This window comes from Streptomyces sp. NPDC001599 (assembly GCF_042893535.1).
In the GTDB taxonomy this organism is placed as follows: Bacteria; Actinomycetota; Actinomycetes; order Streptomycetales; family Streptomycetaceae; genus Streptomyces.
In genome coordinates this window covers 115,344-173,014 of record NZ_JBIAVA010000002.1, presented here as the reverse complement: position 1 = coordinate 173,014, position 57,671 = coordinate 115,344, and the positions used below count along the sequence as shown (strand labels likewise).

52 protein-coding genes and 1 tRNA gene (2 of these 53 cut by a window edge) are annotated in these 57,671 nt (G+C 71.3%); 46 read left to right on the top strand and 7 right to left on the bottom strand.

Annotated features, from left to right (window positions below):
• Together ACFYZ3_RS05385 and ACFYZ3_RS05380 are read left to right on the top strand one after the other, a co-directional pair.
• Window positions 1-219 carry the final stretch of an SRPBCC family protein gene (locus ACFYZ3_RS05385; RefSeq protein ID WP_388514151.1) on the top strand. It extends 240 nt beyond the left edge of the window, so the window shows 219 of its 459 coding nt (coding positions 241-459); the start codon falls outside the window, past its left edge; it ends in the stop codon at window positions 217-219.
• A 39-nt stretch (window positions 220-258) separates the two neighbouring features.
• Window positions 259-330, top strand: a tRNA-Val gene (locus tag ACFYZ3_RS05380).
• A 77-nt stretch (window positions 331-407) separates the two neighbouring features.
• Here the strand turns inward: ACFYZ3_RS05380 and ACFYZ3_RS05375 are convergent.
• Window positions 408-1,133 carry a 3'-5' exonuclease gene (locus ACFYZ3_RS05375; RefSeq protein ID WP_385362417.1) on the bottom strand — a complete coding sequence of 242 codons (726 nt, stop codon included), beginning with the start codon at window positions 1,131-1,133 and terminating at the stop codon, window positions 408-410.
• 170 nt (window positions 1,134-1,303) lie between these two features.
• Here ACFYZ3_RS05375 and ACFYZ3_RS05370 point away from each other — a divergent pair, with 170 nt between their 5' ends.
• The 4 genes from ACFYZ3_RS05370 to ACFYZ3_RS05355 all read left to right on the top strand — a co-directional run bounded on the left by ACFYZ3_RS05370 (window position 1,304) and on the right by ACFYZ3_RS05355 (window position 5,859).
• Window positions 1,304-1,870, top strand: a complete 567-nt coding sequence (locus ACFYZ3_RS05370; protein ID WP_361010780.1) for a DUF4365 domain-containing protein — start codon at window positions 1,304-1,306, stop codon at window positions 1,868-1,870.
• Entirely contained in the window at window positions 1,867-3,141 is a 1,275-nt protein-coding gene (locus ACFYZ3_RS05365) for a hypothetical protein (protein ID WP_388514149.1), read from the top strand. The genes ACFYZ3_RS05370 and ACFYZ3_RS05365 overlap by 4 nt, the downstream gene beginning before the upstream one ends.
• 92 nt (window positions 3,142-3,233) lie before the next feature.
• Window positions 3,234-5,210, top strand: a complete 1,977-nt coding sequence (thrS, locus tag ACFYZ3_RS05360; RefSeq protein ID WP_388514147.1) for a threonine--tRNA ligase — start codon at window positions 3,234-3,236, stop codon at window positions 5,208-5,210.
• Between the two features lie 88 nt (window positions 5,211-5,298).
• Window positions 5,299-5,859, top strand: a complete 561-nt coding sequence (locus tag ACFYZ3_RS05355; protein WP_388514146.1) for an HIT family protein — start codon at window positions 5,299-5,301, stop codon at window positions 5,857-5,859.
• Between the two features lie 88 nt (window positions 5,860-5,947).
• Here ACFYZ3_RS05355 and ACFYZ3_RS05350 read toward each other — a convergent pair whose 3' ends face one another.
• Together ACFYZ3_RS05350 and ACFYZ3_RS05345 are read right to left on the bottom strand one after the other, a co-directional pair.
• Window positions 5,948-7,603 carry a hypothetical protein gene (locus tag ACFYZ3_RS05350; protein WP_030871091.1) on the bottom strand — a complete coding sequence of 552 codons (1,656 nt, stop codon included), beginning with the start codon at window positions 7,601-7,603 and terminating at the stop codon, window positions 5,948-5,950.
• Window positions 7,604-7,869: 266 nt separating this feature from the next.
• Entirely contained in the window at window positions 7,870-10,068 is a 2,199-nt protein-coding gene (locus tag ACFYZ3_RS05345) for an elongation factor G-like protein EF-G2 (protein WP_388514144.1), read from the bottom strand.
• Between the two features lie 207 nt (window positions 10,069-10,275).
• On the opposite strand from ACFYZ3_RS05345, the gene pgsA reads away from it, so the two are divergent.
• From pgsA to relA, 15 genes are all read left to right on the top strand, one after another.
• On the top strand, window positions 10,276-11,001 hold the full coding sequence (gene pgsA, locus ACFYZ3_RS05340) for a phosphatidylinositol phosphate synthase (protein WP_388514843.1): 726 nt from the start codon (window positions 10,276-10,278) through the stop codon (window positions 10,999-11,001).
• Entirely contained in the window at window positions 10,998-11,939 is a 942-nt protein-coding gene (locus ACFYZ3_RS05335) for a phosphatidylinositol mannoside acyltransferase (protein ID WP_388514143.1), read from the top strand. Before pgsA ends, ACFYZ3_RS05335 begins: the two co-directional genes overlap by 4 nt.
• The gene (locus ACFYZ3_RS05330; RefSeq protein ID WP_388514141.1) at window positions 11,936-13,099 is read left to right on the top strand and encodes a glycosyltransferase family 4 protein; all 1,164 of its coding nucleotides are present in this window, start codon (window positions 11,936-11,938) and stop codon (window positions 13,097-13,099) included. Before ACFYZ3_RS05335 ends, ACFYZ3_RS05330 begins: the two co-directional genes overlap by 4 nt.
• A 67-nt stretch (window positions 13,100-13,166) precedes the next feature.
• Window positions 13,167-13,709, top strand: a complete 543-nt coding sequence (locus ACFYZ3_RS05325) for a hypothetical protein (protein ID WP_361010801.1) — start codon at window positions 13,167-13,169, stop codon at window positions 13,707-13,709.
• A gap of 110 nt (window positions 13,710-13,819) precedes the next feature.
• Window positions 13,820-14,731, top strand: a complete 912-nt coding sequence (gene pdxS, locus ACFYZ3_RS05320; RefSeq protein ID WP_109033919.1) for a pyridoxal 5'-phosphate synthase lyase subunit PdxS — start codon at window positions 13,820-13,822, stop codon at window positions 14,729-14,731.
• A gap of 11 nt (window positions 14,732-14,742) precedes the next feature.
• The gene (pdxT, locus tag ACFYZ3_RS05315; protein ID WP_388514139.1) at window positions 14,743-15,351 is read left to right on the top strand and encodes a pyridoxal 5'-phosphate synthase glutaminase subunit PdxT; all 609 of its coding nucleotides are present in this window, start codon (window positions 14,743-14,745) and stop codon (window positions 15,349-15,351) included.
• A 49-nt stretch (window positions 15,352-15,400) separates the two neighbouring features.
• Complete coding sequence (locus ACFYZ3_RS05310; protein WP_104634792.1) at window positions 15,401-16,153, top strand: YebC/PmpR family DNA-binding transcriptional regulator; 753 nt, start codon at window positions 15,401-15,403, stop codon at window positions 16,151-16,153.
• Between the two features lie 109 nt (window positions 16,154-16,262).
• A complete protein-coding gene (gene ruvC / locus ACFYZ3_RS05305) occupies window positions 16,263-16,829 on the top strand; it encodes a crossover junction endodeoxyribonuclease RuvC (protein ID WP_388514137.1) in 567 nt (188 codons plus the stop codon).
• Window positions 16,826-17,431, top strand: coding sequence for a Holliday junction branch migration protein RuvA (gene ruvA / locus ACFYZ3_RS05300; RefSeq protein WP_386908472.1), 606 nt, complete (start codon window positions 16,826-16,828; stop codon window positions 17,429-17,431). Before ruvC ends, ruvA begins: the two co-directional genes overlap by 4 nt.
• Before the next feature lie 47 nt (window positions 17,432-17,478).
• Window positions 17,479-18,552, top strand: coding sequence for a Holliday junction branch migration DNA helicase RuvB (ruvB, locus tag ACFYZ3_RS05295; protein ID WP_121700864.1), 1,074 nt, complete (start codon window positions 17,479-17,481; stop codon window positions 18,550-18,552).
• Window positions 18,553-18,727: 175 nt separating this feature from the next.
• Complete coding sequence (gene yajC / locus ACFYZ3_RS05290) at window positions 18,728-19,237, top strand: preprotein translocase subunit YajC (RefSeq protein ID WP_388514135.1); 510 nt, start codon at window positions 18,728-18,730, stop codon at window positions 19,235-19,237.
• 134 nt (window positions 19,238-19,371) lie between these two features.
• Window positions 19,372-21,201, top strand: coding sequence for a protein translocase subunit SecD (gene secD / locus ACFYZ3_RS05285; RefSeq protein WP_388514134.1), 1,830 nt, complete (start codon window positions 19,372-19,374; stop codon window positions 21,199-21,201).
• Window positions 21,202-21,204: 3 nt separating this feature from the next.
• The gene (gene secF / locus ACFYZ3_RS05280; protein WP_361010821.1) at window positions 21,205-22,326 is read left to right on the top strand and encodes a protein translocase subunit SecF; all 1,122 of its coding nucleotides are present in this window, start codon (window positions 21,205-21,207) and stop codon (window positions 22,324-22,326) included.
• Window positions 22,323-22,871: an adenine phosphoribosyltransferase gene (locus ACFYZ3_RS05275; RefSeq protein WP_388514133.1), complete on the top strand. Its 549-nt coding sequence runs from the start codon at window positions 22,323-22,325 to the stop codon at window positions 22,869-22,871. Before secF ends, ACFYZ3_RS05275 begins: the two co-directional genes overlap by 4 nt.
• A gap of 173 nt (window positions 22,872-23,044) precedes the next feature.
• Window positions 23,045-25,588: a GTP pyrophosphokinase gene (gene relA / locus ACFYZ3_RS05270; protein WP_388514131.1), complete on the top strand. Its 2,544-nt coding sequence runs from the start codon at window positions 23,045-23,047 to the stop codon at window positions 25,586-25,588.
• A gap of 78 nt (window positions 25,589-25,666) precedes the next feature.
• On the opposite strand, the gene ACFYZ3_RS05265 is transcribed toward relA, so the two are convergent.
• Both ACFYZ3_RS05265 and ACFYZ3_RS05260 read right to left on the bottom strand, forming a co-directional pair.
• A complete protein-coding gene (locus ACFYZ3_RS05265) occupies window positions 25,667-26,896 on the bottom strand; it encodes a DUF349 domain-containing protein (protein ID WP_361010829.1) in 1,230 nt (409 codons plus the stop codon).
• Between the two features lie 135 nt (window positions 26,897-27,031).
• Complete coding sequence (locus ACFYZ3_RS05260; RefSeq protein ID WP_361010832.1) at window positions 27,032-27,868, bottom strand: peptidylprolyl isomerase; 837 nt, start codon at window positions 27,866-27,868, stop codon at window positions 27,032-27,034.
• Window positions 27,869-28,051: 183 nt separating this feature from the next.
• Here ACFYZ3_RS05260 and ACFYZ3_RS05255 point away from each other — a divergent pair, with 183 nt between their 5' ends.
• From ACFYZ3_RS05255 to rpsD, 5 genes are all read left to right on the top strand, one after another.
• Window positions 28,052-28,768: an MBL fold metallo-hydrolase gene (locus tag ACFYZ3_RS05255; protein ID WP_388514129.1), complete on the top strand. Its 717-nt coding sequence runs from the start codon at window positions 28,052-28,054 to the stop codon at window positions 28,766-28,768.
• An 11-nt stretch (window positions 28,769-28,779) separates the two neighbouring features.
• Complete coding sequence (gene hisS / locus ACFYZ3_RS05250; protein WP_388514128.1) at window positions 28,780-30,042, top strand: histidine--tRNA ligase; 1,263 nt, start codon at window positions 28,780-28,782, stop codon at window positions 30,040-30,042.
• 194 nt (window positions 30,043-30,236) lie between these two features.
• Window positions 30,237-30,899 (top strand): vitamin K epoxide reductase family protein, encoded by a 663-nt coding sequence (locus tag ACFYZ3_RS05245; protein WP_361010840.1) that lies wholly within the window; start codon window positions 30,237-30,239, stop codon window positions 30,897-30,899.
• Window positions 30,900-30,941: 42 nt separating this feature from the next.
• Window positions 30,942-32,297: a replication-associated recombination protein A gene (locus ACFYZ3_RS05240; protein WP_388514123.1), complete on the top strand. Its 1,356-nt coding sequence runs from the start codon at window positions 30,942-30,944 to the stop codon at window positions 32,295-32,297.
• 294 nt (window positions 32,298-32,591) lie between these two features.
• Entirely contained in the window at window positions 32,592-33,206 is a 615-nt protein-coding gene (gene rpsD, locus ACFYZ3_RS05235) for a 30S ribosomal protein S4 (RefSeq protein WP_003977321.1), read from the top strand.
• Window positions 33,207-33,250: 44 nt separating this feature from the next.
• Here rpsD and ACFYZ3_RS05230 read toward each other — a convergent pair whose 3' ends face one another.
• A complete protein-coding gene (locus tag ACFYZ3_RS05230) occupies window positions 33,251-35,440 on the bottom strand; it encodes an ATP-binding protein (RefSeq protein WP_388514121.1) in 2,190 nt (729 codons plus the stop codon).
• A 165-nt stretch (window positions 35,441-35,605) separates the two neighbouring features.
• On the opposite strand from ACFYZ3_RS05230, the gene ACFYZ3_RS05225 reads away from it, so the two are divergent.
• From ACFYZ3_RS05225 to nusB, 14 genes are all read left to right on the top strand, one after another.
• Window positions 35,606-36,055 (top strand): DUF948 domain-containing protein, encoded by a 450-nt coding sequence (locus tag ACFYZ3_RS05225; RefSeq protein ID WP_076973493.1) that lies wholly within the window; start codon window positions 35,606-35,608, stop codon window positions 36,053-36,055.
• 7 nt (window positions 36,056-36,062) lie between these two features.
• A complete protein-coding gene (locus tag ACFYZ3_RS05220) occupies window positions 36,063-36,440 on the top strand; it encodes a hypothetical protein (RefSeq protein WP_388514119.1) in 378 nt (125 codons plus the stop codon).
• Window positions 36,440-39,112, top strand: coding sequence for an alanine--tRNA ligase (gene alaS, locus ACFYZ3_RS05215; protein WP_388514118.1), 2,673 nt, complete (start codon window positions 36,440-36,442; stop codon window positions 39,110-39,112). Before ACFYZ3_RS05220 ends, alaS begins: the two co-directional genes overlap by 1 nt.
• Before the next feature lie 2 nt (window positions 39,113-39,114).
• Window positions 39,115-39,612 (top strand): Holliday junction resolvase RuvX, encoded by a 498-nt coding sequence (gene ruvX / locus ACFYZ3_RS05210; protein WP_388514841.1) that lies wholly within the window; start codon window positions 39,115-39,117, stop codon window positions 39,610-39,612.
• Window positions 39,613-39,740: 128 nt separating this feature from the next.
• Complete coding sequence (mltG, locus tag ACFYZ3_RS05205; protein WP_388514116.1) at window positions 39,741-41,486, top strand: endolytic transglycosylase MltG; 1,746 nt, start codon at window positions 39,741-39,743, stop codon at window positions 41,484-41,486.
• Window positions 41,467-42,306: a shikimate dehydrogenase gene (locus ACFYZ3_RS05200; RefSeq protein ID WP_388514115.1), complete on the top strand. Its 840-nt coding sequence runs from the start codon at window positions 41,467-41,469 to the stop codon at window positions 42,304-42,306. The genes mltG and ACFYZ3_RS05200 overlap by 20 nt, the downstream gene beginning before the upstream one ends.
• Before the next feature lie 48 nt (window positions 42,307-42,354).
• Complete coding sequence (locus tag ACFYZ3_RS05195) at window positions 42,355-42,726, top strand: hypothetical protein (protein ID WP_388514114.1); 372 nt, start codon at window positions 42,355-42,357, stop codon at window positions 42,724-42,726.
• A gap of 242 nt (window positions 42,727-42,968) precedes the next feature.
• Window positions 42,969-44,153: a chorismate synthase gene (gene aroC, locus ACFYZ3_RS05190; RefSeq protein ID WP_388514113.1), complete on the top strand. Its 1,185-nt coding sequence runs from the start codon at window positions 42,969-42,971 to the stop codon at window positions 44,151-44,153.
• Window positions 44,150-44,665 carry a shikimate kinase gene (locus ACFYZ3_RS05185; protein ID WP_388514112.1) on the top strand — a complete coding sequence of 172 codons (516 nt, stop codon included), beginning with the start codon at window positions 44,150-44,152 and terminating at the stop codon, window positions 44,663-44,665. The genes aroC and ACFYZ3_RS05185 overlap by 4 nt, the downstream gene beginning before the upstream one ends.
• Complete coding sequence (gene aroB, locus ACFYZ3_RS05180) at window positions 44,662-45,753, top strand: 3-dehydroquinate synthase (protein WP_388514111.1); 1,092 nt, start codon at window positions 44,662-44,664, stop codon at window positions 45,751-45,753. The genes ACFYZ3_RS05185 and aroB overlap by 4 nt, the downstream gene beginning before the upstream one ends.
• A 167-nt stretch (window positions 45,754-45,920) precedes the next feature.
• A complete protein-coding gene (locus tag ACFYZ3_RS05175; protein WP_388514110.1) occupies window positions 45,921-46,817 on the top strand; it encodes a Pro-rich N-terminal domain-containing protein in 897 nt (298 codons plus the stop codon).
• Window positions 46,818-46,982: 165 nt separating this feature from the next.
• Window positions 46,983-48,089 (top strand): aminopeptidase P family protein, encoded by a 1,107-nt coding sequence (locus ACFYZ3_RS05170; protein ID WP_388514109.1) that lies wholly within the window; start codon window positions 46,983-46,985, stop codon window positions 48,087-48,089.
• A gap of 63 nt (window positions 48,090-48,152) precedes the next feature.
• Window positions 48,153-48,719: an elongation factor P gene (efp, locus tag ACFYZ3_RS05165; RefSeq protein ID WP_361010877.1), complete on the top strand. Its 567-nt coding sequence runs from the start codon at window positions 48,153-48,155 to the stop codon at window positions 48,717-48,719.
• Window positions 48,720-48,721: 2 nt separating this feature from the next.
• A complete protein-coding gene (nusB, locus tag ACFYZ3_RS05160) occupies window positions 48,722-49,150 on the top strand; it encodes a transcription antitermination factor NusB (protein WP_361010880.1) in 429 nt (142 codons plus the stop codon).
• A 110-nt stretch (window positions 49,151-49,260) separates the two neighbouring features.
• Here the strand turns inward: nusB and bldD are convergent, their stop codons facing one another.
• Window positions 49,261-49,764 carry a transcriptional regulator BldD gene (gene bldD / locus ACFYZ3_RS05155; RefSeq protein WP_003977337.1) on the bottom strand — a complete coding sequence of 168 codons (504 nt, stop codon included), beginning with the start codon at window positions 49,762-49,764 and terminating at the stop codon, window positions 49,261-49,263.
• Window positions 49,765-50,061: 297 nt separating this feature from the next.
• Here bldD and pyrR point away from each other — a divergent pair, with 297 nt between their 5' ends.
• The 6 genes from pyrR to carB all read left to right on the top strand — a co-directional run.
• Window positions 50,062-50,643, top strand: coding sequence for a bifunctional pyr operon transcriptional regulator/uracil phosphoribosyltransferase PyrR (pyrR, locus tag ACFYZ3_RS05150; RefSeq protein ID WP_361010883.1), 582 nt, complete (start codon window positions 50,062-50,064; stop codon window positions 50,641-50,643).
• Between the two features lie 114 nt (window positions 50,644-50,757).
• Window positions 50,758-51,738 carry an aspartate carbamoyltransferase catalytic subunit gene (locus ACFYZ3_RS05145; protein ID WP_385969325.1) on the top strand — a complete coding sequence of 327 codons (981 nt, stop codon included), beginning with the start codon at window positions 50,758-50,760 and terminating at the stop codon, window positions 51,736-51,738.
• 4 nt (window positions 51,739-51,742) lie between these two features.
• Window positions 51,743-53,029, top strand: a complete 1,287-nt coding sequence (locus tag ACFYZ3_RS05140) for a dihydroorotase (protein WP_388514105.1) — start codon at window positions 51,743-51,745, stop codon at window positions 53,027-53,029.
• Window positions 53,026-53,601: a hypothetical protein gene (locus ACFYZ3_RS05135; RefSeq protein WP_388514104.1), complete on the top strand. Its 576-nt coding sequence runs from the start codon at window positions 53,026-53,028 to the stop codon at window positions 53,599-53,601. The genes ACFYZ3_RS05140 and ACFYZ3_RS05135 overlap by 4 nt, the downstream gene beginning before the upstream one ends.
• Entirely contained in the window at window positions 53,598-54,740 is a 1,143-nt protein-coding gene (gene carA / locus ACFYZ3_RS05130) for a glutamine-hydrolyzing carbamoyl-phosphate synthase small subunit (RefSeq protein WP_388514102.1), read from the top strand. Before ACFYZ3_RS05135 ends, carA begins: the two co-directional genes overlap by 4 nt.
• Window positions 54,733-57,671 carry the 5' portion of a carbamoyl-phosphate synthase large subunit gene (gene carB, locus ACFYZ3_RS05125; protein ID WP_388514100.1) on the top strand. It continues 370 nt past the right edge of the window, so only the first 2,939 of its 3,309 coding nucleotides appear in the window; the start codon lies at window positions 54,733-54,735; its stop codon lies beyond the right edge, outside the window. The genes carA and carB overlap by 8 nt, the downstream gene beginning before the upstream one ends.

Genomic DNA, 57,671 nt, shown 5'->3' with positions numbered 1-57,671 from the left:
ATGAGCGGCGACATGGAGGGCTGGGCGCGCTGGACCGTCGCGCCGCGCGGCTCCGCCACCCTCGTCCGCTACGACCAGGAGGTCGTCGTCCGCAAGCCGCTGCTGCGCCGCCTCGCCGTGCCCGCAAGACCCCTGTTCCGGGCCAACCACCGCCTCATGATGCGGGCGGGACGGCAGGGCCTCGCCGCGCACCTGGCAGGCGGCGGGCAAGCGGTTTGATGGAAACGCGGGGCGCCCTGTATTGTTCAGTGCGTTCCCGGGCGATTAGCTCAGTGGGAGAGCGCTTCGTTCACACCGAAGAGGTCACTGGTTCGAACCCAGTATCGCCCACCCGGGAAGAGCCGGTCCGTCGCACGACGGACCGGCTTCTTCGTGTTCCGGCGTTCGCGCGGGCCGGGGACGAAGGCTCACGCCGCCGCCGGCAGGTCCGGGCGAAGGGGCCAGGCCGGGTCCACCGCTTCCTCGGTGCCGTTGAGCGCGAACCACGCCTGCAGCCCGCGTGCCTGTCCGGCGTGCCACACCGCCTGGAGGGTGTGCAGCTCGGCGGGGGAGAGGCGCTCGAGGCGCGCCTGGAAGCGGCGCCCCACCGCCCGTACGACCTCCAGCGCCGCCTGTGCGTCGGCCGCCGCGTCGTGGGCGCCCTCCAGCTCCACGCCGTAGTGCGCGCACAGGTCGGTGAGGGTACGACGGCCCTTGCGGTAGCGGTCCAGATGCTTGTCCAGCACGTGCGGATCCAGCACGTGCAGCGGCGTCCGCTCCAGCCAGCGGCCCAGCGACGAGGCGCGGTGCCGGCGCAACTCCCGGTCCAGCAGCGTGAGGTCGAACGGCGCGTTCATCACCACCAGCGGACGCCCCGCGCGGGCCTGCTCGGTCAGCGCCTCCGCCATCTCGTACATCACCGGTGCGGGCCACCGCCCGTGGCGCTGCACGTACTCCTCCGTCAGCCCGTGCACCGCCGTCGCCGACTCCGGCACCGGCACGCCCGGGTTCACCAGCCACCGGGTCACCCGCGGGCGCAGTCCCGGCGCGTCCTGGACGACGAGGGCGGCCGACACTATCCGGTCGGTCTCGGTGTCCACACCCGTCGTCTCCGTGTCGAAGGCGGCCAACGGCCCCTCGAACCAGCTCGTCATAGGCACTCAACTCCTCGTCCGAGCGCGGCAGCTGACGCGCCGTCCCATGTCCCGGTTCGGTGATACCCGGGCTGTTTGCGACGTACGCCGGAAGGACACAACAGGAGTACGGGTCTTTGCAGTTCACAGACCCGCAGCGGGGATTCACCAGTTTCGGAAGGCTGTTGGTCATGGCCATTGCGCAGCCCGAACGGGGCGGGCTGCTGCCGGAGCGCACCACGCCCTCACGCGGCTCTCTCGCCACCACCGCCTGCATGGAGACCTTGCAGGTCGGCTACCTCCACGCGGTCGCCGCCGCGGCGGGCTGCTCGCTCTCCCAGCCCTTTCCGGACAACGGCATCGACTGGCACGTGAGCCACAGCGCCCCGGGGCACACCGTCGACGACGAGGTCACCATCAAGGTGCAGCTCAAGGCGACGTACCAGATCGCGCCCGGGCCGCCCGGCCGCTCCTTCTCCTTCACCCTCGACAACGACCACCTGGCCAAGCTCGCCCGCACCCCGGTCTCGGTGCACAAGATCCTGGTCGTGATGATCGTCCCCCGCTCCCGGGACCAGTGGCTGCGCGCCGGACACGACCGGCTCGACCTCAGGCACTGCTGCTACTGGACCAACCTCGCCGGACACCCGATCACGGGCCGGCAGCGCACCACCGTGCGGATACCGACCGCGCGGATCTTCGACGACCGGGCGCTGTGCGAGATCATGACGCGGGTCGGGACGGGAGGGAAACCATGACGCACCGCCCGGCCGACGGCCCCCCGCGGCCCGCCGAACCCCTGCGGTCCGTACGACCGCACCCGGCCGACGCCCTCGACGACCGCCCCCGCGACGGCACCGCGCCCGAGCCCGGCACCGTCGACCCGGCCGTGCTGACCGCCCTGCTCCACCGGCACGGCTGGCAGCGGCGCGGCGGTGCCCCCGGCCGCTACGGCCGCTGGACCCCGCCCGGCCCGGCCGCGGGTGTCACCAGCCTCCTGGTGCCCGTCAGCCGCGCCTTCCCCGACAGCGACGACCTGCTCGGCGAGGCGCTGCTCGCCCTGTCCCGCAGCGGTACGCCCGCCGCCCGGGAGATCCTGCTCTCCCTCACCGTTCCCAGCGACGAGATCCGCTGGGAACGCGACATGCCGACGGGGCCCGGCTCCACGGCGACCTGGACGGCGGAGGAGCAGCTGCGCTCCGCCGCCCGCCGTATGCTGCTCGCCGGGGCGCTCGCCACACGCGCGCGTGCCGGCTACTACGGCGCCCGGCACCGGCGCGCCGCCGAGACCGCCCTGGAGAACGTCCTGGTGGGCCCCGCCCCCGGTGGCCGCCACCTCACGGCGTTCCTGCCGGTCGGCACCGGCCGCCCCCTGGCCGTACGCCTGCACCAGGCCCTGTACGCCGCCCGTGAGGCCGTCGACTACCGGCGGGCCACCGGTGGCGCGGAAGCCTTCGACTCCGCCGTCGCGGCGGGGGTCAGCCACGAGCTGACCGAGTCCCTGGTCGCCCTGGTCCGGGGCACCGAGGGTGCCCGGATAGCCATCGGCTGGGCGCCTGCCGCGGGCGTGCCCGAGGGCTGCGGCACCCTCACCGAACCCGTCGAGTTCTCGCCGGGCGACCTGCCCGCCCTGCGCGAGGCCGCCGCCCGCTACCTGCGCGCGGAGCCCTCCGTGCCGGTGCGGATCACCGGCACCGTCGTCCGTATGCGTCGGCCCGGACCCCGCGGCCCGGGCACCGTACGGCTGCGGGTGCTGGCCGGGGCCGAGGTGCCGCACGTGCGCGTCGCGCTGGACGAGGAGGCCTACCGGATCGCCGGGCACGCCCACCTCGTCGGGCTGCCGGTGCGGATGCTGGGTCGGCTGGAGAGCCGGGGCGGGTTCCGCCGGCTCACCGGCGCCTGCGAGATCACGCCCGTCCAGGTCGACGACGCGGAGCGGGACCGGCTGCTGAAGGCCGTCCAGGAGCACGTCGAGGTCGCGGCCTTCTTCGAGGAGGCCTGCGGCGACGGAGGGGACTGCGGAGACTGATTTCGCGGTGGGCGGCCCCGGGTCGGTACGATCGCCCCCATGCGCGCGCTCCGGTATGGCGCCGCGGCCCCACCTTCAGTCAGGAGAGACCGGTGTCAGACGTCCGTGTGATCATCCAGCGGGATTCCGAGCGGGAAGAACGCGTGGTGACGACGGGCACTACGGCCGCCGAGCTCTTCGCCGGCGAGCGCTCGATCATCGCCGCCCGTGTCTCCGGCGACCTCAAGGACCTCGCTTACGAGGTCAAGGACGGCGAAACCGTCGAGGCCGTCGAGATCACCTCCGAGGACGGCCTCAACATCCTGCGGCACTCCACCGCGCACGTCATGGCCCAGGCCGTGCAGGAGCTGTTCCCCGAGGCCAAGCTGGGCATCGGCCCGCCCGTCAAGGACGGCTTCTACTACGACTTCGACGTCGAGAAGCCCTTCCACCCCGATGACCTCAAGGCCATCGAGAAGAAGATGCAGGAGATCCAGAAGCGCGGGCAGCGGTTCTCCCGCCGAGTGGTCACCGACGAGGCAGCCCGCGAGGAGCTCGCCGACGAGCCGTACAAGCTGGAGCTGATCGGCCTCAAGGGCTCCGCGTCCCACGACGACGGCGCGGACGTCGAGGTCGGCTCCGGCGAGCTGACGATCTACGACAACCTCGACGCCAAGACCGGCGAGCTGTGCTGGAAGGACCTCTGCCGGGGTCCCCACCTGCCCACGACCCGGAACATCCCGGCCTTCAAGCTGATGCGCAACGCGGCCGCCTACTGGCGCGGCAGCGAGAAGAACCCGATGCTCCAGCGCATCTACGGCACCGCCTGGCCCACCAAGGACGAGCTGAAGGCGCACCTGGAGTTCCTCGCCGAGGCCGAGAAGCGCGACCACCGCAAGCTCGGCAGCGAGCTGGACCTGTTCTCCATCCCGGAGCAGATCGGCTCCGGCCTCGCCGTCTTCCACCCCAAGGGCGGCATCATCCGCCGGGTCATGGAGGACTACTCGCGGCGCCGCCACGAGGAGGAGGGCTACGAGTTCGTCTACACCCCGCACGCGACCAAGGGGAAGCTCTTCGAGACCTCGGGCCACCTGGACTGGTACGCCGACGGCATGTACCCGCCCATGCAGCTCGACGAGGGCGTGGACTACTACCTCAAGCCCATGAACTGCCCGATGCACAACCTGATCTTCGACGCGCGCGGGCGGTCCTACCGTGAACTGCCCCTGCGCCTGTTCGAGTTCGGCACCGTGTACCGGTACGAGAAGTCGGGCGTCGTGCACGGCCTGACCCGGGCCCGCGGTTTCACCCAGGACGACGCGCACATCTACTGCACCCGCGAGCAGATGTCGGAGGAGCTGGACAAGACCCTCACCTTCGTCCTGAACCTGCTGCGCGACTACGGGCTGAACGACTTCTACCTGGAGCTGTCCACCAAGGACCCGGAGAAGTTCGTCGGCTCCGACGAGGCCTGGGAAGAGGCCACCGAGACGCTGCGCCAGGTCGCCGAGAAGCAGAACCTGGAGCTGGTGGCGGACCCGGGCGGCGCCGCGTTCTACGGCCCGAAGATCTCGGTGCAGGCACGCGACGCCATCGGGCGCACCTGGCAGATGTCGACCATCCAGCTCGACTTCAACCTGCCGGAGCGCTTCAGCCTGGAGTACACGGCCGCGGACGGCGCCAAGACCCGCCCGGTCATGATCCATCGCGCGCTGTTCGGCTCCATCGAGCGCTTCTTCGCGGTGCTCCTGGAGCACTACGCGGGCGCGATGCCGCCCTGGCTCGCCCCGGTGCAGGCGGTGGGCATCCCGGTGGGGGACGCGCACGTGCAGTACCTGGAGGAGTTCGCGGCCGAGGCCCGGCGCAAGGGGCTGCGTGTCGACGTGGACTCCTCCTCCGACCGGATGCAGAAGAAGATCCGCACGCAGCAGAAGCAGAAGGTCCCGTTCATGATCATCGTCGGCGACGAGGACATGCACGGGGGCACGGTGTCGTTCCGCTACCGCGACGGTTCGCAGGAGAACGGCATTCCGCGCGACCAGGCACTGGCGAAGCTCGTTGATGTGGTGGAGCGCCGGATTCAGGTGTGACATCCCCCGCAAACGCGGGGACCGGCCCCCGGGAGGAGCTCCCGGGGGCCCTTTCGGTCTCCCGGCGCCGACGCCATATGCTGCACGTATGACGAGTGAGCCGGAGCAGCAGCTGGGGGTGGGGACGCAGGACGCGTTCCAGCGTCTGTGGACGCCCCACCGGATGGCCTACATTCAGGGCGAGAACAAGCCGAGCGGCCCCGGTGCCGACGACGGCTGCCCCTTCTGCTCGATCCCGGCCAAGTCCGACGAGGACGGTCTGATCATCCGGCGCGGCGAGCATGTCTACGCGGTGCTCAACCTGTACCCGTACAACGGCGGCCACCTGATGACCGTGCCCTACCGCCACGTCGCCGACTACACCGAGCTGAACACCGTGGAGACCGCGGAGCTGGCCGAGCTGACCAAGCAGGCGATGACGGCCCTGCGCACCGCGTCCGGTGCCCACGGCTTCAACATCGGCATGAACCAGGGCACGGTGGCCGGTGCGGGCATCGCCGCCCACCTGCACCAGCACGTCGTCCCCCGCTGGGGCGGCGACACGAACTTCATGCCGGTCGTCGGCCACACCAAGGTCCTGCCCCAGCTCCTGGGCGACACCCGCAAGATGCTTGCAGAGGCCTGGCCCTCCAGCCCGTCCGGCGTCTGAGGACGAGGCCGTCCAGGCCGAAGCGGGGGTCTGGGGGCGCAGCCCCCAGGGACGCCCACCCCGACACCCCCGCCCAACCGCCGGAGGCCTACGCGTCGTAGACGTCCGCCTTCTTCGGCACCGCCTCCTGCACCGCCCCGCTCAGACCGCCCGCGCGGGCACCGAACTTCTCCGTGTCCACGCCGTTCTCCTTCAGCACCTTGATCGCCGCCGAGTGCACCGCCCGGAGCACCGGCGTGGCTGCCCGCAGCGCGTCGTCGGCCATGAAGCGGTGCCGCCACGGCCGGTCCGCCCAGGCGTGCCGCACGCCGAAGGGCTCGGGCAGCGTGAGCTTGCCGCCCAGCCAGTACAGCAGCGGGGGGTACCAGGTCAGCGGTGCCCGTGCGGCCAGCCGTACCACCTCGTCGGTGTCGACCAGCGGGAGCTTGACCGTGCGGGTCTCCCAGAACTTGACCGACTTCTGGACCTGCTTCTCCTTGGCCGCGGGCTTGCTGGTGAACAGGGAGTGCACCGGGCCCAGCGCGTGTCCGGTGACCTCGATGCGCAGCGTCTCGTGCAGCACCGTCACCGTGATCAGCATGGAGATGACCAACTGGCCGTCCCACAGCGTCCACTGGACGCCGAGGTAGTGCCGGTCGCCCGCGCCGAACTGCTGCTTGTCGCAGATCTCCTGTATGGCGTGCTGCTTGACCTGGTACGCCTCGACGTCCGTACCCTCGGGCCGGGACACCGAGTCGGCGTTCTCACCGATCGGGGTCACGATCCAGTGCCGCACCGTCGGCTTGGTGAAGCCGCCGGTGTGCAGCGGGCCGCGCTCCAGCATCCGCAGCCGGTCGTGGATGGCCTTGATGACGTCCCAGCTGCGGAACGGGTTGATCTCCCGGTCCGGGTCGACGGGGACCAGCTCCTCGGCGAGCTGCCAGTTGCCCCAGCGGGTGCCCATGCCGAGGATCCCCTTGGGACCGGCGTAGAAGACGGAGTTGGACTGCTGCTCGGCGCTGAGCCGGGCCAGCGACTGCCGCAGTTCCTCGGCCGCCGTCTCGCCGGGGCTGCTCGGCACGGCCTCGGGCACCTTGGCGCCCACGCCGGCGCCGGACAGGAGACCGCTCCAGCGCTCCCGGAGGTCCCGTGCCGTGCGCTCGCAGATCCGCTTGGCCCAGAACCAGCCGATCACCGGCGCGACGACGCAGGCACGTGCGTACCAGGCCCAGAAGCCGCTGAAGGGCATCTTGAGCAGGAAGAGCACGGCCAGGACCGCCATCGCGAGCAGCAGGGCGGTGGCGAGCGCGCCGGCCCGCTTGTCCTCGCGCCGGGCGACGGTGGTGCGGATCTGGAAGACCAGGAGCCAGATCAGCAGTCCGGGCAGGAACAGCAGTCCGCACAGCACCATGACGGCGCTCAGCCAGTTGTCCCGGTCCCTGCGTATGCGGTGCGCCGCGAGGCTGTGCTCCACGACGACCTGCGGCTGGGTGCCGAAGGACTGGATGAGCGGGGCCCGCTTGGGACCCAGCATCCGGTCGATGATCGCCCGGGAGAACGCCTCGCCCAGGTTGGGCCGGAAGAGCTTGATCCGGGGCTTGCTCACGGCCGACTTGTGCCACTCGCTGTTGGCCTTGAGTATCTCCTCGGCCTCGCTGTCCCGGTAGGCCGCCGAGGCCAGCGCGAACGTGGCCGTCTGGCCGCCGTCGTCCGTGCGCGGCACCTGCGGTCCGAAGAAGTCCGCGTAACCGCCGTCAACGGTCATTCCCGCCCCCGATCGCCACCACTGTCGCTCCTGCGGCCTTCCCGACTTCCCTGCCCCGCACACCTGTTGATCTGGTCATCAGCGTATCCGCCGGGACCGTCGTGCGTCACGGGACGGCCGAAGGCGCCCCCACGCGAGCGGGTTGACCGCCCAACGCGCCGTCGTACGCCGGGGCGGGCCGTGTCCGGTGCGGGGGAGCGGGCCCCGGTGCGGCCGGACCACGCACCGGAGCCCCGCGCTCCGTCGGGACGCCGCCCGCACCTCCTCTAGGACGCCGCCCGCACCTCCTCGCGCAGCCGGTCCGCGACCTGCGCCGGCATGGGTTCGTGCCGTGCGTAGCGGCGGTCGAAGCGCGCGGTGCCGTGCGAGAGGGAGCGCAGGTCCACGGCGTAGCGGCCGATCTCGATCTCGGGCACCTCGGCCCTGATCAGGGTCCGGCCGCCGCTGGTCTGCTCGGTGCCCAGGACCTTGCCGCGCCGCCCGGACAGGTCGCTCATCACCGCGCCCACGTAGTCGTCGCCGACCAGCACGCTCACCTCGGCCACCGGCTCCAGCAGGTGGATCCGAGCCTCGGCGGCGGCCTCCCTGAGCGCCAGCGCGCCGGCGGTCTGGAACGCGGCGTCGGAGGAGTCCACCGAGTGCGCCTTGCCGTCGAGCAGCGTGACCCGCACGTCGATCAGCGGGTGGCCCGCGGCCACCCCCTTGGCGGCCTGGGTGCGCACGCCCTTCTCGACGGACGGGATGAACTGCCGGGGCACCGCGCCGCCGACCACCTTGTCCACGAACTCGATGCCCGAGCCGCCCGGCAGCGGCTCCACCTCGATCTCGCAGATGGCGTACTGGCCGTGCCCGCCGGACTGCTTGACGTGCCGCCCGCGTCCGGCCGCCCGGCCGCCGAAGGTCTCGCGCAGGGAGACGCGGTGGGGTACGACGTCGACCTGGACGCCGTAGCGGCTGCGCAGCCGCTCCAGGGCCACGTCGGCGTGCGCCTCGCCCAGGCACCACAGGACCACCTGGTGGGTGTCCTGGTTGTGCTCCAGGCGCATCGTCGGGTCCTCGGCGACCAGCCGGGCCAGCCCCTGGGAGAGCTTGTCCTCGTCGGGTTTGCTGTGTGCCTCGATGGCGAGCGGCAGCAGCGGATCGGGCATCTCCCAGGGGGCCATCAGCAGCGGGTCGTCCTTGGCCGAGAGCGTGTCCCCGGTCTCCGCGCGGGTCAGCTTGGCCACGCAGGCGAGGTCGCCCGCGATCACGTGCGAGACCGGCCGCTGCTGCTTGCCGAACGGCGTCGACAGGGCGCCGATCCGCTCGTCGACGTCGTGGTCCTCGTGGCCCCGGTCGGTCATCCCGTGCCCGGACACGTGCACCGTCTGGTCGGCGCGCAGGGTGCCGGAGAAGACGCGGACCATCGAGATCCGGCCGACGTAGGGGTCCGAGGACGTCTTGACCACCTCCGCGACCAGCGACTCCTCCGGATCGCACATCCGCAGTTCGCGTCCGGCGCCCTCCGGGGTGGTGACCCTGGGTGCCGCGCGTTCCAGGGGCGTCGGGAAGCCGCGGGTGACCAGTTCCAGGAGTTCGACCGTGCCCAGTCCCTGCCGGGCGCCCTCGGCGGCGGGCGCGGCGGCCAGCACCGGGAAGAACACCCCGCGCGCGACGGCCCGTTCCAGGTCCTCGATGAGCGTCTTGACGTCGACCTGCTCGCCGCCGAGGTAGCGCTCCATGAGGGTCTCGTCCTCGCTCTCCGAGATGATCCCCTCGATGAGCATGGAGCGGGCCTCGTCGAGCTGCGGCAGCTCCGCCTCGCCCGGATCCGAGGCCACGCGCTCGCCGGACGCGTAGTCGAACAGCTTCCGTGTCAGCAGCCCGACGAGCCCGGTCACGGGTGCGTGCCCGTCGGGGGCGGGCGGGCCGTGCAGCGGGAGGTACAGCGGCAGTACGGCGTCGGGGTCGTCGCCGCCGAAGGCCTCCGCGCAGATCCGGGTCATCTCCTCGAAGTCCGCGCGGGCGGCCTCCAGGTGCGTGATCACGATGGCGCGCGGCATGCCGACGGCGGCGCACTCCTCCCAGAGCATGCGGGTCGAGCCGTCCACCCCGTCGGAGGCCGAGACGACGAAGAGGGCCGCGTCCGCCGCGCGCAGACCGGCCCTCAGCTCACCGACGAAGTCGGCGTACCCGGGAGTGTCCAGGAGGTTGATCTTGATGCCGTCCCATTCGACGGGCACCAGGGAGAGCTGTACGGAGCGCTGCTGGCGGTGCTCCATGTCGTCGTAGTCCGAGACGCAGCCGCCGTCCTCCACGCGGCCCGCCCGGTTCACCGCTCCCGCCGTCAGCGCGAGAGCTTCCACCAATGTCGTCTTGCCCGATCCGGAGTGGCCGACCAGCACCACGTTCCGTACGGACGCGGGGTGGTCGGCCGCCGTTGCCCTTCCGGCGGCTCCGGGATGGGTGTGTGCCTTGTCGCCCATGTCCTTGCCTCCCGTGCACGGTGAGGTCACTGTGGGCGCGGACACGCGGGACCGCGTGCACTGGCGGCTCCGGCGACGCCCGCGGTCCTTCGAGCTTTCCACTCCCGTCACGCCGCGTCCATACGAAGGACCCGATCCCGGCGGCCACCGGCCGCTCACCGGGGGCTCAGGGTGCCCGGCCACCGTCCACGCGCGCGCGTGACTACGATGGGCCAGCCGGTGGCCAGCAAGGGCCGCGGCGCCACACCGACCGTCGGGAAGGCCATGCTGAACAAGTACGCGCGTGCATTTTTTACGCGTGTCCTCACACCGTTCGCCGCGTTTCTCATCCGCCGGGGCGTCAGCCCGGACACGGTCACGCTCATCGGCACCGCCGGTGTGGTCGCGGGTGCGCTGGTCTTCTACCCCATGGGTGAGTTCTTCTGGGGCACGGTGGTGATCACGCTCTTCGTCTTCTCCGACCTCGTCGACGGCAACATGGCCCGCCAGCTGGGCCGCTCCAGCCGCTGGGGCGCGTTCCTGGACTCCACCCTCGACCGGGTCGCCGACGGCGCGATCTTCGGCGGCCTCGCCCTCTGGTACGCGGGCGGCGGCGACGACATCGTCCTGTGCGCGGTGTCGATCTTCTGCCTGGCCAGCGGTCAGGTGGTCTCGTACACCAAGGCGCGCGGCGAGGCGATCGGCCTGCCGGTCGCCGTCAACGGACTGGTCGAGCGCGCCGAGCGCCTCGTCATCTCGCTGGTCGCCGCCGGCTTCGCCGGACTGCACAAGTTCGGCGTGCCCGGCATCCAGTACCTGCTGCCGATCGCCCTGTGGATCGTCGCCGTCGGCAGCCTCGTCACGCTGGTCCAGCGGGTCGTCACGGTCCGCCGGGAGGCCGCCGAGGCGGACGCCGCCGCACAGGAGAGCCAGGGCACCGAGGCGGCCAAGTGAGCGCTCGGGACCGGCTGGCCGACGGCCTGTACGGCGCCGGCTGGGGCACCGTGAAGAAGCTGCCCGAGCCCGCCGCCGTGCGCCTCGGCCGCACCATCGCCGACGTCGCCTGGAAGCGGCGCGGCGCGGGGGTGCGCCGTCTGGAGAGCAACTACGCGCGCGTGGTGCCCGGCGCGAGCCCCGAGCGGCTCGCCGCCCTCTCGCGCGCGGGCATGCGCTCGTACCTGCGCTACTGGATGGAGTCGTTCCGGCTCCCGGCGTGGAGCACCGAGCGGATCAAGGGCGGCTTCGCCCCCGAGGACCTGCATCACCTCACCGACGGCATGGCCGCCGGCAAGGGCGTGATACTCGCCCTGCCGCACCTGGCCAACTGGGACCTCGCGGGCGCCTGGGTCACCACGAAGCTCGGCATCCCGTTCACCACCGTCGCCGAGCGCCTCAAGCCGGAGACCCTCTACGACCGTTTCGTCGCCTACCGCGAGGGCCTCGGCATGGAGGTCCTGCCGCACAGCGGCGGCACCGCCTTCGGCACGCTGGCCCGGCGGCTGCGCGACGGCGGCCTGGTCTGCCTGGTCGCCGACCGGGACCTGTCCGCCTCCGGCGTGGAGGTCGAGTTCTTCGGCGAGACGGCCCGGATGCCGGCCGGCCCCGCGCTGCTCGCCCAGCAGACGGGCGCGCTGCTGCTGCCGGTGACGCTCTGGTACGACGACTCGCCGGTGATGCGGGGCCGCGTCCACCCGCCGGTCGAGGTGCCCGAGTCAGGCACCCGGGCCGAAAGGACGTCTGTCATGACACAGGCGCTGGCCGATGCCTTCGCCGCGGGGATCGCCGACCACCCGGAGGACTGGCACATGCTGCAGCGCTTGTGGCTCAAGGACCTCGACCCGGCCAAGGCGCCCGGATCGCCGGGGCGCGCCGACGGACAGGGCACGTCGTGAGGATCGGCATCGTCTGCCCGTACTCCTGGGACGTGCCGGGCGGCGTCCAGTTCCACATCCGGGACCTCGCCGAGTACTTCATCCGGCTCGGGCACGAGGTGTCCGTCCTCGCCCCCGCCGACGACGACACCCCGCTGCCCCCGTACGTCGTCTCCGCCGGCCGCGCGGTGCCGGTGCCGTACAACGGCTCGGTGGCCCGGCTGAACTTCGGCTTCCTGTCGGCCGCCCGGGTCCGGCGCTGGCTGCACGAGGGCGCCTTCGACGTCATCCACATCCACGAGCCGACCTCGCCCTCGCTGGGCCTGCTGACCTGCTGGGCGGCGCAGGGCCCGATCGTGGCCACCTTCCACACCTCCAACCCGCGCTCCCGCGCGATGATCGCCGCGTACGCGATCCTCCAGGCCGCCCTGGAGAAGATCAGCGCCCGGATCGCCGTGAGCGAGTACGCCCGCCGCACGCTCGTCGAGCACCTGGGCGGCGACGCGGTCGTCATCCCCAACGGCGTCGACGTCGACTTCTTCGCCGACGCCGAGCCCAGGCCGGAGTGGCAGGGCGACACGATCGGCTTCATAGGGCGCATCGACGAGCCCCGCAAGGGCCTGCCGGTGCTCATGCGGGCGCTGCCCGGGATCCTCGCCGCGCGCCCGCAGACCCGGCTGCTCGTCGCCGGGCGCGGGGACGAGGAGGAGGCCGTCGAGAGCCTGCCGAAGGAGCTGCGCTCCCGCGTGGAGTTCCTCGGCATGATCAGCGACGAGGACAAGGCCCGTTTCCTGCGCAGCGTCGACCTGTACGTGGCGCCCAACACCGGCGGCGAGAGCTTCGGCATCGTCCTCGTCGAGGCCATGTCGGCCGGCGCCGCCGTTCTCGCCTCCGACCTGGACGCCTTCGCCCAGGTCCTCGACCAGGGGGCGGCCGGTGAACTCTTCCCCAACGAGGACGCCGACGCCCTGGCCGAAGCGGCCGTACGCCTGCTGGCCGACCCGGAGCGGCGCGCCGGGCTGCGCGAGCGGGGCAGCGCCCACGTGCGGCGCTTCGACTGGTCCACCGTGGGCGCGGACATCCTGTCCGTCTACGAGACGGTCACCGCGGGAGCGGCGGCGGTGGCGACGGACGACCGGGCGACGGGCCTGCGGGCCCGCTTCGGCCTGGCGAGGGACTGACCCACCGGCGCGCACGGGCCCACCGGACGCGCTTGGCCCACTTGGCCCACCGATAGGGTTGCGGCCCGTGACCGCAACCCTCATCTGGATCCTGGTCGTCCTCGTCGCCGTCGGCCTGTACCTCAGCTGGACGGCGGGCCGCCTGGACCGGCTGCACGCCCGGATCGACGCCGCCCGTGCCGCCCTGGACGCCCAGTTGCTGCGCAGGGCGTCCGTGGCCCAGGAACTCGCGACCTCAGGAGTGCTCGACCCTGCTGCCTCCATGGTCCTCTACGAGGCCGCACACGCCGCCCGGCAGGCCGAGGAGGAGCTGCGGGAGGTCGCCGAGAGCGAACTGAGCCAGGCCCTGCGCGCCGTCTTCGCCGACGCGCAGCAGGTGGACGTACTGCGCGAGGCACCCGGGGGAGTGGCGGCGGCCCACGAACTGGCCGAGGCCGTACGGAGGGTGCCGATGGCCCGGCGCTTCCACAACGACGCGGTGGGCGCCGCCCGCAGGCTGCGCGAGCACCGCAAGGTCCGCTGGTTCCGCCTCGCCGGGCACGCGCCCTTCCCGCTGGCCTTCGAGATGGACGACGAGTCGCCGGCCGCCCTGGTGGAGCGCGCGGCGTAGCGCCCCGGGGACGAAAACGATCCACCGCCTTCTCATTGGCCCTTGCTGTGGCCTGCTCGCCTCGCGTTTCCTCGTTGCTGCACAACCCCCTTCTCCCCAGCGAGGTACCCGTGTCCAGCACGCTCTCCGAAAACCAGGCACCCGAGACCGGCACCGCCCGCGTGAAGCGCGGCATGGCCGAGCAGCTCAAGGGCGGCGTCATCATGGACGTCGTCACGCCGGAGCAGGCGAAGATCGCCGAGGACGCGGGCGCCGTGGCCGTCATGGCCCTGGAGCGCGTCCCCGCCGACATCCGCAAGGACGGCGGCGTGGCCCGGATGTCCGACCCCGACATGATCGAGGGCATCATCGGCGCCGTCTCCATCCCGGTGATGGCCAAGTCCCGCATCGGCCACTTCGTGGAGGCCCAGGTCCTCCAGTCCCTCGGTGTCGACTACATCGACGAGTCCGAGGTCCTCACCCCGGCCGACGAGGTCAACCACAGCGACAAGTTCGCCTTCACCACCCCCTTCGTCTGCGGCGCCACCAACCTGGGCGAGGCCCTGCGGCGGATCGCCGAGGGCGCCGCGATGATCCGCTCCAAGGGCGAGGCCGGTACCGGCAACGTCGTCGAGGCCGTCCGGCACCTGCGCCAGATCAAGAACGAGATCGCCCGGCTGCGCGGCTACGACAACAACGAGCTGTACGCCGCCGCCAAGGAGCTGCGCGCCCCCTACGAGCTGGTCAAGGAGGTCTCCGAGCTGGGCAAGCTGCCGGTCGTCCTCTTCTCGGCCGGTGGTGTCGCCACCCCCGCCGACGCCGCGCTCATGCGTCAGCTCGGCGCCGAGGGCGTCTTCGTCGGCTCCGGCATCTTCAAGTCCGGCGACCCGGCCAAGCGCGCCGCCGCCATCGTGAAGGCGACCACCTTCTACGACGACCCGAAGATCATCGCGGACGCGTCCCGCAACCTCGGCGAGGCCATGGTCGGCATCAACTGCGACACCCTCCCCGAGACCGAGCGCTACGCCAACCGCGGCTGGTAGGGCGTCCCTCCATGAGTGACACCCCCGTCATCGGTGTCCTGGCGCTCCAGGGCGACGTACGGGAGCACCTCGTCGCCCTGGCCGTGGCCGACGCCGTGGCCAGGCCGGTACGGCGCCCCGAGGAACTCGCCGAGGTGGACGGCCTGGTGCTGCCCGGCGGCGAGTCCACCACCATCTCCAAGCTCGCCGTCCTCTTCGGAGTGATGGAGCCCCTCCGCGCGCGCGTGCGGGACGGCCTGCCCGTCTACGGCACCTGCGCCGGCATGATCATGTTGGCCGACAAGATCCTCGACCCGCGCTCGGGGCAGGAGACGGTCGGCGGCATCGACATGATCGTGCGCCGCAACGCCTTCGGGCGGCAGAACGAGTCCTTCGAGGCGGCCGTCGACGTCGAGGGCGTCGAGGGCGAGCCCGTGGAGGGCGTCTTCATCCGCGCCCCCTGGGTCGAGTCCGTGGGCGCGGCCGCCGAGGTGCTCGCCGAGCACGACGGCCACATCGTCGCCGTCCGCCAGGGCAACGCGCTGGCCACCTCGTTCCACCCGGAACTGACCGGCGACCACCGCGTGCACCGGCTCTTCGCCGACATGGTGCGCGCGAACCGGGCGGCTCGGTCCTTGTAGGATTCCTGCGTTCGTTGCAGGAGATGGGTTACGCGAAGGAGACAGGCAGATGTCCGGCCACTCTAAATGGGCTACGACGAAGCACAAGAAGGCCGTGATCGACGCCAAGCGCGGCAAGCTCTTCGCGAAGCTGATCAAGAATATCGAGGTCGCGGCGCGCATGGGCGGCGTCGACATCGAGGGCAACCCGACGCTGTACGACGCCATCCAGAAGGCGAAGAAGCAGTCGGTCCCCAACAAGAACATCGACTCCGCGGTCAAGCGCGGCGGCGGCCTGGAGGCCGGCGGCGCCGACTACGAGACGATCATGTACGAGGGCTACGGTCCGAACGGTGTCGCGGTGCTCATCGAGTGCCTCACCGACAACCGCAACCGCGCCGCCTCCGACGTCCGCGTCGCCATGACCCGCAACGGCGGCTCCATGGCCGACCCGGGCTCGGTGTCGTACCTGTTCAACCGCAAGGGCGTCGTGATCGTGCCCAAGGGCGAGCTGAGCGAGGACGACGTCCTCGGCGCCGTCCTGGACGCGGGGGCGGAAGAGGTCAACGACCTCGGCGAGTCCTTCGAGGTGCTCAGCGAGGCCACCGACCTGGTCGCGGTCCGCACCGCCCTCCAGGAGGCCGGCATCGACTACGAGTCCGCCGACGCCAACTTCGTCCCGACCATGCAGGTCGAGCTGGACGAGGAGGGCGCGCGGAAGATCTTCCGGCTCATCGACGCCCTGGAGGACAGCGACGACGTGCAGAACGTCTTCGCCAACTTCGACGTGAGCGACGAGATCATGGAGAAGGTCGACGCGTAACGCGTCCCTGCTCAGCGGGCCGACGGGGACACACTCCGTCGGCCCGTCGCTTTGTCGGTGGCACCCGATAGCCTGCACAAACAGGTGATCGACGAGAGGGGCCGGGTACGTGCGTGTGCTGGGGGTGGACCCGGGGCTGACCCGTTGCGGGATCGGCGTCGTGGAGGGCGTCGCGGGCCGGCCGCTCACCATGATCGGCGTCGGCGTCGTCCGCACGCCCGCGGACGCCGACCTCGGCCACCGTCTGGTCGCCGTCGAGCGGGGCATCGAGCAGTGGCTCGACGAGCACCGGCCGGAGTTCGTCGCCGTGGAGCGCGTCTTCAGCCAGCACAACGTCCGCACCGTCATGGGCACCGCCCAGGCCAGCGCCGTGGCGATCCTGTGCGCCTCCCGCCGCGGCATCCCCGTCGCCCTGCACACGCCGAGCGAGGTGAAGGCCGCCGTCACCGGCAGCGGCCGCGCCGACAAGGCACAGGTCGGCGCCATGGTCACCCGCCTGCTCCGGCTCGCCGCCCCGCCCAGGCCCGCCGACGCCGCGGACGCCCTCGCCCTCGCCATCTGCCACATCTGGCGCGCCCCCGCGCAGAACCGCCTCCAGCAGGCCGTGGCCCTGCACACCTCACAGGGCCCGGGCCGCCCCCGGAACCCCCACCCCTCGAAAGGCCGCCCCGCATGATCGCCTTCGTCAGCGGCACCGTCGCCGCCCTCGCACCCGACGCCGCGGTGGTCGAGGTCGGCGGCGTCGGCATGGCCGTCCAGTGCACGCCCAACACCCTCTCCACGCTCCGGCTCGGCAAGCCCGCCAAGCTCGCCACCTCCCTCGTCGTACGGGAGGACTCGCTCACGCTCTACGGCTTCGCCGACGACGACGAGCGCCAGGTCTTCGAGCTGCTCCAGACCGCCAGCGGCGTCGGCCCCCGCCTCGCCCAGGCCATGCTCGCCGTGCACCGGCCCGACGCCCTGCGCAGAGCCGTCTCCACCGGCGACGAGAAGGCGCTCACCGCTGTCCCCGGCATCGGCAAGAAGGGCGCGCAGAAGCTGCTCCTGGAACTGAAGGACCGGCTCGGTGAGCCCATCGGCGCCCCCGCCGTCGGCGCCCCGGTCAGCACCGGCTGGCGCGACCAGCTGCACGCCGCCCTGATCGGTCTCGGGTACGCGACGCGCGAGGCCGACGAGGCCGTCTCCGCGGTGGCGCCGCAGGCCGAGGCCGCCGGAGGCGCGCCGCAGGTGGGCCAGTTGCTCAAGGCCGCCCTCCAGACGCTGAACCGCGCCCGCTGACCACGCCCGCCACCACCGACCCGGTGCGCCACGGCAAGGAGAATCAAGTGAACTGGGACGACACGACCGATGCGGAGGCCGCCGCCGAGCGGCTGGTGGGCGCTGTCGCCGACGGCGAGGACCAGGCCGTGGAGGCGGCCCTGCGCCCCAAGGACCTGGGTGAGTTCATCGGCCAGGAGAAGGTCCGCGAGCAGCTCGACCTGGTGCTGCGGGCCGCACGCGCGCGCGGGGCGACCGCCGACCACGTGCTCCTCTCCGGCGCCCCGGGCCTGGGCAAGACCACCCTCTCGATGATCATCGCGGCCGAGATGGAAGCCCCCATCCGCATCACCTCCGGCCCCGCCATCCAGCACGCCGGCGACCTCGCGGCGATCCTCTCCTCCCTCCAGGAGGGCGAGGTCCTCTTCCTCGACGAGATCCACCGCATGTCGCGGCCCGCCGAGGAGATGCTGTACATGGCGATGGAGGACTTCCGCGTCGACGTCATCGTCGGCAAGGGCCCCGGCGCCACCGCCATCCCCCTGGAGCTCCCTCCGTTCACCCTGGTCGGCGCCACCACGCGCGCCGGGCTGCTGCCGCCGCCGCTGCGCGACCGCTTCGGCTTCACCGCCCACATGGAGTTCTACGGACCGGCGGAACTGGAGCGCGTGATCCACCGCTCCGCCGGCCTGCTCGACGTCGAGATCGACGCCACCGGCGCCGCCGAGATCGCCGGCCGCTCCCGCGGCACCCCCCGCATCGCCAACCGCCTGCTGCGCCGGGTCCGCGACTACGCCCAGGTCAAGGCCGACGGCCTGATCACCCAGGAGATCGCCGCGGCCGCCCTCGCCGTGTACGAGGTCGACGCCCGGGGCCTGGACCGCCTCGACCGCGGTGTGCTGGAGGCGCTCCTCAAGCTGTTCGGCGGCGGGCCGGTCGGCCTGTCCACGCTCGCCGTCGCCGTGGGAGAGGAGCGTGAGACAGTGGAAGAGGTCGCCGAACCCTTCCTCGTACGGGAGGGTCTGCTCGCCCGCACCCCGCGCGGGCGGGTGGCCACTCCGGCCGCTTGGGCGCACCTCGGCCTCACCCCGCCGCGTTCGCAGAGTTCAGGAAACGGACAACAGGACTTGTTCGGGGCGTGACGACCCGCTCACGCGGGGCACATTCGCCGGAGCAGGAACCCCGGTGCCATGCTGGGCGTTGTTCCATGCGCGCGGACTCGCCTAGACTCCGCCGATGCCGCCCTTGTCGGTGGCGTACACACCCCCAACCATCAGGCCGCTCACCATCGCGGTCGTGTGAAGGAAGTACCGACCCGTGAGTCTCGTGACCCTCCTCCCGTTCATCGTGCTCATCGGGGCCATGTTCCTGATGACCCGGTCGGCGAAGAAGAAGCAGCAGCAGGCCGCCAACATGCGGAACGAGATGCAGCCCGGAACCGGTGTCCGCACCATCGGGGGCATGTACGCCACGGTCAAGGAGGTCAACGACGACACGGTCCTCCTCGACGCCGGCCCGGGCGTCGAGCTGCTCTTCGCCAAGAACTCCATCGGTGCCGTCCTCACCGACGACGAGTACAACCGCATCGTCCACGGCATCGAGCACGACCTGAAGTCCGACGCGGACGTAGTCCCCGACGACGCCTCCTCCCTCACCGAGACCGACGCCTCCGACGACGACGCCTCCGACGACAAGTCCGTCGACCTCGGCAAGAAGGCCGAGCCCGCCGATGAGACGGCCGACGAGCCGACGGTCGACGCCGCGCCCGCCGAGGCGAAGACGGACGAGCAGGCGAAGAAGTCCGACGGCGGTTCCGAGGCGAAGTAGCCGTGCCCCGGGGTGCGCGGGACGGGCTCCCGCGCACCCAGCGCGACGCGCGGCTCGCACGGATCCGGACACCATGTGATGGCCGCCGGTGACGCCTTCTGGGCGCGAAGCGGCCCGAGAGGGAGTACACAAAGGTGGTAGCACCTAAAAAGGGAAAGAATGCGAGCGCTCAGAGTAAGCCCGGGCGCTCGCTGGCCCTGATTCTGATCGCCATCGTGGCGCTCACCGGGGGCATGTTCGCCTCCGGGCACACGACTCCGCGTCTCGGCATCGACCTGGCGGGCGGCACGAGTATCACTCTCCGGGCCGTGCCGGAGGCGGGCCAGGAGTCCGCGATCAACAAGACCAACATGGACACCGCGGTCGAGATCATGAACCGCCGTGTCAATGGTCTGGGTGTTTCCGAGGCCGAGGTCCAGACCCAGGGCGACCGGAACATCATCGTCAACATCCCCAAGGGGACGAACTCGAAGGAAGCCCGGCAGCAGGTCGGCACCACCGCCAAGCTGTACTTCCGTCCGGTCCTCGCCACCGAACTCTCCGGCGCCAACGCGACCGGCACCCCCTCGGCGAGCGAGGCCGGCGGCGCCTCGGACAAGGCGACCGACAAGGCCACCGACAAGGCCACGGACAAGGCGACCGACGGCGACAAGGCCACCGACGGCGACAAGGCCACCGACGGCGACAAGGCGAGCGGCACGCCGTCCGACTCCGCCTCGGCGAGCGCCACCTCCCAGGGCCGCGCCGCCAGCGACGCCCTGAAGGCCGACCCCAGCCCGTCCGCGACGAGCTCCGACGGCGCCTCCCCGTCGCCGAGCGCCAGCGCCTCCGGCGACGACGCCACCGCCAAGCTGCAACAGCAGTACGCGGCCCTGGACTGCACCGACAAGAACGCCCGCGCCAAGGCCGGTGACGGTGCCAAGCCGGGCGACGCGACGGTGGCCTGCGGCCAGAACTCGCAGGGCCAGTGGCAGAAGTACATCCTCGGCCCCGCCGCGGTCGACGGCACCGAGGTCGACGAGGCCGAGGCCGTCTACAACACGCAGACCGCCGCCGGCTGGACCGTGACGATGAAGTTCACGGACAAGGGCAGCAAGAAGTTCGCGGACATCACCGGCAAGCTGGCGCAGAACCAGTCCCCGCAGAACCAGTTCGCCATCGTCCTGGACAACGAGGTCGTCTCCGACCCGTACGTCAGCCAGGCGCTCACCGGCGGCAACGCGGAGATCTCCGGCAGCTTCGACCAGGAAGAGGCCCAGAGCCTCGCCAACATGCTGTCCTACGGCGCGCTGCCGCTGACCTTCAAGGAGGACAGCGTCACCACCGTCACCGCCGCGCTCGGCGGTGAGCAGCTGCACGCCGGTCTGATCGCGGGCGCGATCGGCCTCGCCCTGGTCGTCCTCTACCTGCTGTTCTACTACCGGGGCCTGTCGTTCATCGCCGTCTGCTCGCTGCTGGTCTCGGCCGGCCTCACCTACGTGATCATGGCGCTGCTCGGCCCGACCATCGGCTTCGCGCTGAACCTGCCGGCCGTGTGCGGTGCCATCGTCGCCATCGGCATCACGGCGGACTCGTTCATCGTGTACTTCGAACGCGTCCGCGACGAGATCCGGGAGGGCCGCACGCTGCGTCCCGCCGTCGAGCGGGCCTGGCCGCGCGCCCGGCGCACCATCCTCGTCTCCGACTTCGTGTCCTTCCTCGCCGCCGCGGTGCTCTTCATCGTCACCGTCGGCAAGGTGCAGGGCTTCGCGTTCACGCTGGGTCTGACGACCCTGCTCGACGTGGTGGTGGTGTTCCTCTTCACCAAGCCGCTGCTGACGCTGATGGCCAGGCGCAAGTTCTTCGCGAGCGGTCACAAGTGGTCCGGCCTCGACCCCAAGGCCCTGGGTGCCAAGCCCCCGCTGCGCCGCACCCGCCGTCCGTCCCGTCCTGCCGCCGGCCCTGTCGACCCGAAGGAGGCGTGAGAGATGTCGAAGCTCGGCACACTCGGCGCCCGACTGCACCACGGCGAGGTCGGCTACGACTTCGTCAAGAACCGCAAGATCTGGTACGGCATCTCGATCCTCATCACCATCACGGCCATCGTCGGCCTGGCGGTGCGCGGCCTGCACATGGGCATCGAGTTCCAGGGCGGCGCGGTCTTCACCACCCCGAAGAACATGAGCGCCTCGGTCGCCCAGACCGAGACCTGGGCGGAGGAGGCCTCCGGCCACGACGCGATCGTCCAGAAGCTCGGCGACGGCAGCCTCCGCATCCAGATCGCGGGCACCGACACCCAGCAGTCGGACCAGATCAAGGAGGACCTCTCCAAGAACCTGGACGTCTCCGCGGAGAAGATCAACGCCGACCTGGTCGGCCCCAGCTGGGGTGACCAGATCGCGAACAAGGCCTGGCAGGGCCTCGGGATCTTCATGGTCCTCGTGGTGATCTATCTGGCGATCGCGTTCGAGTGGCGGATGGCACTGGCCGCCTTCGTCGCACTGATCCACGACATCACCATCACCGTGGGCATCTACGCCCTGGTCGGCTTCGAGGTCACACCCGGCACGGTGATCGGTCTGCTGACGATCCTCGGTTACTCGCTCTACGACACGGTCGTCGTCTTCGACAGCCTCAAGGAGCAGACCCGGGACATCACCAAGCAGACCCGCTGGACCTATGCGGAGATCGCCAACCGCTCGATCAACAGCACCCTGGTCCGCTCCATCAACACCACGGTGGTCGCGCTGCTGCCGGTGGCGGGCCTGCTGTTCATCGGCGGCGGTGTCCTCGGGGCCGGCATGCTCAACGACATCTCGCTGTCGCTGTTCGTCGGTCTCGCCGCGGGCGCCTACTCGTCGATCTTCATCGCCACGCCGCTCGTCGCCGACCTCAAGGAGGCCGAGCCGCAGATGAAGGCCCTCAAGAAGCGGGTCCTCGCCAAGCGTGCCCAGACGGCCGCCAAGGGCGAGGGCGCGGAGTCCGCTGCCGACGAGGAGGCGTACGACGCCGACGAGCCGGACGACGCCGCACCCGCGGTCGTCGGACCCCGCAACCAGCCCGCGTCCCGTGGCAGGGGCCGCGGCCGACCCTCGGGGAAGCGCCGATGACCGGGACGACCGGCATCACGGAGCTGCTGCTCAGCCGCATCCGTGACGTGGCCGACCACCCGGAGCCGGGTGTGGTGTTCAAGGACATCACCCCGCTCCTGGCGGACCCGGCGGCCTTCGCCGCGCTCATCGACGCCCTCGCCGACGTGGCCCGGGACACCGGTGCCACCAAGGTCGTCGGCCTGGAGGCCCGCGGCTTCATCCTCGGCGCCCCGGTGGCCCTGAGGGCGGGCCTCGGCTTCATCCCCGTGCGCAAGGCGGGCAAGCTCCCCGGAGCCACCCTCAGCCAGGCGTACGACCTGGAGTACGGCTCCGCCGAGATCGAGGTGCACGCCGAGGACCTCACCGCGGGCGACCGCGTGCTGGTCGTCGACGACGTCCTCGCCACCGGCGGCACCGCCGAGGCCTCGCTGGAGCTGATCCGCCGGGCCGGAGCCGAGGTCGCGGGCCTCGCCGTGCTGATGGAGCTGGGCTTCCTCGACGGGCGGGCCCGGCTGGAGCCCGCTCTGGCCGGGGCCCCGCTGAAGGCGCTGCTCACGGTCTGAACCGTGCGAACCGCACCCCTGGGGCGGGCCCGGAGGAATCCGGCGCCCGCCCCAGGCGTTGCACGGGTTGACCGCCCTCACATTGGCCAGAAGGCGATCCTGGAGGGCAGGATCGCTACCATGGGGTATCCGGAGCCTGACCGGGGGACCCGGATCGCGCACGAGGAGTCCTCTTGCCAGACGAGGCCCAGCCACTGACCGCCGCAAAGCCCGAGTCCGCCTCGGCGTCCGCGGCGAAGCCCGCGCCGAGCGGGCCCCAGGCGAAGAACGACACGCGTGGGCCGATCCAGCACGCCCCGGCCGCGCCGGTCGACAAGCCGGCCGAGCAGCAGCCGCGCCCCAAGCCGCTGCCGGCCGAACGCCCGCAGAACGCGCCCGTGGTCCGCGCCCCCGCCGGGCAGCCCGCCCGCTCCGGCTCCTCCAACCGCGTCCGCGCCCGCCTCGCCCGTCTCGGTGTGCAGCGCGCCAACCCGTACAACCCGGTCCTGGAGCCCCTGCTGCGCATAGTGCGCGGCAACGACCCCAAGATCGAGACGGCGACCCTGCGCCAGATCGAGCGCGCCTACCAGGTCGCTGAACGCTGGCACCGCGGCCAGAAGCGCAAGAGCGGCGACCCGTACATCACGCACCCGCTCGCCGTCACCACGATCCTCGCCGAGCTGGGCATGGATCCGGCCACGCTGATGGCCGGGCTGCTGCACGACACCGTCGAGGACACCGAGTACGGCCTGGAGGACCTGCGCCGCGACTTCGGCGACGTCGTCACCCTGCTCGTCGACGGCGTCACCAAGCTGGACAAGGTCAAGTTCGGCGAGGCCGCGCAGGCCGAGACCGTGCGCAAGATGGTCGTCGCCATGGCCAAGGACCCGCGCGTCCTGGTCATCAAGCTCGCCGACCGCCTGCACAACATGCGCACCATGCGCTACCTCAAGCGCGAGAAGCAGGAGAAGAAGGCGCGCGAGACCCTGGAGATCTACGCGCCGCTCGCCCACCGCCTGGGCATGAACACCATCAAGTGGGAGCTGGAGGACCTCGCCTTCGCGATCCTCTACCCCAAGATGTACGACGAGATCGTCCGCCTGGTCGCCGAGCGCGCCCCCAAGCGCGACGAGTACCTCGCCGTCGTCACCGACGAGGTCCAGCAGGACCTGCGGGCGGCCCGCATCAAGGCGACCGTCACCGGCCGCCCCAAGCACTACTACAGCGTCTACCAGAAGATGATCGTCCGCGGCCGGGACTTCGCGGAGATCTACGACCTGGTGGGCATCCGCGTCCTGGTGGACACCGTCCGCGACTGCTACGCGGCGCTCGGCACGGTCCACGCCCGCTGGAACCCGGTTCCGGGGCGGTTCAAGGACTACATCGCGATGCCCAAGTTCAACATGTACCAGTCGCTGCACACGACGGTCATCGGCCCCGGCGGCAAGCCCGTCGAGCTGCAGATCCGCACCTTCGACATGCACCGCCGCGCGGAGTACGGCATCGCCGCGCACTGGAAGTACAAGCAGGAGGCCGTCGCGGGCGCCTCCAAGGTGCGCACCGACGCCCCCAGGTCGTCCGGCAAGAGCAAGGACGACCACCTCAACGACATGGCGTGGCTGCGCCAGCTGCTCGACTGGCAGAAGGAGACCGAGGACCCCGGGGAGTTCCTGGAGTCCCTGCGCTTCGACCTCTCCCGCAACGAGGTCTTCGTCTTCACCCCCAAGGGCGACGTCATAGCGCTCCCCGCCGGAGCCACCCCCGTCGACTTCGCCTACGCCGTCCACACCGAGGTCGGCCACCGCACCATAGGGGCACGGGTCAACGGACGGCTGGTGCCGCTGGAGTCCACCCTGGACAACGGCGACCTGGTGGAGGTCTTCACCTCCAAGGCGGCCGGCGCGGGCCCCTCCCGCGACTGGCTGGGCTTCGTGAAGTCGCCGCGCGCCCGCAACAAGATCCGCGCCTGGTTCTCCAAGGAGCGCCGCGACGAGGCGATCGAGCAGGGCAAGGACGCCATCGTCCGCGCGATGCGCAAGCAGAACCTGCCGATCCAGCGCATCCTGACCGGCGACTCCCTGGTGACGCTCGCGCACGAGATGCGGTACTCGGACATCTCCGCGCTCTACGCGGCGATCGGCGAGGGCCATGTCTCCGCGCCGAACATCGTGCAGAAGCTGGTCCAGGCGCTCGGCGGCGAGGAGGCCGCCACCGAGGAGATCGACGAGTCGGTCCCGCCGTCCCGCGGCCGCGGCCGCAAGCGCCGGGCGAACGCCGACCCGGGCGTGGTCGTCAAGGGCGTCGACGACGTGTGGGTCAAGCTGGCCCGCTGCTGCACGCCCGTGCCCGGCGACCCGATCATCGGCTTCGTCACCCGCGGCAGCGGCGTCTCCGTCCACCGCAGCGACTGCGTGAACGTGGACTCGCTGTCCCGCGAGCCGGAGCGCATCCTCGAGGTCGAGTGGGCGCCGACCCAGTCCTCGGTCTTCCTGGTCGCCATCCAGGTCGAGGCGCTGGACCGCTCCCGGCTGCTGTCGGACGTCACGCGCGTGCTGTCCGACCAGCACGTCAACATCCTCTCGGCGGCCGTCCAGACCTCCCGCGACCGGGTGGCCACCTCCCGCTTCACCTTCGAGATGGGCGACCCCAAGCACCTGGGGCACGTCCTGAAGGCCGTACGCGGGGTCGAGGGCGTCTACGACGTGTACCGGGTGACGTCGGCGCGCAGACCGTCGTAGCGCGCCGCACAGGCGCACACACGAGAGGGGCTCCCGTACGGCGGGTACGGGAGCCCCTCTCGTGTCGGTCCGCGGCCGTCAGCCGCCGAACTCGTGCAGCCCCTTGAGTGCCTGGTCGAGGAGCGCCTGGCGGCCCTCCAGCTCACGCGCGAGCTTGTCGGCCTTGGCGTCGTTGCCCTGGGCGCGCGCCTGCTCGACCTGGGAGCGCAGCTTGTCCACGGCGGCCTGGAGCTGACCGGTCAGGCCCTCGGCACGCGCGCGTGCCTCCGGGTTGGTCCGGCGCCACTCGGCCTCCTCGGCCTCCTGAAGGGCCCGCTCGACCGCGTGCATCCGGCCCTCGACCTTCGGCCGGGCGTCGCGCGGCACGTGGCCGATGGCCTCCCAGCGCTCGTTGACCGAACGGAACGCGGCGCGGGCCGACTTCAGGTCGGTGACCGGGACGAGCTTCTCGGCCTCCGCGACCAGCTCCTCCTTGAGCTTCAGGTTCTCCGACTGCTCGGCGTCCCGCTCGGCGAAGACCGAGCTGCGGGCGGCGAAGAACACGTCCTGGGCGCCGCGGAAACGGTTCCACAGGTCGTCCTCGTGCTCGCGCTGGGCCCGGCCCGCGGCCTTCCACTCGGACATCAGGTCGCGGTAGCGCGCGGCCGTCGGTCCCCAGTCCGTCGAGTTCGACAGCGCCTCGGCCTCGGAGACCAGCCGCTCCTTGATCCGCCGGGCCTCCTCGCGCTGTGCGTCGAGCTGCGCGAAGTGCTGCTTGCGGCGCTTGGAGAAGGCGGAGCGGGCGTGCGAGAAGCGGTGCCACAGCTCGTCGTCGGACTTGCGGTCCAGTCGCGGCAGACCCTTCCAGGTGTCGACCAGGGACCGCAGCCGCTCACCGGCCGCCCGCCACTGGTCCGAGCGGGCCAGCTCCTCGGCCTCGGCGACCAGAGCCTCCTTGGCGCCGCGCGCCTCGTCGGACTGCTTGGCCCGCTGGGCCTTGCGCTCCTCGCGCCGTGTCTCCACGAGCGCGACGAGCTGGTCCAGCCGGGACCGCAGGGCCTCCAGGTCGCCGACCGCGTGGTGCGCGTCCACCTGCTCGCGCAGGTGGTCGACGGCGGTCTGGGCGTCCTTGGCCGACAGGTCGGTGGTCTTCACCCGCTTCTCGAGGAGGCCGATCTCGACAACCAGGCCTTCGTACTTGCGTTCGAAGTAGGCCAGTGCCTCCTCGGGGGAGCCTGCCTGCCAGGAGCCGACGACCTTCTCGCCGTCGGCCGTACGCACGTACACGGTCCCCGTCTCGTCGACGCGGCCCCACGGGTCGCTGCTCACAGCGCCTCCTCCACATGATGCCTGCGGAGGGCTTCGCTACCCCCGGGCATCGTCCACAGTTTCGTCACGGCCAACATAGGCGACCGGCGGGTGGCCTGTCCGCACCCGCGCGAGTCGAACTTTCGCTGATGAGGGTCAGGATTTCGTGACGGTCGCCTTGTCGATCACGACCGTCGCGTTGGGCGCCGTGTTGCCGGTCGTGGGGTCCGCGGGCTGGGCTCCCGCGGAGGCGATCTTCTTCAGTACCGTCATGCCCTCCTTCGACACGGTGCCGAACGGCGTGTAGCTCGGGGGCAGCTGGCTGTCCTGGTACACGAGGAAGAACTGGCTCCCGCCGGAGTCCGGCTGACCGGTGTTCGCCATCGCCACCGTGCCCGCCGGGTACACGTTGTCCTTGAGGCTCTTGTCCTTCAGGTTCTCGTCCGGGATGTTGTAGCCGGGACCGCCGTTGCCCTGGGCCGTGGGGTCTCCGCACTGGAGGACGTAGATGCCCTCGGTGGTGAGCCGGTGGCACTTGGTGTGGTCGAAGTAGCCCTTGCCGGCCAGGAAGTCGAACGAGTTGACGGTGTGCGGTGCCGCCTTCGCCTTCAGCGCGATGTCTATGTCACCGCACGTGGTCGCCAGCTTCATCGTGTACTTCGCCGACTTGTCGACGGTCAGCGCGGGTTCCTTCTTCCAGGTCTGCGTCTCGACCTTGCCCTCGGCGGGCTTGTCGCACGGGTCCGGCGCCTTGCTCGGAGCCGAGGCGCTCGGCGTGACCTCCGCGCTCGCGTTCGTCTTGCTGTCGTCGTCGTCCCCCAGGACCACTCCGGTCGTGTACAGCGCGACGCTGCCGATCAGAATGACGCCGAGCACCGACGCGATCGCGGCGTTGCGCATGCGTGCCTTGCGTCGCGCGGAGGTGCGTCGCTGCTGCTGGCGCAAGAACTTCTCCCGGGCGAGCTGACGCCGCCGCTGCTCCTGGGTGACCACCGGGTTCTCTCCTCATGCGTCTTCGTGTGCCGACCGGTACGCGTGGGTGCGATGAGCCGACCGTGGGCGTGTAGCCCCGTACCGTATATGGGTTCGCTGAGGAATCGGCACCGCCGGTAGGCTCTGACCATGGGCGCGACCCGTTCGCAAGCCCACCCGTACCGACCCAAACGAAGGACGATCGTGCTCATTGCCGGGTTCCCCGCCGGTGCCTGGGGGACGAACTGCTATCTCGTCGCCCCCGCCGCCGGTGAGGAGTGCGTGATCATCGACCCGGGCCACCAGGCGGCCCCCGGAGTCGAGGACGCGATCCGCAAGCATCGGCTCAAGCCCGTCGCCGTCGTCCTCACCCACGGCCACATCGACCACGTCGCCTCGGTCGTCCCGGTGTGCGGCGCCCACGACGTGCCCGCCTGGATCCACCCCGAGGACCGCTTCATGATGAGCGACCCCGAGAAGGGGATCGGCCGCAGCATCGGCATGCCGCTCATGGGCGAGCTGACCGTCGGGGAGCCGGACGACGTCAAGGAGCTGACCGACGGCGCGAAGCTGGAGCTGGCGGGCCTGGAGCTGACCGTCGCGCACGCCCCGGGCCATACCAAGGGGTCGGTGACCTTCGGCCTGCCCGAGGCGGCGGACATCCCGCCGGTCATGTTCTCGGGCGACCTGCTGTTCGCCGGCTCCATCGGACGCACCGACTTCCCCGGTGGCTCCATGGACGACATGCTCGAGTCCCTGGCACGCGTGTGCCTGCCGCTCGACGACTCGACCGTGGTGCTCTCCGGACACGGCCCCCAGACGACCATCGGCCAGGAACGCGCCACCAATCCGTATCTGCGGCAAGTGGCCGCAGGCCGCCAAGGGAACAGCGCTTCCGACGCGCCCCGACGAGGAATGTGACGAGACCTTCCGTGAGCACCTTCAAGGCCCCCAAGGGCACGTACGACCTGCTGCCGCCCGACTCCGCCAAGTTCCTGGCCGTCCGCGAGGCGATCGCCGCCCCGCTGCGCAACTCCGGCTACGGCTACATCGAGACGCCCGGCTTCGAGAACGTCGAGCTGTTCGCGCGTGGTGTCGGCGAGTCCACCGACATCGTGACCAAGGAGATGTACGTCTTCGAGACCAAGGGCGGCGACCGTCTCGCCCTGCGCCCGGAGACCACCGCCCCCGTACTGCGCGCGGTCCTGGAGGCCAACCTGCACAAGGCGGGCAACCTGCCGGTGAAGGTCTGGTACTCCGGCTCGCAGTACCGCTACGAGCGCCCCCAGAAGGGCCGTTACCGCCACTTCTCCCAGGTCGGCGCCGAGGCGATCGGCGCCGAGGACCCGGCCCTGGACGCCGAACTGATCATCCTGGCCGACCAGTCGTACCGCGCGCTCGGCCTCCAGGACTTCCGCATCCTGCTCAACTCCCTGGGCGACCAGGAGTGCCGGCCCGTCTACCGGGCCGCGCTCCAGGACTTCCTGCGCGGTCTCGACCTGGACGAGGAGACCCTGCGCCGCGCGGAGATCAATCCGCTGCGCGTCCTGGACGACAAGCGCCCGGACGTCCAGAAGCAGCTCACCGACGCCCCGCTGCTGCGCGACTACCTGTGCGACGCCTGCAAGGCGTACCACGAGGAGGTGCGCGAGCTGATCACGGCGGCGGGCGTGGTCTTCGAGGACGACCCGAAGCTGGTGCGCGGCCTGGACTACTACACGCGCACGACGTTCGAGTTCGTCCACGACGGCCTCGGCTCCCAGTCCGCGGTGGGCGGCGGCGGCCGCTACGACGGCCTGTCCGAGATGATCGGCGGCCCCTCCCTGCCCTCGGTCGGCTGGGCCCTCGGCGTCGACCGCACCGTCCTCGCCCTGGAGGCGGAGGGCATCGAACTGGACATCCCGTCCGCGACCTCCGTCTTCGCGGTCCCGCTCGGCGAGGAGGCCCGCCGGATCCTGTTCGCCAAGGTCACCGAGCTGCGCAAGAACGGCGTCGCCGCCGACTTCTCCTACGGCGGCAAGGGCCTCAAGGCCGCGATGAAGGCCGCCAACCGCTCCGGCGCCCGCTACACCCTCGTCCTCGGCGAGCGCGACCTGGCCGAGGGCGTCGTCCAGCTCAAGGACATGGAGTCCGGCGAGCAGACCGCGATCGGCGTCAACGAGATCGTGGCGGAGCTGGAGTCGAGGCTCGGCTAGCCCGGCGACACCCTTGCGGGGCACGCGTTTTCGCTCGCGCGTGCCCCCGGGGAACGGGTGGTGGCCGGAACGCGCCGCTCCGGAGTGATCGCCGAACCGTTCATAGGCTCATCGAACGGTGCCCATACAGGCTTGTGCGGCACAATGGCCCCTGCCCGAAGCAGGTCCCACTCCCCAGTGACGGAATCGGCGTGATGAGCAAGACGACAGTGAAGGACGTCTCCACCGTGGCAGAGTCCGCGCCGGACGGCAGCACCCGCACCCCGCGCACCGAGGGCGGCAGCCGCGCCCTCGCCCTGCTGCTGGTGATCACGGGCGCGGCCGGACTGCTCGCCGCCTGGGTCATCACGATCGACAAGCAGAAGATCCTCGAGGCCAAGGTCGCCGGCACCACGTTCACGCCCGGCTGCAGCCTCAACCCGGTCGTCTCCTGCGGCAACATCATGGAGAGCGACCAGGCCTCCGTCTTCGGCTTCCCCAACCCGATGCTCGGCCTCGTCGCCTACGGCATCGTCATCTGCGTCGGCATGAGCCTGCTCGCCCGTGCCACCTACCCGCGCTGGTACTGGCTGACCTTCAACGCCGGCTGCCTCTTCGGCGTCGCGTTCGTCTCGTGGCTGCAGTTCCAGTCCCTGTACCGGATCAACTCGCTGTGCCTGTGGTGCTGCCTGGCCTGGGTCGCCACGATCCTGATGTTCTGGTACGTGACGTCCTTCAACGTCCGCAAGGGCTTCCTGCCCGCGCCGGGCTGGCTGCGCGGCTTCTTCGGCGAGTTCACCTGGGTCCTGCCGGTGCTGCACATCGGCATCATCGGCATGATGGTCCTCACCCGCTGGTGGGACTTCTGGACCAGCTGACGGGCGTCTCGCTTGTCAGTGCGGTCATTTAGGGTTCAGAGCGTGGAGCCCGATCTGTTCACCGCCGCAGCCGAAGAACGCCAGGAGAAGGACCCGACCGGCAGCCCCCTCGCCGTGCGGATGCGCCCGCGCACCCTCGACGAGGTCGTCGGCCAGCAGCACCTGCTCAAGCCCGGATCCCCCCTGCGCCGCCTGGTCGGCGAGGGCGCGTCCGGACCCGCGGGGCCCTCCTCGGTCATCCTCTGGGGCCCGCCGGGCACCGGCAAGACCACCCTGGCGTACGTCGTCTCCAAGGCGACCAACAAGCGGTTCGTGGAGCTGTCGGCGATCACCGCGGGCGTCAAGGAGGTCCGCGCGGTCATCGACGGCGCCCGCCGCGCGGTCGGCGGGTACGGCAAGGAGACCGTCCTCTTCCTGGACGAGATCCACCGCTTCAGCAAGGCCCAGCAGGACTCCCTGCTCCCGGCCGTCGAGAACCGCTGGGTCACCCTGATCGCCGCCACCACCGAGAACCCGTACTTCTCGGTGATCTCCCCGCTGCTCTCCCGCTCCCTCCTGCTCACTCTCGAACCCCTCACCGACGACGACGTCCGCGACCTGCTGCGCCGCGCCCTGACCGACGAGCGCGGCCTGGGGGGCGCCGTCGCCCTGCCCGGGGACACCGAGGAGCACCTGCTGCGCATCGCGGGCGGCGACGCCCGGCGCGCGCTCACCGCGCTGGAGGCCGCCGCCGGGGCCGCGCTCGACAAGGGCGAGGCGGAGATCGGCCTGACCACGCTGGAGGAGACGGTCGACCGGGCCGCGGTGAAGTACGACCGCGACGGCGACCAGCACTACGACGTCGCCAGCGCCCTGATCAAGTCCATCCGCGGCTCCGACGTGGACGCCGCCCTGCACTACCTGGCCCGCATGATCGAGGCCGGCGAGGACCCCCGCTTCATCGCCCGGCGCCTGATGATCTCGGCCAGCGAGGACATCGGCCTGGCCGATCCCAACGCGCTGCAGATCGCCGTCGCCGCCGCCCAGGCCGTCGCCATGATCGGCTTTCCCGAGGCCGCCCTCACCCTCAGCCACGCCACCATCGCCCTGGCGCTGGCCCCCAAGTCCAACGCCGCGACCACCGCCATCGGCGCCGCCCTGGACGACGTGCGCAAGGGGCACACCGGACCGGTCCCCGCCCACCTGCGCGACAGCCACTACAAGGGCGCGGGCAAGCTCGGACACGGGCAGGGCTACGTGTACCCGCACGACCTGCCCGAGGGCATCGCCGCCCAGCAGTACGCCCCGGACGGACTCAAGGACCGGACGTACTACACGCCGACCCGGCACGGCGCCGAGGCCAGGTACGCGGACGCCGTGGAGTGGACCCGCGGGCACCTCGGTCGCAAGCCGTCCTGAGCAGCCTGTAGAATCCCTCGGAGTGCCGTGTCCCGTGCAGTCAGAACGGGACGACCGGCCGGAACCTTCACGGGTTCCAGGAGCGTCGCGCACCGTCGATGGTGTCGCGGGCAGCCCACCACCACCCGGCTTCCGGGAGCGGTCGGTGGGCCACTCGCGTGCTGCACGTATGTGCCCAGACCAGGGGAGCGGCTGCCCGGCAGGTCCCGAGCGGACCCGGCGGGTTTCCCCGGCTGCGGATTGCGACCTCCCTCAACCCTGACAAGCCGGAAATCCAGAAAAGAGACACAGACAGTGGCGAACCAGCCCCGCCCCAAGGTCAAGAAGTCGCGTGCCCTCGGCATCGCGCTGACCCCGAAGGCCGTCAAGTACTTCGAGGCCCGCCCCTACCCGCCGGGTGAGCACGGCCGCGGCCGCAAGCAGAACTCGGACTACAAGGTCCGTTTGCTCGAGAAGCAGCGTCTGCGCGCGCAGTACGACCTCAGCGAGCGTCAGCTCGTCCGCGCCTACGAGCGTGCCTCCAAGACCAACATGAAGACCGGCGAGGCCCTGGTCATCGAGCTCGAGCGCCGTCTCGACGCGCTGGTCCTGCGTTCGGGCATCGCCCGCACGATCTACCAGGCCCGTCAGATGGTCGTCCACGGCCACATCCAGGTCAACGGCCAGAAGGTCGACAAGCCGTCCTTCCGCGTCCGCCCGGACGACGTGGTGCAGGTGCGCGAGCGCTCCAAGGAGAAGACGCTCTTCACCATCGCCCGTGAGGGTGGCTTCGCCCCCGACGGCGAGACCCCGCGCTACCTCCAGGTGAACCTCAAGGCCCTGGCGTTCCGCCTGGACCGCGAGCCGAACCGCAAGGAGATCCCGGTGATCTGCGACGAGCAGCTCGTCGTCGAGTACTACGCCCGCTGATCCAGCGGAAACGCTGAACGAGCAGGCGCAGTACCAGCAGTACCTCAGCCCGCCGTCTCCCCGCCCTTCCGGGTGGGCGAGGCGGCGGGCTTCGCCGTCCGGGCGCCCGCCGGAGCCCGCCGCACGGCAGCCGGGCGCGGCGCCGGCAGCGAGGCCCTCGCACCGGGCCGGCGCAGCGCCCGCGCCACCGCCTCCCGGCGGCCGAGCAGCGTCCCGTGCCGTACGCACTCCTCGTACCGCTCGTCGCCCAGCTGCTCCCGGGCAGCGGCCTCGCACAGCTCGTGCGGCGCGTTGTAGTGCGCCGAGCCGAACAGCGGCAGTCCCACCGACGGCCACATCCGCCCCGCCGCCCCCTGGAGCACCGCCGCCTCCGCCGCGTCGCCCTCCGCCACCGTGACCAGGGCCAGCAGCTCCACCGCGAGCACCGAGCCCAGCTGGTCGCGGAAACGGTGCGCACTGCCCAGGCAGTCGGCCAGCAGCTCGCGGGCGCGCACCGGCTCGCCGTCGCTCCAGGCCGCGTAGGCGAGGACGTACAGGGCGTACCCGCGGGCCCAGCGCTCGCCGTGGTCCTCGCACACCTGGCGCACGTCCTCGCACAGGCGCACCGCGTCCGGCAGATCGCCCTGGAAGGCCCGGGCCATCGCCAGTTCCACCTGGCCCATCAGCACGTTGCTGTTCAGCTCGCCGATCTCCCGGTAGCGGTGCAGCGCCGAACGCAGCAGCGTCTCCGCGCGCGGCAGGTCGTCCGTCACCAGCGCCAGACAGCCGGTGCGGTGCTCCGCGTACGCCACCGCCGTGGGATTCGCCGAGCGCTCCGCCTCCTGGCGGCACTCCTGGAGCGCCGCCAGCGCGGGCACCGTGTCGCCCTGGAGGATCGCCACGTAGGCGAGCACCCACAGCGCCTTCAGCCGCGACTGCTCGCCCGCCGTCGGCTCCGCGTCCAGCCGCACCGCCTGCTCCAGCCAGTGCCGCCCCTCCGAGAGCCGTCCGCAGCCGACCCAGTGGAACCACAGGGCGCCCGCCAGGTACTGGCCCAGGTGCGCGCCGTCCGGCTCGTCCAGACACTGCTCCAGGGCGCTGCGCAGATTCGGCAGCTCCGCGTCCACCCGCGCCGCGACCTCGCCCTGGCGCGGCGAGAACCACTCCAGCTCGCACCAGGTGGCCAGGCCCACGTACCAGTCCCGGTGCCGCCGCCGCAGCCGGTCCGCGTCCCCCGTCGCCTCCAGCCAGTCGGCGCCGTACGCCCGTACCGTGTCGAGCATCCGGTAGCGCACCCCGGCCGGCGTCTCCTCGCGGGTCAGCACGGACTGGGCGAGCAGCGCGGAGAGCACGTCGAGCACGTCGTCGGCCGGCATCCCGTCCCCGCTGCACACGTACTCGGCGGCCTCCAGGTCGAACGGCCCGGCGAACACCGAAAGGCGCGCCCACAGCAGCCGCTCCGGCGGCGTGCACAGCTCGTGGCTCCAGCCGATCGCCGTGCGCAGCGTCCGGTGCCGGGGCAGCGCGGTGCGGTCCCCGCCCGTCAGCAGCCGGAACCGGTCGTCGAGGCGGCGCAGCACCTGCCCCGGCGACAGCGCGCCCAGGCGCCCCGCCGCCAGTTCGATCGCCAGCGGGATGCCGTCAAGACGCCGGCACAGCTCGCGCACCTCCCGCTGGTCCGCGTCCGGGTCCGCGTCGTAGCCGCAGGTGACGCTCCGCTGCCCGGCCCGGACCGTCAGCAGCTCGACCGCCTCCTCCGTCTCCAGCGGCGCCAGCGGAACCAGCCGCTCGCCGGCCACGCCCAGCGGTCTGCGCCCCACGGCCAGCACCCGGAGCCCCGGAGCACGACCCAGCAGCTCGGTCACCAGCGCCGCGCAGGCGTCCACCAGGTGCTCGACCCCGTCCAGGAGCAGCAGCAGCTCCCGTTCGGCCAGGTGCGCGAGCAGCGTCTCCCGGGGCAGCCGGGTCGTGTGGTCGGTCAGGCCCAGCGCCTCCACGACCGCGTAGTCGACGAACTCCTCGTCCCGCACCGGCGCCAACTGCACCCGCCACACCCCGTCCCGGGGCGAGCGGCGCGCGGCCGCCCGCGCGGCCAGCCGGGACTTGCCGACACCACCGGAGCCGGTGACCGTCACCAGTCGTGCGGAGTCCAGCGTCCGCGCCAGCTCCGCCAGCTGTGCCCCTCTCCCGACGAAGGTGTCGAGCTCCAGTGGGAGATTGCCGTGCGGGATGCCGTCGCTCCGATGGTCTCGCATGAAACACGGAGCGTACTGAACCGTATTCACTCCGTACAATCGCTTCGCCGAACCCGACCGCACCGCGCCGCGCGCGACGGGGAATCCGGTGCGGAGCCCCGCGCCCGGCGCGATAGGCTCGGTGCACGACTTTCCCGATGTTCAGGCACGTCTTTCAGGGAGCGGGTGCACACAGTGTCCGGTGGCGAGGTGGCCGGGATCCTGGTGGCCGTCTTCTGGGCGATCCTGGTCTCCTTCCTCGCCGTCGCACTGGCGAGGCTGGCCCAGACGCTCAGGACGACCACCAAGCTCGTGGCGGACGTGACCGACCAGGCGGTCCCGCTGCTGGCCGACGCCTCGGCGGCGGTGCGCAGCGCGCAGACCCAGATCGACCGGGTCGACGCGATCGCCTCCGACGTCCAGGAGGTCACCTCGAACGCCTCCGCGCTGTCCACCACCGTGGCCTCCACCTTCGGCGGCCCGCTGGTCAAGGTCGCGGCGTTCGGGTACGGCGTGCGCCGGGCACTCGGCGGTCGCAAGGAGGACATGTCCGCCCCGGCCGCCCAGGCGCGGCGTACCGTGATCGTGGGCCGCACGCTCCCGGCCGCGCGGCGGACGAAGCGGAAGAAGGGCTGACCGAGCGATGTTCCGCCGTACGTTCTGGTTCGGCACCGGCGTGGCCGCCGGTGTGTGGGCCACCACCAAGGTCAACCGGAAGCTCAAGCAGCTCACCCCCGACAGCCTCGCCGCCACCGCGGCGAACAAGGCGCTCGACGTGGGCACCCGGGTCAGGGACCGCGCGGTGGGTTTCGCGCTCGACGTCCGCGACAACATGGCCCAGCGGGAGGCCGAACTGGACGACGCGCTGGGCCTGAAGGCCCCCGTCGACCCGGGCCCCCTCAACCACGGGCTCGCCGCCCCGCGGTCCCGCCACGCCATCGAGAACAGCAACAGCAGCAACCCGAAGTACGTCGCCGACGACAGGACGACGCACTCGTACAACCGGAATGAGGACCACTGATGGAGTCGGCCGAGATTCGTCGCCGCTGGTTGAGCTTCTTCGAGGAGCGCGGTCACACCGTCGTCCCTTCGGCGTCGCTCATCGCGGACGACCCGACTCTGCTCCTCGTCCCGGCCGGCATGGTGCCCTTCAAGCCCTACTTCCTGGGTGAGGTCAAGCCGCCCTTCGACCGCGCCACCAGCGTGCAGAAGTGCGTGCGCACGCCGGACATCGAAGAGGTCGGCAAGACCACCCGCCACGGCACGTTCTTCCAGATGTGCGGCAACTTCTCCTTCGGCGACTACTTCAAGGAAGGCGCCATCAAGTACGCCTGGGAGCTGCTCACCAGCCCCCAGGACAAGGGCGGTTACGGCCTCGACCCCGAGCGCCTGTGGATCACCGTCTACAAGGACGACGACGAGGCCGAGCGCATCTGGCACGACGTCGTGGGCGTGCCCTCCGAGCGCATCCAGCGCCTCGGCAAGAAGGACAACTACTGGTCCATGGGCGTCCCCGGCCCCTGCGGCCCCTGCTCCGAGATCAACTACGACCGCGGCCCCGAGTTCGGCGCCGAGGGTGGCCCCGCCGTCAACGACGAGCGGTACGTGGAGATCTGGAACCTCGTCTTCATGCAGTACGAGCGGGGCGAGGGCATCGGCAAGGAGGAGTTCGAGATCCTCGGCGAGCTGCCGAGCAAGAACATCGACACCGGCCTCGGTCTGGAACGCCTCGCCATGATTCTGCAGGGCGTGCAGAACATGTACGAGATCGACACCTCCATGGCCGTCATCAAGAAGGCCACCGAACTGACCGGCGTGGCCTACGGCGACGCCCAGGCCTCGGACGTGTCCCTGCGCGTGGTCACCGACCACATGCGCACCTCCGTGATGCTCATCGGCGACGGCGTCACCCCCGGCAACGAGGGCCGCGGCTACGTGCTGCGCCGCATCATGCGCCGCGCCATCCGCAACATGCGCCTGCTCGGCGCCACCGGGCCGGTCGTCAAGGACCTCATCGACGTCGTGATCGAGATGATGGGGCAGCAGTACCCCGAACTGATCACCGACCGCGAGCGCATCGAGAAGGTCGCCCTCGCCGAGGAGAACGCCTTCCTCAAGACGCTGAAGGCCGGCACCAACATCCTCGACACCGCCGTCACCGACACCAAGGCCGCGGGCGGCAGCGTCCTCGCCGGTGACAAGGCGTTCCTGCTCCACGACACCTGGGGCTTCCCGATCGACCTCACCCTGGAGATGGCCGCCGAGCAGGGGCTCTCCGTGGACGAGGACGGCTTCCGCCGCCTGATGAAGGAGCAGCGGGAGCGCGCCAAGGCCGACGCCCAGGCCAAGAAGACCGGTCACGCCGGTGCCGGTGCCTACCGGGAGATCGCCGACAAGGCCGGTGCCACCGACTTCGTCGGCTACACCGACACCGAGAGCGAGTCCACGATCGTCGGCATCCTCGTCGACGGCGCCTCCTCCCCGGCCGCCACCGAGGGCGACGAGGTCGAGATCGTCCTGGACCGCACCCCGTTCTACGCCGAGGGCGGCGGCCAGATCGGCGACACCGGCCGGATCCGGGTCGACACCGGCGCCGTGATCGAGGTCCGCGACTGCCAGAAGCCGGTGCCGGGCGTGTACGTCCACAAGGGCGTCGTCCAGGTCGGCGAGGTCACCGTCGGTGCCAAGGCCCAGGCCTCCATCGACGACCGCCGCCGCCATGCCATCGCCCGCGCCCACTCGGCGACCCACCTCACCCACCAGGCCCTGCGCGACGCCCTCGGCCCGACAGCCGCGCAGGCCGGTTCCGAGAACCAGCCCGGCCGCTTCCGCTTCGACTTCGGCTCGCCGTCCGCCGTGCCGACGGCCGTGATGACCGACGTCGAGCAGAAGATCAACGAGGTGCTCGCCCGCGACCTCGACGTGCGCGCCGACGTCATGGGCATCGACGAGGCCAAGAAGCAGGGCGCCATCGCCGAGTTCGGCGAGAAGTACGGCGAGCGCGTGCGCGTCGTCACCATCGGCGACTTCTCCAAGGAGCTGTGCGGCGGCACCCACGTGCACAACACCGCCCAGCTCGGCCTGGTCAAGCTGCTCGGCGAGTCCTCCATCGGTTCCGGTGTGCGCCGGATCGAGGCGCTGGTCGGCGTGGACGCCTACAACTTCCTCGCCCGCGAGCACACGGTCGTCGCCCAGCTCCAGGAGCTGATCAAGGGCCGTCCGGAGGAGCTGCCGGAGAAGGTCTCCGCCATGCTCGGCAAGCTCAAGGACGCCGAGAAGGAGATCGAGAAGTTCCGGGCCGAGAAGGTCCTCCAGGCCGCCGGCGGCCTCGCCGACTCCGCCAAGGACGTGCGCGGCGTGGCCCTGGTGACCGGTCAGGTCCCGGACGGCACCACCGCCGACGACCTGCGCAAGCTGGTCCTCGACGTGCGCGGCCGCATCCAGGGCGGCCGGGCGGCGGTCGTGGCCCTGTTCACGACGGTCAACGGCAAGCCCCTCACGGTCATCGCCACCAACGAGGCCGCCCGCGAGCGCGGTCTCAAGGCCGGTGACCTGGTGCGCACCGCCGCCAAGACCCTCGGCGGCGGCGGTGGCGGCAAGCCGGACGTCGCCCAGGGCGGCGGCCAGAACGCGGCCGCCATCGGCGACGCCGTCGACGCCGTCGAGCGCCTCGTGGCGGACACCGCCAAGTGAGCATGCCCGAGAACGACCAGGCGGACGGCCCGAAGATGCGTCGTGGCCGTCGCCTGGCCGTCGACGTCGGCGACGCCCGTATCGGGGTCGCGTCCTGCGACCCCGACGGCATCCTCGCCACCCCCGTGGAGACCGTCCCCGGCCGCGACGTCCCGGCGGCGCACCGGCGGCTGCGGCAGCTGGTCGCGGAGTACGAGCCCATCGAGGTCGTCGTCGGCCTCCCGCGCTCCCTCAAGGGGGGCGAGGGCCCGGCCGCGGCCAAGGTCAGGCGCTTCACGCAGGAGCTGGCCAGGGGCATCGCGCCCGTCCCAATCCGGCTGGTGGACGAACGCATGACGACGGTCACCGCCGGCCAGGGGCTGCGCGCCTCCGGAGTGAGGTCCAAGAAGGGCCGGTCCGTCATCGACCAGGCCGCCGCCGTGATCATCCTCCAGCAGGCCCTGGAATCCGAACGGGTGTCAGGCAGGCCACCCGGCGAGGGCGTCGAAGTGGTCATCTGATCGCGGTACGGTAACGTTCCGCGCGATGCGGAGGCATTCGAACAGCCACCGCACAGCAAGAGGCGGAACGGAAGCGGGCTCTTCGGCAAGGGCCCCGGTCCCCGTCGCCTCGCGGCTCTAGGGGATCGATGACTGAGTATGGCCGGGGCCCAGGCTCCGAACCGTGGCATCCGGAGGACCCGTTGTACGGGGACGGCGGATGGGGCGGACAGCAGGCCCAGGCGGGCCAGCAGTCCCCCTACGGCGGCCAGCCGCAGCAGTATCCGGAGCAGCAGGCGCAGCAGGGTTACGGCGACTGGAGCAACGGCGACCAGTCGTCGTACGGCGGGCAGCCCCAGTACGACCAGTACGCCCACCAGTACCCCGAACCGCAGTACGACCCGTACGGTCAGCCCCAGTACGACCAGCACCAGTACGGTCAGCAGCAGTACGACCAGCAGTACGCACCCCAGGCCCAGCCGCAGCAGGGCTACGACGACGGCGGCTGGGGCGCAGGCGCACACCCCCAGGCGCAGTACCCGGCCGACCCGTCCGACCCCTACGGACAGCAGGCCGGCGGCTACGGCGCCGAGCAGCCCGACTTCTACGGCACCCCCGAGGCGTACCCGCCGCCGGAGCCGCCCACCCGCAGGCGCGCCGAGCCCGAGCCGCAGCGCACCGACTGGGACCCCGGACCGGACGAGGGCGAGCACGCCTTCTTCGCCGGCGGGGACGCGGACGAGGACGACGACGCGCCGGGCGACGGCCGCGACAGCCGGGAGGACCGCAGAACCAGGGGTGGCGGCAAGCCCAAGAAACGCCGCAGCGGATGCGCCTGTCTGGTGGTCTGCCTGGTGTTCGGCGGCGGCGTGGCGGGCATCGGATATTTCGGCTACCAGTTTTACCAGGATCGTTTCGGCGCGGCCCCGGACTACGCGGGCGGCGGCAACGGCGAGCAGGTGACCGTCACCATCCCCAAGGGCGCGGGCGGTTCCACGATCGGCCAGGAACTCAAGCGGCAGGGCGTGGTGAAGAGCGTCGACGCGTTCATCGCCGCCCAGCAGAGCAACCCCCGCGGCAAGAGCATCCAGGACGGCGTCTACACGCTGCAGAAGGAGATGTCGGCCGAGAGCGCGGTCGAACTCCTGCTCAGCCCGAAGAGCCGCAGCAACCTGATCATCGCCGAGGGCAGGCGCAACGCCGACGTCTACAAGCTCATCGACAAACGCCTCGAAGTGAAGGACGGCACCACCGCCAAGGTCGCCAAGTCCGAGTACAAGAGCCTCGGCCTGCCCGACTGGGCGCTGAACCACAAGGACGTCAAGGACCCCCTGGAGGGCTTCCTCTACCCGTCCAGCTACTCGGCGGCCAAGGGGCAGAAGCCCGAGGACGTGCTCAAGCAGATGGTGGCACGTGCCAACGAGCAGTACGAGAAGATCGGCCTGGAGCAGAAGGCGGAGGGTCTCGGCCTGGAAGGCCCGTGGGAACTGCTCACCGCAGCGAGCCTGGTGCAGGCGGAGGGCAAGACGCACGACGACTTCCGCAAGATGGCCGAGGTCATCTACAACAGGCTCAAGACCGACAACACCGAGACGAACCAGAAGCTCCAGTTCGACTCGACCTTCAACTACCTCATGCGCCAGAGCAAGATCCACATCAGCGAGTCCGAGATCAACACCAACCCGGACCCGTACAACACCTACTACCACCGGGGCCTGCCGCCCGGACCCATCAGCAACCCCGGCGAAGAGGCCCTGCAGGCGGCGCTCAACCCCACCGAGGACGGCTGGATCTACTTCGTGGCCACCGACGGCGTGAAGAAGACCGAGTTCGCCAAGACCCACGACGAGTTCCTGAAGCTGAAGGACAAGTTCGATGCCAGCTCCGGCAACTGACCGGCGCCGGGCCGCCGTACTCGGCTCCCCGATCGCCCACTCCCTCTCCCCGGCGCTGCACCGCGCCGCCTACGCGGAGCTGGGCCTCGCGGACTGGACGTACGACCGCTTCGACGTGGACGAGGCGGCCCTGCCGGGCTTCTTCGAAGGGCTGGGGCCCGAGTGGGCGGGGCTGTCGCTGACCATGCCGCTCAAGCGGGCGGTGATCCCGCTGCTCGACTCGGTCAGCGAGACGGCCGCCTCCGTGGACGCGGTGAACACCGTCGTCCTCACCGAGGACGGCCGCAGGACCGGCGACAACACCGACATCCCCGGCATCGTCGCCGCCCTGCGCGAGCACGGCATCGAGAAGGTCGAGTCCGCCGCGATCCTCGGCGCCGGCGCCACCGCGTCCTCCGCGCTCGCCGCGCTGGCCCGGATCTGCACCGGCGAGGTCACGGTCCACGTGCGCAGCGCGGCGCGCGCCGCGGAGATGCGGGGCTGGGCGGAACGGCTCGGCGTCGACGTACGCCTCGCCGACTGGGCGGACGCCGCGGAGGCACTGCGCGCCCCGCTGGTCGTGGCCACCACCCCGGCCGGTGCCACCGACGCGCTCGCGGCCGCCGTCCCCGAGATGCCCACCACGCTCTTCGACGTGCTCTACGACCCCTGGCCCACCCCGCTCGCCGCCCGCTGGTCGGCGCACGGCGGTGCCGTCGTCAGCGGCCTCGACCTGCTGCTCCACCAGGCCGTGCTTCAGGTGGAGCAGATGACCGGCCGGGCGCCCGCACCGCTGGCCGCCATGCGAAAAGCGGGGGAGCGCGCGCTCGCGGATCGCTAGGATCCCGTCCGGTTCCGCAGGGGGCGGAACGGGAGGGGAAGACGATCCATGTACACAGGCGTGCCACTGGCCTCCGCCAAGACCCAGATCTTCGAGGCCGTCCTGGGTTTCCTGCCGGACTGGGTGCAGATCACGGTGCTCGCCCTGATCGTGCTCGCCGTCGTCGCCAGCTGGGTGGTCAAGGTGCGGCGCGGCATCGCCCGGCGGCGCGCGCGTCACGCGGGGCCGCCCCTGCCCGGGGCGGCGCGGCAGGGGCAGGGCACCGGCGGTGACCACCTGGGGCCCTACGCACCACCGCAGCCGGAGCGGAGCGGGGCCGACTTCCTCGGCCCCTACGCTCCCGCACGGCGGCAGGAGAGCGGCGCGGACTTCCTCGGTTCCTGTGCTCCGCCGCAGCGGCAGGGCGACCGACCCGCCTGACGCCGTCCTGGGACGTAGGTGCGTCGCGCGTGTCCCCTCGCGCGTCCCCCCGCGTGTCCCCTCGCGCGTCCCCTCGCGTGTCCGTCCGGGCGTCCGGCAAATGGACCGGCGACCGGGTCCGGCGACCGGACGTGGGAGGATCGGGGGCGGCGGACCGGGGCCGCGCACCCGGTCGGACCGTCGTGTACGCGAAGAAGGCGCGTACGCGGGGCATACCGGGGCGCGAGCACTGAGGAGCACCGTTGAGCAGGTTGCGCTGGCTGACCGCGGGGGAGTCCCACGGCCCCGCACTCGTCGCGACGCTGGAGGGACTGCCCGCCGGTGTGCCGATCACCACGGAGATGGTGGCGGACCACCTGGCCAGGCGGCGGCTCGGATACGGCCGCGGTGCGCGGATGAAGTTCGAGCGCGACGAGGTGACCTTCCTCGGCGGCGTCCGGCACGGGCTGACCATGGGTTCCCCGGTCGCCGTGATGGTCGGCAACACCGAGTGGCCCAAGTGGGAGCAGGTCATGGCGGCCGACCCGGTGGACCCGGAGGTGCTGGCCGGCCTCGCGCGCAACGCCCCGCTGACCAGGCCGCGCCCCGGCCACGCGGACCTCGCCGGGATGCAGAAGTACGGCTTCGAAGAGGCCCGGCCGATCCTCGAGCGCGCCTCCGCCCGTGAGACGGCGGCCCGCGTCGCCCTGGGCGCGGTGGCCCGGTCGTACCTGAAGGAGACGGCAGGCGTCGAGATCGTCAGCCATGTCGTCGAGCTGGCCTCGGCGAAGGCGCCGCGGGGCGTGTACCCGACGCCGGCCGACGTGGAGAAGCTGGACGCCGACCCCGTGCGCTGCCTGGACGCGGACGCGTCGAAGGCGATGGTCGCCGAGATCGACCAGGCCCACAAGGACGGCGACACCCTCGGCGGCGTCGTGGAGATCCTCGCCTACGGTGTGCCGGTGGGGCTCGGCTCGCACGTCCACTGGGACCGCAAGCTCGACGCACGGCTCGCGGGCGCCCTGATGGGCATCCAGGCGATCAAGGGCGTCGAGATCGGTGACGGGTTCGAGCTGGCCCGGGTGCCCGGGTCGCAGGCGCACGACGAGATCGTGGGCACGCCCGACGGCATCCGCCGCGTCTCGGGCCGTTCCGGCGGTACCGAGGGCGGGCTCACCACCGGTGAGCTGCTGCGGGTGCGTGCGGCGATGAAGCCGATCGCGACGGTGCCGCGCGCCCTGAAGACCGTGGACGTGGCCACCGGCGAGGCCGCGCAGGCGCACCACCAGCGCTCCGACGTGTCCGCGGTACCGGCCGCCGGGATCGTCGCCGAGGCGATGGTGGCGCTGGTCCTCGCGGACGCGGTGGCGGAGAAGTTCGGCGGCGACAGCGTGGCCGAGACCCGCCGCAACGTGCGCTCCTACCTCGACAACCTGGACATCCGATGAGCGCACCGCTGATCGTCCTGGTCGGACCGATGGGGGTCGGCAAGTCGACCGTCGGGCAGCTCCTCGCCGAGCGGCTGGGCACGGGACACCGGGACACGGACGAGGACATCGTCACCGCCCAGGGGCGGGCCATCGCCGAGATCTTCGTGGACGAGGGCGAGGCCGCCTTCCGAACCCTGGAGAAGGAGGCCGTGCGGACCGCGCTCGCCGAGCACGAGGGCGTCCTCGCCCTCGGCGGCGGCGCGATCCTGGACGCGGACACCCGCGCGCTGCTCGCCGGGCAGCGCGTCGTCTACCTCTCGATGGACGTCGAGGAGGCCGTCAAGCGCACCGGTCTGAACGCGGCGCGTCCGCTGCTGGCCGTCAACCCGCGCAAGCAGTGGCGCGAGCTGATGGAGGCCCGCCGGCACCTCTACGAGGAGGTCGCCACGGCCGTCGTGGCCACGGACGGCCGTACGCCCGAAGAAGTCGCCGAAGCCGCCCTGGACGCAGTGGAGTTGAAAGAAGCATGAGCGAGGCAGTCACCCGCATCCAGGTCGGCGGCACCGCCGGGTCCGACCCCTACGAGGTCCTGGTCGGCCGTCAGCTCCTGGGCGAGCTGGGCGGCCTGATCGGTACGAAGGCCAAGCGCGTCGCGGTGATCCACCCCGAGGCGCTCGCCGAGACCGGTGACGCGCTGCGCGCCGACCTCGCGGGGCAGGGCTACGAGGCGATCGCCATCCAGGTGCCCAACGCCGAGGAGGCCAAGACCGCCGAGGTCGCCGCGTACTGCTGGAAGGCGCTGGGCCAGTCCGGGTTCACCCGCACCGACGTCATCGTCGGGGTCGGCGGCGGTGCCAGCACCGACCTGGCCGGATTCGTGGCCGCGACCTGGCTGCGCGGGGTGCGCTGGATCGCCGTCCCCACCACCGTGCTGGCCATGGTGGACGCGGCCGTCGGCGGCAAGACCGGCATCAACACGGCCGAGGGCAAGAACCTGGTCGGCTCCTTCCACCCGCCGGCCGGTGTCCTGTGCGACCTGGCCGCCCTGGACTCGCTGCCGGTCAACGACTACGTCTCCGGACTGGCCGAGGTCATCAAGGCCGGTTTCATCGCCGACCCGTCGATCCTGGACCTGATCGAGTCCGACCCGCAGGCCGCCCGGACGCCGGCCGGTCCGCACACCGCCGAGCTGATCGTGCGCTCCATCAAGGTCAAGGCCGAGGTCGTCTCGTCCGACCTGAAGGAAGCGGGCCTGAGGGAGATCCTGAACTACGGCCACACCCTCGGCCACGCCATCGAGAAGAACGAGCGCTACAAGTGGCGCCACGGCGCCGCCGTATCGGTCGGCATGCACTTCGCCGCCGAACTGGGCCGCCTGGCCGGGCGGCTGGACGACGCCACCGCCGACCGCCACCGCAGCATCCTCGAAGCGGTCGGACTGCCGCTGCACTACCGCTACGACCAGTGGCCCAAGCTGGTCGAGAACATGAAGGTCGACAAGAAGTCCCGCGGCGACCTGCTGCGCTTCATCGTCCTGGACGGCCTCGCCAAGCCCACCGTGCTGGAGGGCCCCGACCCGGCCGTCCTCCTCGCCGCCTACGGCGAGGTGGGTGAGTAGTACCCCGGTGCGTCGTTCCGCCCGATTCGCCGGGCGGGACGGGCACTTCGGGGCACCCCCGGCCGTTCACCAAACGACGGCCGGGGGCGGTACCGTTCGGTAGCAAGACGGCGGGCCCCCTTCCCGTCGTCAGCGCCCATCGCCTGTACGAGACGGAGTGGCACCGGATGCAGCACCCCGTGGGTTCTCCGCTGCCGCCGCCCCACCAGCCGGGGCACGGACCGGCCCTCGGTTGGTCCCCGGCCGCACACCACCCCGGCCCGCCCCAGGGTCCCGCCCCCGTGCCCCCTCCGGCGCCGGGGTATCCCATGGCACCGCGGCAGGCCCCGGCCCCGCACCCGGGTCCCGGCCCGGCCCCGCACCAGCCGGCGCCCGTTCCGGCCCCGCACCAGCCGGCGCCCGGCCCGGCCGCGCCGGACACCACCGGCCACGTGCCGCTGCCGCCCGGCGGTCCGGTGGCCGTGCCCAGCGCGCCCCCGGCCACGGCCGCCGCGCCCGACCCCACCACGACCACCCTCGCGGTGCTGCTCATCGGCCCCGCGGGCGCGGGCAAGACCAGCGTGGCCAAGTACTGGGCGGACCACCGCCGGGTCCCGACGGCGCACATCAGCCTCGACGACGTCCGCGAATGGGTGCGCTCCGGCTTCGCCGACCCCCAGACCGGGTGGAACGAGCACTCGGAGGCGCAGTACCGCCTCGCCCGCCGCACCTGCGGCTTCTCCGCGCGCAACTTCCTGGCCAACGGCATCTCCTGCATCCTCGACGACGCGGTCTTCCCGGACCGCCCGGTCGTCGGCCTCGGCGGCTGGAAGCGGCACGTCGGCCCCGGCCTGCTCCCGGTCGTCCTCCTGCCGGGCCTGGACATCGTCCTGGAGCGCAACGCCGAACGCAGCGGCAACCGGCGCCTCACCGACGAGGAGGTCGCCCGCATCCACGGCCGCATGGCCGGCTGGTACGGTTCCGGCCTCCCCATCATCGACAACTCCCAACTCGACATCCCGGAAACCGCCCACCTCCTCGACGAGGTCCTCTCCCGCTCCATAGCCAGCCCACCCAGCTGGTAAGCGCCCCGCAGGGGCGCGGGGAACTGCGCGACCAGCCCCCACCGGCCGGCCGGACGCCACACGACAACAGGCCCCCACCCCACTTGGCGCACCCCGCGTCCCCGGCCCCCGCCCACTCGGCCCACCCGAGCGGCGCCCCCACCGGCGGAGCCATACGCTCGGCTCATGTCAGAGGTCTACGCGGCCCGCCGGACGCGCCTACGGGAACGCTGCAACGCGGGCGGCAGCGCGGCGGCGCTCGTCTCCCGGCCCGCCAACGTGCGGTATCTCGCGGGCGCCGCCCCGCACGGCGCCGTGCTGCTCCTCGGCAGGACCGAGGACCTGCTGGTCTGCTCGGGCCCGCCGGACGACCGGCCGACGCAAGGACGCCCCGACGAGTCGCTGCCGGTGCGTGCGCTGCCCGGCCCCGGCGGCGATCCCGCCGTCGCGGCCACCGACCTTGCCGCGGACCAGGGCGCCGAGTCCCTCGCCACCGAGGACCACCACCTGACCGTGGTCCGGCACCGCGCCATGCGCTCGGTCGCGCCGGCGCTGCGCCTGACCGACCTCGGACAGGCCGTCGAGCAGCTGAGGGTGGTCAAGGACGAGGAGGAGATCTCCTGCCTGCGCATCGGCGCCGAGATCGCCGACCAGGCCCTCGGCGAGCTCCTGGAGTCCATCCTGGTCGGCCGCACCGAGCGGCACCTCGCCCTGGAGCTGGAACGCCGCCTCGTCGACCACGGCGCCGACGGCCCCGCCTTTCCCACCTCCGTCGGCACCGGACCCAACTCGGGCCGCCGCGGTCACCGGCCCACCGACCGGCGGGTCGAGGAGGGCGACTTCCTCTCGGTGTGCCTGGGCGCGACGTACCGCGGCTACCGTTGCGAGATCGGCCGTACGTTCGTCATCGGCACCTCGCCGGCCGACTGGCAGATCGAGTTGTACGACCTCGTCTTCTCGGCCCAGCGTGCCGGACGGGAGGCCCTCGCACCCGGCGCCGCCTGCCGCGACGTGGACCGCGCGGCCCGCCAGCCACTGGACTCCGCGGGGTACGCGGAGCACCTTCCGGCACTCACCGGGCACGGTGTCGGACTCGAAATCGACGAGGACCCTCAGTTGGCCCCGTCGGCCATGGGTAAACTGGACGCTTGTGTGCCGGTCACCGTCGAACCGGGGGTTCACCTCCCGGGCCGGGGCGGGGTCCGGATCGATGACACGCTCGTCGTGCGCCCCGAGGCGGACGGCGGACCCGAGCTACTCACCATCACGACCAAGGAGCTGCTCGCGCTCTAGCCTCGCGCTGTGCGTACGCTCCCGGGTCGTCCACGTCAGTCCAGTCCAGGAGATTCCGCAACCGTGGCTTCCACGAACGACCTCAAGAACGGCCTGGTGCTCAAGCTCGAAGGCGGCCAGCTCTGGTCCGTCGTCGAGTTCCAGCACGTCAAGCCCGGCAAGGGCCCGGCCTTCGTGCGCACCAAGCTGAAGAACGTGCTTTCCGGCAAGGTGGTCGACAAGACCTTCAACGCCGGCGTCAAGGTCGAGACGGCCACTGTCGACAAGCGTGACATGCAGTTCTCGTACATGGACGGCGACTACTTCGTCTTCATGGACATGCAGACGTACGACCAGCTGATGATCGACCGCAAGGTCGTCGGTGACGCCGCCAACTTCCTCGTCGAGGGCTTCGAGGCCACCGTCGCGCAGCACGAGGGCGAGGTGCTCTTCGTCGAGCTGCCGGCCGCCGTCGAGCTGACCATCCAGGAGACCGAGCCGGGCGTCCAGGGCGACCGCTCCACCGGCGGCACCAAGCCGGCCACCCTGGAGACCGGTCACCAGATCAACGTCCCGCTCTTCATCACCACCGGTGAGAAGATCAAGGTCGACACCCGCACGAGTGACTACCTCGGCCGGGTGAACAGCTAACCGTGGCTGCTCGCAACACGGCCCGCAAGCGCGCCTTCCAGATCCTCTTCGAGGGCGATCAGCGCGGCGCCGACGTCCTGACGGTGCTCGCCGACTGGGTCCGGCACTCCCGGTCCGACACCCGGCAGCCGCCGGTGAGCGAGTACACGATGGAGCTGGTCGAGGGCTACGCCGGTCGGGCGGAGCGCATCGACGAGCTGATCGCCCAGTACTCGGTCGACTGGACGCTGGACCGGATGCCGGTCGTCGACCGCAACATCCTGCGCCTGGGCGCGTACGAGCTGCTGTGGGTCGACGCGACCCCGGACGCCGTCGTCCTGGACGAGATGGTGCAGCTGGCGAAGGAGTTCTCCACCGACGAGTCGCCCGCGTTCATCAACGGGCTGCTCGGCCGGCTGAAGGACCTCAAGCCGTCGCTGCGCCGGGAGTAGCTCCACGAGCCGTGCCCGCGCCGCACACATGCAAGAAAACGCCGGGGTGGCGAACCGTACGAACGGTTCCGGCCACCCCGGCGGCACGTTTCTGCTGAGGTGGGCGAGGCTCAGAGCTCGTCGTGGGACGCCACCGCGCGGCGCGCGTCCGCGTCCAGGACGCCCCAGCTGATCAGCTGCTCGGTGAGGACCGAGGGCGACTGGTCGTAGATGACGGCGAGTGTGCGCAGGTCGTCCTGGCGGATCGAGAGCACCTTGCCGTTGTAGTCACCGCGCTGCGACTGGATCGTGGCCGCGTACCGCTGGAGGGGGCCCGCCTTCTCGGCCGGCACGGTGGCCAGCCGCTCCAGGTCCAGGACCAGCTTCGGCGGCGGCTCGGCGGCGCCGCCCGGGGTGGTGCCCGGCAGCAGCTCCTGCACGGGGACGCCGTAGAAGTCCGCCAGCTCGGCGAGGCGCTGCACGGTCACGGCACGGTCGCCGCGCTCGTACGAACCGACCACGACGGCCTTCCAGCGGCCCTGGGACTTCTCCTCGACACCGTGGAGGGAAAGGCCCTGCTGGGTGCGGATGGCCCGGAGCTTGGCCCCGAGCTGTTTGGCGTATTCGCTGGACATATGGCTCCCCGGACAAGGTGTCGACGCGGCAGGCTGTGTTGTCGGCCGCGCGGCTGGTAACTCACTGTGAGGTTACGCAGCGTTACTCTGCTGCGTCAAGCCGAATGGTCCGCACCGACTCTTCCGTGGTATTCGCCATCCGTTACTCCGTGCGGGTGATCGACGTGGGGCAGACGAGTGACGGGGGAGTGTCAGGGGGGTCATCGAAGAGGTTCTGTGAGCCTGCTAACGTAGGTGGCGCATATCCGACGTCCTTTAAGATCCGTCCCGTGAGGCGGAGAAGGGGGTCCGTTTCGTATGGACAAGCAGCAGGACCAGCAGCAGGACGCCCGGCCCGTTCTCGAAGGGCCCGACATCGCGCGGGTGCTGACCCGTATCGCCCACGAGATCGTCGAACGCGCCAAGGGTGCCGACGACGTGGTGCTCCTCGGCATCCCGACCCGCGGCGTCTTCCTCGCCCGGCGGCTCGCCGACAAGCTGGAGCAGATCACCGAGCGCAAGATGCCGGTCGGCTCGCTCGACATCACCATGTACCGCGACGACCTGCGCATGCACCCGCCGCGGGCCCTGGCCCGCACCGAGATCCCCGGTGACGGCATCGACGGACGCCTCGTCGTCCTCGTCGACGACGTGCTCTTCTCCGGCCGCACCATCCGCGCCGCCCTCGACGCGCTGAACGACATCGGCCGCCCGCGCGCGGTGCAGCTCGCCGTACTCGTCGACCGCGGCCACCGCGAACTGCCCATCCGCGCCGACTATGTCGGCAAGAACCTCCCGACGTCGCTGCGGGAGACGGTCAAGGTCCAGCTCGCCGAGGAGGACGGTCGCGACACCGTGCTGCTCGGTGCCAAGCCGGCCGCCCCGGGCGCCCACCCGTAGCACCCCGCGTACGCACCCCTTCGTGCCGTACGTGTGCTCGGCGCGCCCCCGCACGCGCCCGGCCGCCCGAATTATCCCGCTCTTCCGCATGAATCGCCTTACGGAGCCTGACAGATGCAGCGTCATCTCATCTCGGCCGCCGACCTCACCCGCGACGACGCCGTCCTGATCCTCGACACCGCCGAGGAGATGGCCCGGGTCGCGGACCGGCCGATCAAGAAACTGCCCACCCTGCGCGGCCGCACCGTCGTCAACCTCTTCTTCGAGGACTCCACCCGGACCCGGATCTCCTTCGAGGCCGCCGAGAAGCGGCTGTCCGCGGACGTCATCAACTTCACCGCCAAGGGATCCAGCGTCTCCAAGGGCGAGTCCCTCAAGGACACCGCCCAGACCCTGGAGGCGATGGGCGTCGACGCCGTCGTCATCCGGCACAGCGCGTCCGGGGCCCCCTACCGCCTGGCCACCTCCGGCTGGATCGACGCCGCCGTGGTCAACGCCGGGGACGGCACCCACCAGCACCCCACCCAGGCCCTGCTCGACGCCTTCACCATGCGCCGCCGCCTGGTCGGCCGCGACGCCGGGCTCGGCAAGGACCTGGACGGCCGCCGGATCACCCTCGTCGGCGACATCCTGCACAGCCGCGTCGCCCGCTCCAACGTCGACCTGCTGCACACCCTCGGCGCCCAGGTCACCCTCGTCGCCCCGCCCACCCTGCTGCCGGTCGGCGTCGAGACCTGGCCCTGCGAGGTCTCCTACGACCTCGACTCCACGCTGCCCAAGTCCGACGCGGTGATGCTGCTGCGCGTGCAGCGCGAGCGGATGAACGCCGCGTTCTTCCCCACCGAGCGCGAGTACTCCCGCCGCTACGGCCTCGACGGCGACCGGATGGCGAAGATGCCCGACCACGCCATCGTGATGCACCCCGGCCCCATGGTCCGCGGCATGGAGATCACCGCCGAGGTCGCCGACTCCGACCGCTGCACCGTCGTCGAGCAGGTCACCAACGGCGTCTCCATCCGGATGGCCGTCCTCTACCTGCTGCTCGGCGGCAACGAGCCCGCCGTGTCCCACGCCCGCCCCACCGAGGAGAAGTAAGAAGATGAGCAAGACCCTGATCCGCGGTGCGAAGGTGCTCGGCGGCGAGCCGCAGGACGTGCTGATCGACGGCGCCGTCGTCGAGGCGGTCGGCCCGAACCTGTCCGCCGAGGGCGCGGAGGTCGTCGAGGCGGACGGCAAGGTGCTGCTGCCGGGTCTGGTCGACCTGCACACCCACCTGCGCGAGCCCGGCCGCGAGGACTCCGAGACCGTCCTCACCGGCACCCGCGCCGCGGCGAGCGGCGGCTACACCAACGTCTTCGCCATGGCCAACACCTTCCCGGTCGCCGACACCGCCGGCGTCGTCGAGCAGGTCTGGCGGCTCGGCCAGGAGTCCGGGTACTGCGACGTGCAGCCCATCGGCGCCGTCACGGTCGGCCTGGAGGGCGCCAAGCTCGCCGAGCTGGGCGCCATGCACGAGTCCGCGGCCGGTGTCACCGTCTTCTCCGACGACGGCAAGTGCGTCCACGACGCCGTGATCATGCGCCGCGCGCTGGAGTACGTGAAGGCCTTCAACGGCGTCGTCGCCCAGCACGCCCAGGAGCCCCGGCTCACCGAGGGCGCCCAGATGAACGAGGGCGTCGTCTCCGCCGAGCTGGGCCTCGGCGGCTGGCCCGCCGTCGCCGAGGAGTCGGTCATCGCCCGGGACGTGCTGCTCGCCGAGCACGTCGGCTCCCGCGTCCACATCTGCCACCTGTCGACCGCCGGATCCGTCGAGATCGTCCGCTGGGCCAAGTCCCGCGGCATCGACGTCACCGCCGAGGTCACCCCGCACCACCTGCTCCTCACCGACGAGCTGGTCCGGTCGTACAACCCGGTCTACAAGGTCAACCCGCCGCTGCGCACCGAGCGCGACGTCATGGCGCTGCGCGAGGCGCTCGCCGACGGCACGATCGACATCGTCGCCACCGACCACGCCCCGCACCCGCACGAGGACAAGGACTGCGAGTGGGCCGCCGCCGCCATGGGGATGGTGGGCCTGGAGACGGCGCTGTCCGTGGTGCAGGAGACCATGGTGGACACGGGCCTGCTGGACTGGGCCGGCGTCGCCGACCGGATGTCCTTCAAGCCCGCCAAGATCGGACAGGCCACCGGACACGGCCGTCCCGTCTCGGCCGGTGAGCCCGCCAACCTCACCCTCGTCGATGCGGCATACCGTGGCCAGGTGGACCCCGCGGGCTTCGCCTCGCGCAGCCGCAACACCCCCTACGAGGGGCGCGAGCTGCCGGGCCGTGTGACGCACACGTGGCTGCGGGGCAAGGCCACGCTCGTCGACGGGAAGCTCACGTGACATCTGCAGCACCGGTAATCCTGCTGGCCGCCGAGAAGGAATCGGCGGAAGTGACCGACTGGGCCGCCCGGGCCGGCTGGGTCGTCGGCCTCGGCCTCTTCGTCGCGCTCGTCTACTGGCTGATGCGCGAGGGCTGGAAGTGGCGCGGCACGCTCCAGGGCGACCTGCCCGAGCTGCCCGGCGCGCCGGACGAGCCCGGCCCGGCGAAACTGAGCATGAGCGGCCGCTACCACGGCTCCACCACCGCGGGGCAGTGGCTGGACCGCATCGTCGCGCACGGCCTGGGCACCCGCAGCCGGGTCGAGCTGACCCTGACCGACGCGGGGCTGGACGTCGTACGCCCCGGCGCGGCGGACTTCTTCGTCCCCGTCGCCGCGCTGCGCGAGGCCCGGCTCGACAAGGGCATCGCCGGCAAGGTCCTCACCGAGGGCGGCCTGCTGGTCGTCACCTGGGCACACGGCGACAAGCTGATCGACTCCGGCTTCCGCTCCGACCACGCGGCCGAGCACAACGAGTGGGTCGAAACACTGAACGACATGATCAACAAGACGGAAACGGAAGGCGCACGATGACGACCTCCAGCAGGGGAGCCCACCGGACTCCCGCCGTACTCGTCCTGGAGGACGGCCGGATCTTCCGCGGCCGTGCCTACGGGGCCGTGGGGGCCACCTTCGGCGAAGCCGTGTTCTCCACCGGCATGACCGGCTACCAGGAGACCCTCACCGACCCGTCGTACCACCGCCAGGTCGTCGTGATGACCGCCCCGCACGTCGGGAACACCGGGATCAACGACGAGGACATGGAGTCCAGGAAGATCTGGGTCTCCGGCTACGTCGTGCGCGACCCCGCGCGCGTGCCCTCCAACTGGCGCTCGACGCGCTCCCTCGACCAGGAGCTGGCCGCCCAGGGCGTCGTCGGCATCTCCGGCATCGACACCCGCGCCCTCACCCGCCACCTGCGCGAGCGCGGCGCCATGCGCGTCGGCATCTTCTCCGGCCAGGCCCTGCCCGACGAGGGCACCATGCTCGCCGAGGTCCGCCAGGCCCCCGAGATGAGCGGCGCCGACCTCTCCGCCGAGGTCGCCACCACCGAGGCGTACGTCGTCCCGGCGATCGGGGAGAAGAAGTTCACCGTCGCCGCCGTCGACCTCGGCATCAAGGGCATGACCCCGCACCGCATGGCCGAGCGCGGCATCGAGGTGCACGTGCTGCCCGCCACGGCCACCGTCGACGACGTCTACGCCGTCGAGCCCGACGGAGTGTTCTTCTCCAACGGTCCCGGGGACCCCGCGACCGCCGACCACCCGGTCTCCGTGATGCAGGGCGTCCTGGAGCGCGGCACCCCGCTCTTCGGCATCTGCTTCGGCAACCAGATCCTGGGCCGCGCGCTCGGCTTCGGCACCTTCAAGCTGAAGTACGGCCACCGCGGCATCAACCAGCCCGTGCAGGACCGTACGACCGGCAAGGTCGAGGTCACCGCGCACAACCACGGATTCGCCGTCGACGCCCCGCTCGACCAGGTCTCCGAGACCCCCTACGGCCGCGCCGAGGTCTCCCACGTCTGCCTCAACGACAACGTGGTGGAGGGGCTCCAGCTCCTCGACCGGCCGGCCTTCAGCGTCCAGTACCACCCCGAAGCGGCAGCCGGCCCGCACGACGCCGCCTACCTGTTCGACCGCTTCGTGAACCTCATGGAGGGCCAGCGTGCCTAAGCGCACCGATATCCAGTCCGTCCTGGTCATCGGCTCCGGCCCGATCGTCATCGGCCAGGCCGCCGAGTTCGACTACTCCGGCACCCAGGCGTGCCGCGTGCTCAAGGCCGAGGGCCTGCGCGTCGTCCTGGTCAACTCCAACCCGGCGACGATCATGACCGACCCGGAGATCGCCGACGCCACCTACGTCGAGCCGATCACCCCCGAGTTCGTCGAGAAGATCATCGCCAAGGAGCGCCCCGACGCGCTCCTGCCCACCCTCGGCGGCCAGACGGCCCTGAACACCGCGATCTCGCTGCACGGCAACGGCGTCCTGGAGAAGTACGGCGTCGAACTGATCGGCGCCAATGTGGAGGCCATCAACAAGGGCGAGGACCGCGACCTGTTCAAGGAGGTCGTCGAGGAGGTCCGCAAGAAGATCGGCCACGGCGAGTCCGCCCGGTCCTACATCTGCCACTCCATGGACGACGTCCTCAAGGGCGTCGAAGCGCTCGGCGGCTACCCCGTCGTCGTCCGCCCCTCCTTCACCATGGGCGGCGCCGGCTCCGGCTTCGCCCACGACGAGGAGGAGCTGCGCCGCATCGCCGGGCAGGGCCTCACCCTCTCGCCGACCACCGAGGTGCTCCTGGAGGAGTCCATCCTCGGCTGGAAGGAGTACGAGCTGGAGCTGATGCGCGACAAGAACGACAACGTCGTGGTCGTCTGCTCCATCGAGAACTTCGACCCGATGGGCGTGCACACCGGCGACTCGATCACCGTCGCACCCGCGATGACGCTGACCGACCGCGAGTACCAGACCCTGCGCGACGTCGGCATCGCGATCATCCGCGAGGTCGGCGTCGACACCGGCGGCTGCAACATCCAGTTCGCGGTGAACCCCGAGGACGGTCGCGTGATCGTCATCGAGATGAACCCGCGCGTGTCCCGCTCCTCGGCCCTCGCCTCCAAGGCGACCGGCTTCCCCATCGCCAAGATCGCCGCGAAGCTCGCCGTCGGCTACACGCTGGACGAGATCCCGAACGACATCACGCAGGAGACCCCGGCCTCCTTCGAGCCGACCCTCGACTACGTGGTCGTCAAGGCGCCGCGGTTCGCCTTCGAGAAGTTCCCGAGCGCCGACTCCACCCTCACCACCACCATGAAGTCGGTCGGCGAGGCCATGGCCATCGGCCGGAACTTCACCGAGGCCTTCCAGAAGGCGCTGCGCTCGCTGGAGAAGAAGGGCAGCCAGTTCACCTTCGTGGGCGAGCCCGGGGACAAGCTGGAGCTGCTGCGGGAGGCCGTGCGGCCCACCGACGGCCGCATCAACGCCGTCATGCAGGCCATCCGCGCGGGCGCCACGCCCGAGGAGGTCTTCGAGCACACGAAGATCGACCCCTGGTTCGTCGACCAGCTCTTCCTGATCAAGGAGATCGCCGACGAGCTGGCCGCCGCGCCCGAGCTGACGAGTGACCTGCTCGCCGAGGCCAAGCGGCACGGCTTCTCCGACCAGCAGGTCGGCGAGATCCGCGGGCTGCGCGAGGACGTCGTCCGCGAGGTGCGGCACGCGCTCGGCATCCGCCCGGTCTACAAGACGGTCGACACCTGCGCCGCCGAGTTCGCCGCGAAGACGCCGTACTTCTACTCCTCCTACGACGAGGAGACGGAAGTCGCTGTTCGTGAGAAGCCCGCGGTGATCATTCTGGGCTCCGGCCCGAACCGCATCGGCCAGGGCATCGAGTTCGACTACTCCTGCGTCCACGCCTCCTTCGCGCTGTCGGACGCCGGGTACGAGACCGTGATGGTCAACTGCAACCCCGAGACCGTCTCCACCGACTACGACACCTCCGACCGGCTGTACTTCGAGCCGCTCACCCTGGAGGACGTCCTGGAGATCGTCCACGCGGAACAGCAGGCCGGTCCCGTCGCGGGCGTGATCGTCCAGCTCGGCGGCCAGACCCCGCTCGGCCTGTCCCAGGCGCTCAAGGACAACGGCGTGCCGGTCGTCGGCACCTCGCCCGAGGCCATCCACGCCGCCGAGGACCGCGGCGCCTTCGGCCAGGTCCTCGCGCAGGCCGGGCTCCCGGCCCCCAAGCACGGCACCGCCACCACCTTCGCCGGGGCCAAGGCCATCGCCGACGAGATCGGCTACCCGGTCCTCGTGCGGCCCTCCTACGTCCTCGGCGGACGCGGCATGGAGATCGTCTACGACGAGACCCGCCTGGAGGCGTACATCGCCGAGTCGACCGAGATCAGCCCGTCCCGGCCGGTCCTGGTCGACCGCTTCCTGGACGACGCGATCGAGATCGACGTCGACGCCCTGTACGACGGCGAGGAGCTGTACCTCGGCGGTGTCATGGAGCACATCGAGGAGGCCGGCATCCACTCCGGCGACTCGGCGTGCGCCCTGCCCCCGATCACGCTGGGCGGCTTCGACATCAAGCGGCTGCGCGCCTCCACCGAGGGCATCGCCAAGGGCGTCGGCGTACGCGGCCTGATCAACATCCAGTTCGCGCTGGCCGGGGACATCCTCTACGTCCTGGAGGCCAACCCGCGCGCCTCCCGCACCGTCCCCTTCACCTCGAAGGCGACCGCGGTGCCGCTGGCCAAGGCCGCCGCCCGCATCTCGCTGGGCGCGACCATCGCCGAGCTGCGCGCCGAGGGCCTGCTCCCGGCGAACGGCGACGGAGGCACCCTGCCGCTGGACGCGCCGATCTCCGTCAAGGAGGCCGTGATGCCGTGGTCCCGCTTCCGGGACATCCACGGCCGCGGCGTCGACACGGTGCTCGGCCCGGAGATGCGCTCCACCGGCGAGGTCATGGGCATCGACTCCGTCTTCGGCACGGCGTACGCCAAGTCGCAGGCGGGCGCGTACGGGCCGCTGCCGACCAAGGGCCGCGCCTTCATCTCGGTCGCCAACCGCGACAAGCGCTCGATGATCTTCCCGGCCCG

Bases quoted from the DNA above. Each gene is read 5' to 3' on its own strand.
- ACFYZ3_RS05175 (WP_388514110.1), top strand. From the start codon at position 45,921: ATGCAGCACCCCGTGGGTTCTCCGCTGCCGCCGCCCCACCAGCCGGGG.
- ACFYZ3_RS05365 (WP_388514149.1), top strand. From the start codon at position 1,867: ATGACGCACCGCCCGGCCGACGGCCCCCCGCGGCCCGCCGAACCCCTG.
- ACFYZ3_RS05170 (WP_388514109.1), top strand. From the start codon at position 46,983: ATGTCAGAGGTCTACGCGGCCCGCCGGACGCGCCTACGGGAACGCTGC.
- ACFYZ3_RS05220 (WP_388514119.1), top strand. From the start codon at position 36,063: ATGTTCCGCCGTACGTTCTGGTTCGGCACCGGCGTGGCCGCCGGTGTG.
- ACFYZ3_RS05145 (WP_385969325.1), top strand. From the start codon at position 50,758: ATGCAGCGTCATCTCATCTCGGCCGCCGACCTCACCCGCGACGACGCC.
- ACFYZ3_RS05375 (WP_385362417.1), bottom strand. From the start codon at position 1,133: ATGACGAGCTGGTTCGAGGGGCCGTTGGCCGCCTTCGACACGGAGACG.
- ACFYZ3_RS05245 (WP_361010840.1), top strand. From the start codon at position 30,237: ATGAGCAAGACGACAGTGAAGGACGTCTCCACCGTGGCAGAGTCCGCG.
- ACFYZ3_RS05200 (WP_388514115.1), top strand. From the start codon at position 41,467: ATGCCAGCTCCGGCAACTGACCGGCGCCGGGCCGCCGTACTCGGCTCC.
- pyrR (WP_361010883.1), top strand. From the start codon at position 50,062: ATGGACAAGCAGCAGGACCAGCAGCAGGACGCCCGGCCCGTTCTCGAA.
- secF (WP_361010821.1), top strand. From the start codon at position 21,205: ATGTCGAAGCTCGGCACACTCGGCGCCCGACTGCACCACGGCGAGGTC.
- ACFYZ3_RS05370 (WP_361010780.1), top strand. From the start codon at position 1,304: ATGGCCATTGCGCAGCCCGAACGGGGCGGGCTGCTGCCGGAGCGCACC.
- alaS (WP_388514118.1), top strand. From the start codon at position 36,440: ATGGAGTCGGCCGAGATTCGTCGCCGCTGGTTGAGCTTCTTCGAGGAG.
- ruvA (WP_386908472.1), top strand. From the start codon at position 16,826: ATGATCGCCTTCGTCAGCGGCACCGTCGCCGCCCTCGCACCCGACGCC.
- ACFYZ3_RS05350 (WP_030871091.1), bottom strand. From the start codon at position 7,603: ATGACCGTTGACGGCGGTTACGCGGACTTCTTCGGACCGCAGGTGCCG.
- ACFYZ3_RS05185 (WP_388514112.1), top strand. From the start codon at position 44,150: ATGAGCGCACCGCTGATCGTCCTGGTCGGACCGATGGGGGTCGGCAAG.
- pdxT (WP_388514139.1), top strand. From the start codon at position 14,743: ATGAGTGACACCCCCGTCATCGGTGTCCTGGCGCTCCAGGGCGACGTA.
- ACFYZ3_RS05345 (WP_388514144.1), bottom strand. From the start codon at position 10,068: ATGGGCGACAAGGCACACACCCATCCCGGAGCCGCCGGAAGGGCAACG.
- pgsA (WP_388514843.1), top strand. From the start codon at position 10,276: ATGGGCCAGCCGGTGGCCAGCAAGGGCCGCGGCGCCACACCGACCGTC.
- ACFYZ3_RS05355 (WP_388514146.1), top strand. From the start codon at position 5,299: ATGACGAGTGAGCCGGAGCAGCAGCTGGGGGTGGGGACGCAGGACGCG.
- aroB (WP_388514111.1), top strand. From the start codon at position 44,662: ATGAGCGAGGCAGTCACCCGCATCCAGGTCGGCGGCACCGCCGGGTCC.
- ACFYZ3_RS05275 (WP_388514133.1), top strand. From the start codon at position 22,323: ATGACCGGGACGACCGGCATCACGGAGCTGCTGCTCAGCCGCATCCGT.
- ACFYZ3_RS05140 (WP_388514105.1), top strand. From the start codon at position 51,743: ATGAGCAAGACCCTGATCCGCGGTGCGAAGGTGCTCGGCGGCGAGCCG.
- ACFYZ3_RS05195 (WP_388514114.1), top strand. From the start codon at position 42,355: ATGTACACAGGCGTGCCACTGGCCTCCGCCAAGACCCAGATCTTCGAG.
- ACFYZ3_RS05230 (WP_388514121.1), bottom strand. From the start codon at position 35,440: ATGCGAGACCATCGGAGCGACGGCATCCCGCACGGCAATCTCCCACTG.
- bldD (WP_003977337.1), bottom strand. From the start codon at position 49,764: ATGTCCAGCGAATACGCCAAACAGCTCGGGGCCAAGCTCCGGGCCATC.
- carA (WP_388514102.1), top strand. From the start codon at position 53,598: ATGACGACCTCCAGCAGGGGAGCCCACCGGACTCCCGCCGTACTCGTC.
- ruvX (WP_388514841.1), top strand. From the start codon at position 39,115: ATGCCCGAGAACGACCAGGCGGACGGCCCGAAGATGCGTCGTGGCCGT.
- mltG (WP_388514116.1), top strand. From the start codon at position 39,741: ATGACTGAGTATGGCCGGGGCCCAGGCTCCGAACCGTGGCATCCGGAG.
- ACFYZ3_RS05310 (WP_104634792.1), top strand. From the start codon at position 15,401: ATGTCCGGCCACTCTAAATGGGCTACGACGAAGCACAAGAAGGCCGTG.